This window comes from Sporofaciens sp. SGI.106 (assembly GCF_050314255.1).
In the GTDB taxonomy this organism is placed as follows: Bacteria; Bacillota; Clostridia; order Lachnospirales; family Lachnospiraceae; genus Claveliimonas.
The window spans coordinates 1-57,671 of record NZ_JBNPMZ010000014.1 but is presented as its reverse complement, the minus strand read 5'-3'; the positions used below and the strand labels follow the sequence as shown (position 1 = coordinate 57,671).

The 57,671-nt window shown below is 42.4% G+C and carries 58 protein-coding genes (1 of these 58 running past the window's edge); 9 read left to right on the top strand and 49 right to left on the bottom strand.

Annotated elements, in window-relative coordinates:
- From feoB to ACQRCC_RS10840, 3 genes are all read right to left on the bottom strand, one after another.
- On the bottom strand, positions 1 to 1,675 hold the 5' portion of the coding sequence (gene feoB, locus ACQRCC_RS10850) for a ferrous iron transport protein B (protein ID WP_427850790.1). 500 nt of this gene lie to the left of the window's left edge; 1,675 of the gene's 2,175 nt are visible here — the first part of the coding sequence; the start codon lies at positions 1,673 to 1,675; its stop codon lies beyond the left edge, outside the window.
- A gap of 75 nt (positions 1,676 to 1,750) precedes the next feature.
- Entirely contained in the window at positions 1,751 to 1,972 is a 222-nt protein-coding gene (locus ACQRCC_RS10845; RefSeq protein ID WP_427850789.1) for a FeoA family protein, read from the bottom strand.
- 10 nt (positions 1,973 to 1,982) lie between these two features.
- Positions 1,983 to 2,195 carry a FeoA family protein gene (locus ACQRCC_RS10840; protein ID WP_427850788.1) on the bottom strand — a complete coding sequence of 71 codons (213 nt, stop codon included), beginning with the start codon at positions 2,193 to 2,195 and terminating at the stop codon, positions 1,983 to 1,985.
- 200 nt (positions 2,196 to 2,395) lie between these two features.
- On the opposite strand from ACQRCC_RS10840, the gene ACQRCC_RS10835 reads away from it, so the two are divergent.
- Together ACQRCC_RS10835 and ACQRCC_RS10830 are read left to right on the top strand one after the other, a co-directional pair.
- On the top strand, positions 2,396 to 2,767 hold the full coding sequence (locus ACQRCC_RS10835) for a metal-dependent transcriptional regulator (RefSeq protein ID WP_427850787.1): 372 nt from the start codon (positions 2,396 to 2,398) through the stop codon (positions 2,765 to 2,767).
- Positions 2,764 to 4,320: an ABC-F family ATP-binding cassette domain-containing protein gene (locus ACQRCC_RS10830; protein WP_427850786.1), complete on the top strand. Its 1,557-nt coding sequence runs from the start codon at positions 2,764 to 2,766 to the stop codon at positions 4,318 to 4,320. Before ACQRCC_RS10835 ends, ACQRCC_RS10830 begins: the two co-directional genes overlap by 4 nt.
- A 26-nt stretch (positions 4,321 to 4,346) precedes the next feature.
- On the opposite strand, the gene ACQRCC_RS10825 is transcribed toward ACQRCC_RS10830, so the two are convergent.
- The 6 genes from ACQRCC_RS10825 to ACQRCC_RS10800 form a co-directional block, all read right to left on the bottom strand.
- Positions 4,347 to 5,750 carry a DUF4340 domain-containing protein gene (locus ACQRCC_RS10825; RefSeq protein WP_427850785.1) on the bottom strand — a complete coding sequence of 468 codons (1,404 nt, stop codon included), beginning with the start codon at positions 5,748 to 5,750 and terminating at the stop codon, positions 4,347 to 4,349.
- Positions 5,737 to 7,194, bottom strand: coding sequence for a GldG family protein (locus ACQRCC_RS10820; protein ID WP_427850784.1), 1,458 nt, complete (start codon positions 7,192 to 7,194; stop codon positions 5,737 to 5,739). Before ACQRCC_RS10820 ends, ACQRCC_RS10825 begins: the two co-directional genes overlap by 14 nt.
- Positions 7,194 to 8,057: an ABC transporter permease gene (locus ACQRCC_RS10815; RefSeq protein ID WP_427850783.1), complete on the bottom strand. Its 864-nt coding sequence runs from the start codon at positions 8,055 to 8,057 to the stop codon at positions 7,194 to 7,196. The genes ACQRCC_RS10820 and ACQRCC_RS10815 overlap by 1 nt, the downstream gene beginning before the upstream one ends.
- Entirely contained in the window at positions 8,054 to 9,034 is a 981-nt protein-coding gene (locus ACQRCC_RS10810; protein ID WP_427850782.1) for an ABC transporter ATP-binding protein, read from the bottom strand. The genes ACQRCC_RS10815 and ACQRCC_RS10810 overlap by 4 nt, the downstream gene beginning before the upstream one ends.
- A gap of 159 nt (positions 9,035 to 9,193) precedes the next feature.
- Positions 9,194 to 10,423 carry a sensor histidine kinase gene (locus ACQRCC_RS10805; protein WP_427850781.1) on the bottom strand — a complete coding sequence of 410 codons (1,230 nt, stop codon included), beginning with the start codon at positions 10,421 to 10,423 and terminating at the stop codon, positions 9,194 to 9,196.
- Positions 10,417 to 10,986: a response regulator transcription factor gene (locus ACQRCC_RS10800; RefSeq protein ID WP_427850780.1), complete on the bottom strand. Its 570-nt coding sequence runs from the start codon at positions 10,984 to 10,986 to the stop codon at positions 10,417 to 10,419. Before ACQRCC_RS10800 ends, ACQRCC_RS10805 begins: the two co-directional genes overlap by 7 nt.
- Before the next feature lie 15 nt (positions 10,987 to 11,001).
- Here ACQRCC_RS10800 and ACQRCC_RS10795 point away from each other — a divergent pair, with 15 nt between their 5' ends.
- Together ACQRCC_RS10795 and ACQRCC_RS10790 are read left to right on the top strand one after the other, a co-directional pair.
- Positions 11,002 to 11,937, top strand: coding sequence for a DUF2935 domain-containing protein (locus ACQRCC_RS10795; RefSeq protein WP_427850779.1), 936 nt, complete (start codon positions 11,002 to 11,004; stop codon positions 11,935 to 11,937).
- A gap of 14 nt (positions 11,938 to 11,951) precedes the next feature.
- Complete coding sequence (locus ACQRCC_RS10790) at positions 11,952 to 15,611, top strand: multicopper oxidase domain-containing protein (protein WP_427850778.1); 3,660 nt, start codon at positions 11,952 to 11,954, stop codon at positions 15,609 to 15,611.
- A 68-nt stretch (positions 15,612 to 15,679) separates the two neighbouring features.
- Here the strand turns inward: ACQRCC_RS10790 and ACQRCC_RS10785 are convergent, their stop codons facing one another.
- The 13 genes from ACQRCC_RS10785 to hcp all read right to left on the bottom strand — a co-directional run bounded on the left by ACQRCC_RS10785 (position 15,680) and on the right by hcp (position 27,794).
- Positions 15,680 to 16,600, bottom strand: a complete 921-nt coding sequence (locus ACQRCC_RS10785; RefSeq protein ID WP_427850777.1) for a TDT family transporter — start codon at positions 16,598 to 16,600, stop codon at positions 15,680 to 15,682.
- 43 nt (positions 16,601 to 16,643) lie between these two features.
- Positions 16,644 to 17,168, bottom strand: coding sequence for a C-GCAxxG-C-C family protein (locus ACQRCC_RS10780; protein ID WP_427850818.1), 525 nt, complete (start codon positions 17,166 to 17,168; stop codon positions 16,644 to 16,646).
- A gap of 205 nt (positions 17,169 to 17,373) precedes the next feature.
- The gene (locus tag ACQRCC_RS10775) at positions 17,374 to 18,282 is read right to left on the bottom strand and encodes a LysR family transcriptional regulator (RefSeq protein ID WP_427850776.1); all 909 of its coding nucleotides are present in this window, start codon (positions 18,280 to 18,282) and stop codon (positions 17,374 to 17,376) included.
- A 39-nt stretch (positions 18,283 to 18,321) separates the two neighbouring features.
- A complete protein-coding gene (locus ACQRCC_RS10770) occupies positions 18,322 to 18,459 on the bottom strand; it encodes a hypothetical protein (protein WP_427850775.1) in 138 nt (45 codons plus the stop codon).
- Positions 18,460 to 18,925: 466 nt separating this feature from the next.
- On the bottom strand, positions 18,926 to 20,320 hold the full coding sequence (gene nhaC / locus ACQRCC_RS10765) for a Na+/H+ antiporter NhaC (RefSeq protein ID WP_427850774.1): 1,395 nt from the start codon (positions 20,318 to 20,320) through the stop codon (positions 18,926 to 18,928).
- 139 nt (positions 20,321 to 20,459) lie between these two features.
- Complete coding sequence (rhaD, locus tag ACQRCC_RS10760) at positions 20,460 to 21,287, bottom strand: rhamnulose-1-phosphate aldolase (RefSeq protein WP_427850773.1); 828 nt, start codon at positions 21,285 to 21,287, stop codon at positions 20,460 to 20,462.
- 37 nt (positions 21,288 to 21,324) lie between these two features.
- Complete coding sequence (locus tag ACQRCC_RS10755; protein ID WP_427850772.1) at positions 21,325 to 22,581, bottom strand: L-rhamnose isomerase; 1,257 nt, start codon at positions 22,579 to 22,581, stop codon at positions 21,325 to 21,327.
- Positions 22,582 to 22,634: 53 nt separating this feature from the next.
- The gene (locus tag ACQRCC_RS10750) at positions 22,635 to 23,717 is read right to left on the bottom strand and encodes a rhamnulokinase (protein WP_427850771.1); all 1,083 of its coding nucleotides are present in this window, start codon (positions 23,715 to 23,717) and stop codon (positions 22,635 to 22,637) included.
- Positions 23,718 to 23,892: 175 nt separating this feature from the next.
- The gene (locus ACQRCC_RS10745) at positions 23,893 to 24,162 is read right to left on the bottom strand and encodes a helix-turn-helix domain-containing protein (RefSeq protein ID WP_427850817.1); all 270 of its coding nucleotides are present in this window, start codon (positions 24,160 to 24,162) and stop codon (positions 23,893 to 23,895) included.
- 75 nt (positions 24,163 to 24,237) lie between these two features.
- Positions 24,238 to 24,876 carry an AraC family ligand binding domain-containing protein gene (locus tag ACQRCC_RS10740; protein WP_427850770.1) on the bottom strand — a complete coding sequence of 213 codons (639 nt, stop codon included), beginning with the start codon at positions 24,874 to 24,876 and terminating at the stop codon, positions 24,238 to 24,240.
- A gap of 26 nt (positions 24,877 to 24,902) precedes the next feature.
- Positions 24,903 to 25,415 carry a hypothetical protein gene (locus tag ACQRCC_RS10735; protein ID WP_427850769.1) on the bottom strand — a complete coding sequence of 171 codons (513 nt, stop codon included), beginning with the start codon at positions 25,413 to 25,415 and terminating at the stop codon, positions 24,903 to 24,905.
- Positions 25,408 to 26,031: a TetR/AcrR family transcriptional regulator gene (locus tag ACQRCC_RS10730; protein ID WP_427850768.1), complete on the bottom strand. Its 624-nt coding sequence runs from the start codon at positions 26,029 to 26,031 to the stop codon at positions 25,408 to 25,410. Before ACQRCC_RS10730 ends, ACQRCC_RS10735 begins: the two co-directional genes overlap by 8 nt.
- Positions 26,032 to 26,120: 89 nt before the next feature.
- Entirely contained in the window at positions 26,121 to 27,794 is a 1,674-nt protein-coding gene (gene hcp / locus ACQRCC_RS10725; protein ID WP_427850767.1) for a hydroxylamine reductase, read from the bottom strand.
- Positions 27,795 to 27,893: 99 nt separating this feature from the next.
- Between hcp and ACQRCC_RS10720 the strand changes: the two genes are divergently transcribed.
- Entirely contained in the window at positions 27,894 to 28,865 is a 972-nt protein-coding gene (locus ACQRCC_RS10720) for a M42 family metallopeptidase (RefSeq protein ID WP_427850766.1), read from the top strand.
- 60 nt (positions 28,866 to 28,925) lie between these two features.
- Here ACQRCC_RS10720 and ACQRCC_RS10715 read toward each other — a convergent pair whose 3' ends face one another.
- Positions 28,926 to 29,627, bottom strand: a complete 702-nt coding sequence (locus tag ACQRCC_RS10715; protein ID WP_427850765.1) for an ATP-binding protein — start codon at positions 29,625 to 29,627, stop codon at positions 28,926 to 28,928.
- Positions 29,628 to 29,711: 84 nt separating this feature from the next.
- Between ACQRCC_RS10715 and ACQRCC_RS10710 the strand changes: the two genes are divergently transcribed.
- Together ACQRCC_RS10710 and ACQRCC_RS10705 are read left to right on the top strand one after the other, a co-directional pair.
- Positions 29,712 to 30,371, top strand: a complete 660-nt coding sequence (locus ACQRCC_RS10710; protein WP_427850764.1) for a Crp/Fnr family transcriptional regulator — start codon at positions 29,712 to 29,714, stop codon at positions 30,369 to 30,371.
- A gap of 23 nt (positions 30,372 to 30,394) precedes the next feature.
- Complete coding sequence (locus ACQRCC_RS10705; protein WP_427850763.1) at positions 30,395 to 31,264, top strand: YitT family protein; 870 nt, start codon at positions 30,395 to 30,397, stop codon at positions 31,262 to 31,264.
- Between the two features lie 400 nt (positions 31,265 to 31,664).
- On the opposite strand, the gene ACQRCC_RS10700 is transcribed toward ACQRCC_RS10705, so the two are convergent.
- The 16 genes from ACQRCC_RS10700 to gap all read right to left on the bottom strand — a co-directional run bounded on the left by ACQRCC_RS10700 (position 31,665) and on the right by gap (position 47,519).
- Positions 31,665 to 32,258, bottom strand: coding sequence for an HDIG domain-containing metalloprotein (locus tag ACQRCC_RS10700; protein ID WP_427850762.1), 594 nt, complete (start codon positions 32,256 to 32,258; stop codon positions 31,665 to 31,667).
- A 9-nt stretch (positions 32,259 to 32,267) separates the two neighbouring features.
- Entirely contained in the window at positions 32,268 to 33,572 is a 1,305-nt protein-coding gene (locus ACQRCC_RS10695) for an O-acetylhomoserine aminocarboxypropyltransferase/cysteine synthase family protein (RefSeq protein WP_427850761.1), read from the bottom strand.
- Between the two features lie 145 nt (positions 33,573 to 33,717).
- Positions 33,718 to 34,152, bottom strand: a complete 435-nt coding sequence (locus tag ACQRCC_RS10690) for a V-type ATP synthase subunit K (protein WP_235232653.1) — start codon at positions 34,150 to 34,152, stop codon at positions 33,718 to 33,720.
- Between the two features lie 21 nt (positions 34,153 to 34,173).
- Positions 34,174 to 36,015 (bottom strand): V-type ATP synthase subunit I, encoded by a 1,842-nt coding sequence (locus tag ACQRCC_RS10685; RefSeq protein ID WP_427850760.1) that lies wholly within the window; start codon positions 36,013 to 36,015, stop codon positions 34,174 to 34,176.
- Entirely contained in the window at positions 36,012 to 36,626 is a 615-nt protein-coding gene (locus ACQRCC_RS10680; protein ID WP_427850759.1) for a V-type ATP synthase subunit D, read from the bottom strand. Before ACQRCC_RS10680 ends, ACQRCC_RS10685 begins: the two co-directional genes overlap by 4 nt.
- 12 nt (positions 36,627 to 36,638) lie before the next feature.
- Complete coding sequence (locus tag ACQRCC_RS10675; RefSeq protein WP_427850758.1) at positions 36,639 to 37,934, bottom strand: V-type ATP synthase subunit B; 1,296 nt, start codon at positions 37,932 to 37,934, stop codon at positions 36,639 to 36,641.
- A gap of 11 nt (positions 37,935 to 37,945) precedes the next feature.
- Positions 37,946 to 39,676, bottom strand: a complete 1,731-nt coding sequence (locus tag ACQRCC_RS10670; protein WP_427850757.1) for a V-type ATP synthase subunit A — start codon at positions 39,674 to 39,676, stop codon at positions 37,946 to 37,948.
- 13 nt (positions 39,677 to 39,689) lie between these two features.
- Positions 39,690 to 40,211 (bottom strand): hypothetical protein, encoded by a 522-nt coding sequence (locus tag ACQRCC_RS10665; RefSeq protein WP_427850756.1) that lies wholly within the window; start codon positions 40,209 to 40,211, stop codon positions 39,690 to 39,692.
- A gap of 12 nt (positions 40,212 to 40,223) precedes the next feature.
- Complete coding sequence (locus tag ACQRCC_RS10660) at positions 40,224 to 40,784, bottom strand: hypothetical protein (RefSeq protein ID WP_427850755.1); 561 nt, start codon at positions 40,782 to 40,784, stop codon at positions 40,224 to 40,226.
- 228 nt (positions 40,785 to 41,012) lie between these two features.
- Positions 41,013 to 41,558, bottom strand: coding sequence for a hypothetical protein (locus ACQRCC_RS10655; RefSeq protein WP_427850754.1), 546 nt, complete (start codon positions 41,556 to 41,558; stop codon positions 41,013 to 41,015).
- 1 nt (position 41,559) lies between these two features.
- Complete coding sequence (locus tag ACQRCC_RS10650) at positions 41,560 to 41,772, bottom strand: hypothetical protein (RefSeq protein WP_427850753.1); 213 nt, start codon at positions 41,770 to 41,772, stop codon at positions 41,560 to 41,562.
- 206 nt (positions 41,773 to 41,978) lie between these two features.
- Positions 41,979 to 42,518, bottom strand: coding sequence for a prolyl-tRNA synthetase associated domain-containing protein (locus ACQRCC_RS10645; RefSeq protein WP_427850752.1), 540 nt, complete (start codon positions 42,516 to 42,518; stop codon positions 41,979 to 41,981).
- A gap of 540 nt (positions 42,519 to 43,058) precedes the next feature.
- Entirely contained in the window at positions 43,059 to 44,345 is a 1,287-nt protein-coding gene (locus ACQRCC_RS10640) for an IS110 family transposase (RefSeq protein ID WP_427850751.1), read from the bottom strand.
- Positions 44,346 to 44,514: 169 nt separating this feature from the next.
- The gene (locus ACQRCC_RS10635; protein WP_427850750.1) at positions 44,515 to 45,858 is read right to left on the bottom strand and encodes an MATE family efflux transporter; all 1,344 of its coding nucleotides are present in this window, start codon (positions 45,856 to 45,858) and stop codon (positions 44,515 to 44,517) included.
- Positions 45,842 to 46,276 carry a MarR family winged helix-turn-helix transcriptional regulator gene (locus tag ACQRCC_RS10630; protein ID WP_427850749.1) on the bottom strand — a complete coding sequence of 145 codons (435 nt, stop codon included), beginning with the start codon at positions 46,274 to 46,276 and terminating at the stop codon, positions 45,842 to 45,844. The genes ACQRCC_RS10635 and ACQRCC_RS10630 overlap by 17 nt, the downstream gene beginning before the upstream one ends.
- A 178-nt stretch (positions 46,277 to 46,454) precedes the next feature.
- Complete coding sequence (gap, locus tag ACQRCC_RS10625) at positions 46,455 to 47,519, bottom strand: type I glyceraldehyde-3-phosphate dehydrogenase (RefSeq protein ID WP_427850748.1); 1,065 nt, start codon at positions 47,517 to 47,519, stop codon at positions 46,455 to 46,457.
- Between the two features lie 263 nt (positions 47,520 to 47,782).
- Here gap and ACQRCC_RS10620 point away from each other — a divergent pair, with 263 nt between their 5' ends.
- Positions 47,783 to 49,045, top strand: a complete 1,263-nt coding sequence (locus tag ACQRCC_RS10620; protein WP_427850747.1) for a LysR substrate-binding domain-containing protein — start codon at positions 47,783 to 47,785, stop codon at positions 49,043 to 49,045.
- On the opposite strand, the gene ACQRCC_RS10615 is transcribed toward ACQRCC_RS10620, so the two are convergent.
- The 5 genes from ACQRCC_RS10615 to ACQRCC_RS10595 form a co-directional block, all read right to left on the bottom strand.
- Positions 49,026 to 49,484: a hypothetical protein gene (locus tag ACQRCC_RS10615; RefSeq protein WP_427850746.1), complete on the bottom strand. Its 459-nt coding sequence runs from the start codon at positions 49,482 to 49,484 to the stop codon at positions 49,026 to 49,028. The genes ACQRCC_RS10620 and ACQRCC_RS10615 overlap by 20 nt on opposite strands.
- 8 nt (positions 49,485 to 49,492) lie before the next feature.
- Entirely contained in the window at positions 49,493 to 49,675 is a 183-nt protein-coding gene (locus tag ACQRCC_RS10610) for a hypothetical protein (protein ID WP_427850745.1), read from the bottom strand.
- Positions 49,676 to 49,889: 214 nt separating this feature from the next.
- Positions 49,890 to 50,657, bottom strand: a complete 768-nt coding sequence (locus ACQRCC_RS10605) for a carboxymuconolactone decarboxylase family protein (protein ID WP_427850744.1) — start codon at positions 50,655 to 50,657, stop codon at positions 49,890 to 49,892.
- Positions 50,654 to 51,145: a flavodoxin gene (locus tag ACQRCC_RS10600; protein WP_427850743.1), complete on the bottom strand. Its 492-nt coding sequence runs from the start codon at positions 51,143 to 51,145 to the stop codon at positions 50,654 to 50,656. Before ACQRCC_RS10600 ends, ACQRCC_RS10605 begins: the two co-directional genes overlap by 4 nt.
- A 22-nt stretch (positions 51,146 to 51,167) precedes the next feature.
- Positions 51,168 to 52,337 (bottom strand): iron-containing alcohol dehydrogenase, encoded by a 1,170-nt coding sequence (locus ACQRCC_RS10595; protein WP_427850742.1) that lies wholly within the window; start codon positions 52,335 to 52,337, stop codon positions 51,168 to 51,170.
- A 116-nt stretch (positions 52,338 to 52,453) separates the two neighbouring features.
- Here ACQRCC_RS10595 and ACQRCC_RS10590 point away from each other — a divergent pair, with 116 nt between their 5' ends.
- Positions 52,454 to 52,891 (top strand): MerR family transcriptional regulator, encoded by a 438-nt coding sequence (locus ACQRCC_RS10590; RefSeq protein WP_427850741.1) that lies wholly within the window; start codon positions 52,454 to 52,456, stop codon positions 52,889 to 52,891.
- A gap of 11 nt (positions 52,892 to 52,902) precedes the next feature.
- Here the strand turns inward: ACQRCC_RS10590 and ACQRCC_RS10585 are convergent, their stop codons facing one another.
- The 5 genes from ACQRCC_RS10585 to ACQRCC_RS10565 form a co-directional block, all read right to left on the bottom strand.
- Positions 52,903 to 53,217: a hypothetical protein gene (locus ACQRCC_RS10585; RefSeq protein ID WP_427850740.1), complete on the bottom strand. Its 315-nt coding sequence runs from the start codon at positions 53,215 to 53,217 to the stop codon at positions 52,903 to 52,905.
- A gap of 13 nt (positions 53,218 to 53,230) precedes the next feature.
- The gene (locus ACQRCC_RS10580; protein WP_427850816.1) at positions 53,231 to 54,499 is read right to left on the bottom strand and encodes a DNA polymerase Y family protein; all 1,269 of its coding nucleotides are present in this window, start codon (positions 54,497 to 54,499) and stop codon (positions 53,231 to 53,233) included.
- Positions 54,500 to 54,647: 148 nt separating this feature from the next.
- Positions 54,648 to 55,235 (bottom strand): SOS response-associated peptidase, encoded by a 588-nt coding sequence (locus ACQRCC_RS10575; protein ID WP_427850739.1) that lies wholly within the window; start codon positions 55,233 to 55,235, stop codon positions 54,648 to 54,650.
- Between the two features lie 43 nt (positions 55,236 to 55,278).
- Positions 55,279 to 56,127, bottom strand: coding sequence for a patatin-like phospholipase family protein (locus ACQRCC_RS10570; protein WP_427850738.1), 849 nt, complete (start codon positions 56,125 to 56,127; stop codon positions 55,279 to 55,281).
- A 173-nt stretch (positions 56,128 to 56,300) separates the two neighbouring features.
- Entirely contained in the window at positions 56,301 to 57,665 is a 1,365-nt protein-coding gene (locus ACQRCC_RS10565; RefSeq protein WP_427850815.1) for an MATE family efflux transporter, read from the bottom strand.
- Positions 57,666 to 57,671 lie beyond the last annotated feature (6 nt).

Here is a 57,671-nt window from a genome sequence, read left to right as displayed (position 1 = left end):
TAGAGGCCAGGATGCTGTGATTCATATCTTCTACCATACCAAAGCTTCCGTTTTCCACTCCGAAGCTCTGGGCGAACCATACGAAGATGGTGGAAAGAAGAATGATTGTTCCGGCTTTCTTAATAAATGACCAGCCCCGTTCCCAGGTACTTCTGAGTACATTTCCAACCGTCGGCAGATGATATGCCGGAAGCTCCATGACGAACGGTGCCGGATCTCCTGCAAACATCTTCGTCTTCTTTAAAATGATACCGGAACAGATAATCGCTGCAATACCTACGAAATATGCACTCGGCGCTACCCATGCAGCTCCATCGAAAAGTGCCCCTGCAATCAGGGCAATAATCGGCAGTTTCGCACCACAGGGAATAAATGTTGTAGTCATAATGGTCATCTTACGGTCTCTGTCATTTTCAATGGTTCTGGAAGCCATAACTCCCGGAACGCCACACCCCGTACCAATCAGCATTGGAATGAATGATTTGCCGGATAAACCGAATTTACGAAAGATTCTGTCCATGATAAATGCAATACGCGCCATGTATCCACACCCTTCCAGAAACGCCAGGAAGAGAAATAATACCAGCATCTGCGGCACGAAACCAAGTACTGCACCTACACCACCGATGATACCGTCTACCACCAGTCCTGTCAGCCAGTCTGCGCAGCCAATGGATTCCAGTGCCCCCTGAGCAGAAGGAAGTATCCACTCCCCAAACAAAGTGTCATTTGTCCAATCCGTCAGAATCGTTCCTACTGTTGTAACAGATACATAATATACAACAAACATTACAAGGGCGAAAATCGGCAATGCCAGAAAACGATTTGTCACAACGCTGTCGATTTTATCGGACACAGACATCTGTTTCTTTACACGTTTTTTATAGCAATTTTCAATAATCCTTCCTATATAATTGTATCTCTCTCCTGTGATAATGCTTTCCGCATCGTCATCCATCTCCTGCTCGCAGCTTACAATATCCTCTTCGATATGTGCCAGCAATTCCCGATTCAGCTTCAGACTCTCCTGAACCTTTGCATCGCGCTCAAAAAGCTTTACCGCATACCATCGTTCCATGCTTTCTTCTACACGACCACAGATTGCTTCTTCGATATGAGCAATCGCATGCTCCACACAGCCTTCAAAACGGTGTGCCGGCTGAACATTTTTGCCGCTTTTTGCGATTACCACAGCCCTCTGCGCCAGCTGATCGATTCCCTCGCCTTTTAATGCGGAAATTTCTATCACCTTGCATCCGGTATCCTTACCCAGCCGTTCCACATCTAATACTTCGCCGTTCTTTCTCACCAGATCCATCATATTCACTGCAATGATGACCGGAATTCCAAGCTCCGTAAGCTGGGTAGTCAAATAGAGGTTTCTCTCCAAATTCGTACCATCAATAATGTTAATAATCGCATCCGGCTTCTCCCCTAACAGAAAATTTCTGGATACTACTTCTTCCAGGGTATACGGTGACAGAGAATAAACGCCCGGCAGGTCCACCAGAACCGCTTCATCTCCTTTCGCCGTATATCCTTTGATTTTACCTTCTTTCTTTTCAACCGTTACTCCGGGCCAGTTTCCAACGAACTGATTGGAACCGGTAAGTGCATTAAACAATGTCGTCTTTCCACTGTTCGGATTACCCGCAAGCGCAATTTTTACTCCCATATTCATCCTCACTTTCCAATTATTTGTCTCAAACTTCTTTTAGTTTTAACTAACTATCCATCAAAAAAATAATTATTACTGCACTTCTATCATCTCTGCATCCGCTTTTCTAAGTGAGAGTTCATAACCTCTTACCGTCACTTCTATGGGATCTCCCAGCGGTGCCACCTTCCTGATATATAATTCTACGTTTTTCGTGATACCCATATCCATAATCCGGCGTTTCACCGCTCCTTCTCCATGGATTTTCACAACCTTTACGGTCTGCCCGCATTTTACCTCTTTTAACGTAGCCATGCCATTCCTCCTACACCATAATTTTATTTGCCATTTCTTTACTGATTGCCACACGTGAATCCTTTACCTTAACGATCAGATTTCCATTAATTTCTGATACGATAGTGACAAACCCACCCATTACAAAGCCCAGGCTCTCCAAAAAACGTCTGGTCTCGTCTCTTCCGCCGATTTTTCTGATTCTCATCTCCCGACCGGTTTCAGCCATTGTCAAAGGCATCATAACCCACCCGCTTTCATTCATTTTAAAAATCATTCTCATTTACTACGTAGGTTAGTATACGCTTACTCGAGTTATATGTCAATGACCGTAATTGATAATTTTTTTCATTTACTTTTTTGATTGTGTTTTCTGGAAAGAATTGTTATAATCGAATATACTCAAAGTAGTGATAACTAACCAAAGTTAAAAAGGGAGACAATATGCGAAACAACCGATCATCAGAAGATTATTTAGAAACCATACTGGTACTGAGCAAAAAGCTTCCTGTCGTCCGCTCCATTGACATCGCCACAGAGCTTAATTTTTCAAAGCCAAGTGTCAGTGTTGCAATGAAACATCTGCGTGAAAATGGATGTATAGAAGTCAGCTCTGCCGGATTTATCACATTAACCGAAAAAGGAATGGATATCGCATCCAGTATTTATGAACGCCATCTGGTACTTTCAGACTGGCTGATTTCTCTGGGCGTAGATCCAGTTGTTGCTGTCAGAGATGCCTGCGAGATGGAACATCAGATCAGTGATGAAAGCTTTCAGGCAATGAAAAAATTTATAAAGGAGACTCAGCTATGAGTATATTAAATGTAGAACACCTCTCTCACGGTTTTGGCGACCGTGCCATTTTTCAGGATGTCTCTTTCCGGCTTCTGCGCGGCGAGCACATCGGTCTGGTAGGTGCCAACGGTGAAGGAAAATCCACATTTTTCAACATTATTATTGGAAATCTGCGTCCGGATGAAGGCAAAATTGAATGGGCCAAAAATATTCGCATCGGTTATCTTGACCAGCACACCGTTCTGGAAAAAGGAATGACTGTCCGGGATGTATTAAAATCAGCATTCTCTTATCTTTTTGAATTGGAAGAGAAAATGAACGATATCTGCAACCGGCTGGGCGAGGTTGATGAAGATACGATGAATGAAATGATGGAAGAACTGGGCACAATCCAGGATACGCTGACCATGCATGACTTCTATATTATTGATTCCAAAATCGAGGAAGTTGCTCATGCATTCGGCCTCATGGATCTCGGTCTTGACAGAGATGTTACCGACTTAAGCGGAGGTCAGCGCACGCGGATCCTTCTGGCAAAGCTTTTATTAGAAAAACCTGATATTCTGCTTCTGGATGAGCCTACCAATTATCTGGACGAAGAACACATTTCCTGGCTCAAACGTTACCTGACCGAATACGAAAATGCATTCGTACTTATCTCACATGATATTCCTTTCCTAAACGATGTGATTAACATCATTTATCATATGGAAAATCAGGAATTGAACCGTTATGTAGGAGATTACGACAATTTCCTCAAAATATATGAGGTGAAAAAGGCTCAGCTTGAGGCTGCCTACCGAAAACAGCAGCAGGAGATCAGTCAGCTGAAAGACTTTGTAGCCCGCAATAAAGCCCGCGTCTCCACAAGAAATATGGCCATGTCCCGTCAGAAAAAGCTGGATAAAATGGACATTATCGAACTGGCAGCGGAAAGACCAAAACCGGAATTCAACTTCAAAGTCGGCCGCACACCGGGAAAATACATTTTCGAAACCAAAGACTTTGTCATCGGATATGATGAACCTCTTTCCAAACCATTAAATATCAGTCTCGAGAGAGGCCATAAGGTTGCCCTGACCGGGGCAAACGGAATTGGAAAAACAACTCTAATCAAAAGCATCCTTGGCATCGTACCGCCTATTTCCGGAACCTGTGAGCTTGGTGAAAACCTGATGACAGGATATTTTGAACAGGAATCCGCTCCCGATAACCGCACCACCTGTATTGAGGAAATCTGGCAGGAATTTCCTTCCTTTACTCAGTACGAAGTCCGGTCCGCCCTTGCAAAATGCGGTCTTACGACCAAGCATATTGAAAGTCAGGTGCGTGTCTTAAGCGGTGGTGAACAGGCCAAAGTCAGACTCTGTAAAATCATCAACCGTGAAACCAATGTATTGATGTTGGACGAGCCCACCAATCATCTGGATGCCGATGCAAAAGATGCCTTAAAGAAAGCATTACAGGAATACCGCGGAACACTGCTTCTGATCTGTCACGAACCGGAATTCTACCGCGACGTAGTCAGTGAGGTATGGGACTGTTCCAAATGGACCACTAAAATTGTATAATAGTTGGGGTTCAAAGCCCCCAACTATCAGTTCAGTACAATCGCATTGACTGCCTCCACCAGATCAACCACAGCATTTCTCTCAACAAGTGCTGTCGGCTCTCCATCCACAACCGCCAGACAGTTGTTTCCATCATACCTGAATAACTCTATCTGCACTTCGGGTTGATTTTCATTGTCCAGATAGATCGTAAGACTGATTTCTTCCTTATCGGATGGTTTTTCATCTGTAAAATCCGTAGTCGAAAGAGAATTAAGAGCCTGCTTAAAATCGTCAATTTCTAACTCTTCATCCTCATAATACCAGGTGACATCGTCTCCCTTCTTTTTAGTTGTAAGTGTATATTCCTGATCTTCCAGTGAAATTTCTATCTTCTGAATATCGGAAAAATCTCCCCAGAATATTTTCTGATGGCGAAGCTCATCGTAAGATGCAGCCATTAACGTCTTGTAGGATTCTCCGGCAATTTTATAAATAATCGGCGATTCTCCCACTCTTGCATAGGCCGTTATTTCTTCCTCTGAATCCTCTTCTTTTTCATCAGCTTCTTCTTTTCTCTGCTTTGAATCCCGGGATATACTGAGAACAAACGTATCCTCCTGTTCTTCTTCATCTTCCTCATCCGAATACGTGTATTTCATTGTCACAGTCAGTTCCGGATCATCCAGACCATAAGAAGCAAGTTCCTCCTCCGATGCATCATAAGATACATAATCACTCAGATTCAATTCATCGAGTGACTGCAAATAACTTTCAACATTCGCTGTATCAAGAGCCAGTTCCTCACCATCTTCTTCAACGAAGTATGTATCGTCATCGCTATAGGTAACTTTGTTTTCTTCTTTCTTCTCTGCCTTATAATTCTGGCTGCCTTTAAACTGTAGTTCAGTAACCTCATCATATTCCGGAACTTTATCATTTTGAATCATATCTTTTAATTCAATTTCAAAGAATTCCATCGGGTCATTCTGAACAAGATAAACATTTCCGTCTCCAATTGATACATATCGTTCCTCATCCATGGTACTGTAGTCACCTAACAGTATTTCATAATCTTTCTCTTCCGTACTGATTTTAATGGTACATATAGGATCCTCCAGGCCGTACTGACCATAATCTTCCACATCTTCAATGATAAAAGAAACGCCAAATTCCTGGAATGGTTCTAACAGTTCACTGATTTTTTCCTCATTTACCGGGAAATTTTCATCCTCATCATACAGCCAATTCTCGTCCTTGTGGAACGCCAGCGTCTGCTCATCGTATTCCCATGAGAGGGCTGTCACATCCTCTGTTTCCAGCTCCAGTACAACCTCATCGCTGTTTTTGATCTGCTCTTTCTTCTCCTCATACCTGCTGACACCGAAGGTAATAAGGCAGATTACAGCCAGCACTCCAAGCAGCACATATATTTTCTTAGACCTGCTCATTCTGACGCCTCCTCCTTCTTACGATTACAGTGATACCAACCACAAAGAATATCAACGGGAATCCGCCAATCATCATCATTTTTAAAAGCGATGCCGTAGATTCGTCAATCGTAAGATAATTATAGTTGAGAGATTTACTCCGGATCGCAACTGCTTCACTTTCTCCCATAAGAGAAGACAGGGTATTCATACCAAGATTCAGGTTTGCACCGGATGAATAGGAGTTATACATATCATCGAGGAAATTGGAGGATGCGAACCAGACGATCCGTCCGTCATTTCCACAGGAGACGGATACTGCTGTTGCAAATGGTCCGTCAATGTCACCATCCTCTTTTTCATATGTCGTAAGATCATATCCCGCCGTTTTGCTGAACGCCTCATCTGAAGTCGTGAGAAGCTCCGTCACCGCTCCGGAAGAGTCTGATACCTTAAGTCCCTGTGCAATCGGCATAATCGCATAATAATTTTCTTCAATCAGAGATGCTGTAATATCACTTTCCGCAATGTCCGGCATCAGGATATATGGCTGCTGGAAAGCATAATGATCCCTGTCGGCCTCAATGACTACTCCTTCTGCCTTTTCCACCCCATAATCACTCAAAAGACTGTACAGATTATCCAGAGAACCATCTTGAACTGGTCCTGCGAGAACCATAAGCTTACCGCCATCAGTAACGTATTCCGCTAACAAATCCTTCTCCTCCGCAGAAATATCACTGGTCGGTGCATAGATCAGTACACAATCTGCTTCTTCCGGAACCGAATCTTCATTGAGAAGTGAGAATGTAGTCGTCTCTATATTTTCCTTTTCAATCTGTGAAGCAAATACTTCCGAAAGCTCCGCTTCTCCGTGCCCTTCCAGTATGTAAAGCTGTGGAAGGTCTTCACTTACAACATAGTCAATCGCAGATGTAATGGCTCCCTCTCCATCAAAGGAAGTCTCATAGGACTGCGTCATCATATTTTGCTCGGAAATATAAATGTCACTGTAGCTGATATACCTGCTTTGCTCACCACACTCTACGATCAGACTGTTATTCGGCACATCCTCCGAAGTATACTGATCCGTAAAAGTCGGATAAACATCCGGATTTTTCTTAACAACCTTCACATGGTCTGACAGGCTTTCATACTTGGCAAGAAGATTCTCAATCACAGCATCTTCCTCATCGGCCTGAACGATCCAGTAAATCGTCACATCCTTTTTCAACGCATTGACTACCACCTTGGTATTACTTGTAATCGAATACAGTTTCGTGGAACTGATGTCATACTTCGTAACTGTGGAGGGAAGTATCGATACAAAAATATTTACAACAACTAAAATAGCCAGCACAATTCCTGTCATCAGGAGAGAATATGCTCCGCCACGAAAAGCGATCCGGTTTACTTCCGTCTTTTCTGTCTGTTTCATTTTCTGAATAAATGAAATCTTCTGCATTAGTTATACCTCCTTTTTTCCAGAGATTGTACCGACAGGAATAAAAAGAAAATAATCACTGTCACATAATAGACAATGGCTGTCATATCAAAAACACCATTGACAAACGTATAAAATCTTTCAAAAAGAGATAACTTCGTCATAATATCAGGAAGCAGCCCCTCGAATTTCGTACTGTCTATGAAATAAGCAATACATGTAGCCGCAGTCAGCACAATACTTGTCAGACATGCAGCATTCTCATTTTTCGTCACATACTGGACAATCAGCCCCAAAAGCAGTGCAATCACTACCAGCGAAATCAGGGAACCAAAAGCCGTAGAAGATACGTATTCCGCAAGTGTCACACTATAGTAATTGAGCAGAATCACGGGTATGGTAATTCCTGCCGCAAACCCCTGATTATCTGTCAGCGAAGAAATAAAGGTTCCTATGGCAATGAAAGCTGCTCCCATAATAAAGAAGGCTAATAATGAACCGTATGAAGTGAGCAGATATACCTCTCCATACTGCGCAAAAATAGCCGGATAAACGGCTACTATACAAAGTGGAACCAGATAAACGGAAAGAAGAGCAAAATATTTTCCAATCACAATCTCAGACGTTTTGATTGGCAAAGAATATAAAAGCTGATCCGTTTTCTGTTTTCTTTCTTCCGCAATGACGCGCATGGTCAGAATCGGAATAATAACTACAAAACCCAGACATACGAAACTCAGTACATATTCGAAATTAGCTACAGCTGACTGAATGTTGTAAAGCATGGCACCGATTCCGACAAACGCCAGCAAAAATGCCGAAAAAATATAAGCCGTCAATGAATGAAAATAATTTGACAGCTCGTGTTTTAATACTGCAATCATTCTTCTTCCACCTCTCTCTCCTCTGAATGGTTATCTGTGTTCTCTCCTTCGGTTAATTCGATAAACACATCTTCCAGATTCGCCTTCTGAGATGACATCTGAAGAATCACTTTTTTCTTTTCAACAAAAGCCATGAAAAGCTGACGACAAATATCCTGTGAATCATCCGACTTCGTCTTTATATTTACAGCAATCATTCCATCCGCCCGCTCTTCAAATTCACACTGCGTAATCTCATTAATATTACACAATATTTCCCGGATTTCCTCTTTAGAAGCCTCTGTTATGAATGAAATTCCGTTTGATACACTTAAAAGCTTCTCCAGATTTTCCGGCTCATCAAAGGCAACCAGCTTTCCCTTAGAGATGATCAGAACTTTGTCGCAGATTGCCTGAACCTCTGATAAAATATGGGAGCTCAGTATAACCGTGTGGTTCTCCCCAAGCTGTCTGATCAGATCCCGAATCTCGATAATCTGAATAGGATCCAGTCCCACCGTCGGTTCGTCAAGGATGATCACCTTCGGATTTCCAAGCAATGCCTGTGCAATTCCTACTCTCTGCCGATATCCTTTTGACAATGCAGATATCAGTTTGTTTTTCACCTGTTCGATTTTAGTCTGTTCGATTACCTCCTCAATCTGTTCTTTTAATTCCTTCCCCTTCAGCCCTTTGGCCTCTCCGACAAATTTCAGATATTCCACAGGCGTCTCATTCATATAGAGCGGGGGCTGTTCGGGAAGATATCCAATCATTTTCTTTGCCTGTTCCGGTTCTTCCAGAATATCATGGCCATAAATTTTAACCTGACCTGATGTCGCCGACAGACATCCTGTCATAATGTTCATGGTTGTAGATTTTCCGGCTCCGTTCGGTCCTAAAAATCCATAAACATGCCCTTCACCAATTTCAAAGGACAGATCGTTTACAGCCATGAAATCACCATAACATTTTGTCAAATGTTCCACTGTTATCATAGCAAACCTCCTGAATATATTGTTCTGATTTAAGCCCTGGCACGCATGTCATAAATCCATTTCATTGTAAAAACTCTACTTGAAATGTACTTGAAATGAATTGTGAAGATTCTGCGAACACTTTTATTCAGTGTGGTTTATATGCTATATATTTTGAATTTATGAAAATATAGCCCGAAAAAGGATGGTTTTTCCATCTTTACTGGTTGCCGTTATCTTTCCCCCGTGATTTTCTACAATCGCCTTCGCCAGTGAAAGTCCGATTCCGGTACCGCCGGTATTAGAAGAACGCGACTCATCCAACCGGTAAAAGCGGTCAAACAGACGATTCAACTCGCTGTCGCCCGGAAGCTCACAGGTATTCGACACTTCCACATATATTTTGTTATGCTTATGATAGATATCCAGATGTATCTCACCGCCCTTATCTGAATATCGGACAGCATTATCAAGTAAGATCGACATCATCTGCTGAATCGCACTCCTGTCCCCTTCCATCTTAAGCTCCTCTTCAATATGCTGGGAATATTTTTTCCCTTCTGCCTGTGCAAGAGAAGCGAAATGTTCTGCCGTCTCCCACGCCGCATCGCTAATGGAAAACTCTGCTTTTTCCGGAAATGGCATTTCCTCATCTAAACGGGAAAGTGCCACCAGATCACTTACCAGACGTGTCAGACGAGCCGTCTGCTTCTGAATATTTTTAATCCACTCATTGTCCTCATCCTCCATTGCAAGTATATCGGCACTGGTTGCAATGGAAGTCAATGGCGTCTTCAGCTCATGTCCGGCATCCGTGATAAACCGCTTCTGTCTCTCCATATTTTTTGCATAGGGTCTGATTGCTTTATTTGAAATCAAAATAATCAGAACAAGAACCACCAAAAGACTGACCAGAGCAATGATCACAGAAGTCCAGAAAAGAGAATGCACAAATCTCTGTTCATTGGATACATTCAGAAACCCAACCGTAAAACCATCTGCATCTTTTTGTATCATATAACGGTATTCTTCCACATAACCATTTTTCTGATCCTTCGACATTACCTTTTCCAAATAAAACTGAGCCGTGGCCCTATCTATGGACGAGATATGCTCCCTTGAAATACTTTCAATTATCCCCAGCTCATCACAATGCACACAAAAAAAGCGGGTTGTAAAATCCGCCTCCGGACCGTTCGCCCACGGCATCTCTGATATCATAGGCATATCCGCCACAGGCAGGGACATTTTCATCTGCTCATATTCCATGATTCCCGCAAGCATTTTATCCTGTCTTCCTGCTGTAACCGAATAAGTAATTATATTTATCCCCAGAACCAATACGATCATAACAGCTCCAAAAGCAGTCATAGCTGCCAGAATGAAGCGAAGTTTCATCTTTTTCAGCATTTGTTTTCCTCCAGTATATATCCTGCTCCACGGACAGTCCTGATTTCAATATCTGCCTCCAGCATTTTCAGTTTTCTTCTCACGAAACCGATATAGGTCCAGACAACATCCATTCCCGCCTCTGAATCCTGTCCCCAGACCTTGTCCATAATATGCTCCGAGGAAAACACAAAATGCGGGTGTCTGAGAAAGAGCTCCATCAGCTGATATTCCTTATTATTAAGCCTTACCGACTTACTCCCTGAAGATAATTCATAGCGATTACAGTCCAGCTGGACATTCCCCAGACTCAGAATACTGCCTGCATAATTATCATTTCTTCGGGCAAGAGCTTTAACTCTCGCAACAAATTCCCTGGTTGAAAACGGTTTGGGAAGGTAATCATCCGCTCCCGCTTCCAGACCGGCCACACGGTCTTCGATTTCTCCCTTTGCCGTCAGCATCATAATCGGGATACCCGATCTCCCTTTTCTTATATTTTCCAGCACCTGCAAACCGTTCATCTCCGGCATCATGATGTCCAATACAATTGCATCATAGTCTCCGTTATAAAAATACTCCAAAGCATCCTTGCCATTATGGACAATATCAACAGAAAATTTATTTTTCTCTTGAATGATTACATTGTACTCTCAATAGAGACTCATCTTTTCTTTGCAAGAATCATGAAAGAACACTCTCTTTTCCTGGAAGCAGGCTTTCCCTGCTGCGAAAAAGAGTTTATTGAAGAAGCGCACCATTTCCGCTGTGAGTTTGAAGAGCTTCTGCGGGACACTCTGGAAATTGCTGACGGAGTCGTTCAGGAACCTATTCTTCGATCCAGCGAACTGGTCACTGAATTTACCGTCTGTGCCGAAGAGAAAACCGAAACCTTAAGCGGCATTCCCATCGACAGCAATCTTACCGGATTAGCACAGAGACTCCGCTGTGGTTGTATAAAAGGCGAAATTTCTTCTTTATATCAAACAGTTATACAGATTAATGAACGTGCTCTTAATCTTCTGACAGATCTGATCTGTTTCAAAGAGCGTATCCTGAACAGGGTAAATAATGCACAACTCTTCACGGTCAATTATCCTCTGCTTATTGAGCACATCACCAGAGAAGCCAGACTATACCGCGACATCGTAGAGCAGCTTATGACCAACAGAAGTATTTCCTACCAGAATCTGTATGAGACCGAGAATTTCTGGAATCGGATCATGATGGAGCATGCATGGTTTATCCGCGGTTTGCTGGATCCGTCAGAAGCACAGTTAATAGAAACTGCCGACAGTTTTTCCAAAGACTACTCCCGACTCCTCCACGAAGCCAGAAAACAGAATTGCCGTGCGAATGCCATGACGGAAAAATCTCTGGAAGAAACTTTGAAATACCGCGACTTTAAAGCCACCGGAACAAAAGGCATTCTTGACTGTCAGATTTCGTCCATTATTCTGCCTCTCCTGGCCGACCATGTACTCCGGGAAGCAAATCACTATATCCGTATGCTGGAAACCGGACGAACCAGGTAGAAGGAGGATGAGATATGGAACTTTGTAACTACCCCTGTCCTGAGCGGACCCGTTACTATGAGATCGAAGCAATCGAAATTCCGATTGTTTACAACAAATACGGTGATTATGACCCAAATGGACTTCTATATGTACTAAAGAAAGATGCCTCCCGTATTCGGAGGGAAGCACTGCGTAATTTCTCTCTAGAAACTCCTCAGCCGTATGAGGAAGTGAAGCCTCTTGTCATACGGGCAAATGCAGGAGAGCGCGTCATAATCTCATTCTCCCACTCGCTGAACCGCGATCTCTCCATCCATGTTCTGGGAATGGACTATGATGTGCAGACATCTGATGGGTCCAGTGTGGGCTATAACAGAGATACCACCACCCGGAAACAGATTACCTACACCTGGTTTGCCGACCGGGAGGGTGTGTATATGTTCCACGATATGGGAGATATGAGAAGCAGTGAAGAAGGAACCAACATTCACGGACTCTTCGGTGCCATCATCGTAGAATCTCCACAATCCAGATGGCTGGATCCTGAGACTGGTAACGAGCTGGAAAGCGGTCTCTTCGCAGATATTTATTCCCCCGGCAGACCCGCATTTCGGGAATACGCCGTATTCTTCCATGACGAGCTGGAAATACGGGATAAAAATGGCAATCAGCCCATGGACCCTCATACCGGCCTGCCTTCCTCTACCACAGGAATCAGCTATCGTTCAGAACCCATGCGCAACCGTGAACCTCTGACAGATGACCATGCAGACACCGGAGAAGATATCTCCATGAGCTCCTGGGTCTATGGAGATCCGGCACCTCCAATCCCCCGTGCTTACGTCGGAGATCCATCAAAAATCCGATTGATCCATGGCGGAGTCAAAGAAACCCATGTATTCCATCTCCACAACCATCAATGGCGTCTGGAATCGGAAAACCCGGTTTCTACAATCCTGGATTCCATCACCCTGGGACCACAGGAATGCTATACACTGGATATTCTCCATGGAGCAGGAAGTCTGACCGGAACGATTGGCGACGTGATCTTCCACTGCCACCTCTATCCTCATTTTCACGAAGGAATGTGGACCCTGTGGCGAATCCATGACCGGCTGGAAGACGGCACCGGCAGACTTCCCGATGGCACAGTGATTCCTCCTCTCATGCCATTAAAAGACAGAGAAGCTCCCCCGCCAAAAGATGAGGACCATCCAGGTTATCCGAATTTTATCAACGGGACCTTCGGAGAGCGCCCCTTACAGCCGCCTCTGGGTATTTTAAACTCTGATGACGATAGTATCATCTTACCCACCGATATGGAACGGGCAAATTTTGTGGAAAATTACGCTCCCGGAGCCCTTTATTCCGAAACCTGCCCCTGCTCGGAACATACCGAAGTAAAGGTATTTGAAATTGCACTGGTTCAGGCGAAGGTCACTTATAACCGCTACGGCTGGAACGATCCACAGGGACGGTTCTTTGTCCTGAAAGAAGATCTGGAATTCCACGGCGGCCTCGACTCTTATATCCGCAAAGTCGAAGAACAGAAAATCCGCGTAGAACCTCTTGTCATACGGGCAAATGCAGGAGACTGCATCGAAATTCGCCTTACCAACCTTCTTCCGGAATATATTGAGGAAAGTCCCTTCCAGATGAAAACTTTGACAGATTTTGCAGCTTATCACATTCATCTGGTAAAATTCGACACCATCGTCTCCGATGGTGCCGCAAATGGCTGGAATAATATTGCCGGAGCCCGACAGTATGAGACATTGATTGAACGTTTCTTTGCAGATACAGAGCTTAACACGGTATTCTTCCATGACCACCTGTTCGCCAATTCTCACCAGCTTCACGGCGTATTCGGAGCACTGATCATCGAAGAGGCAGGAGCTACCTTCCACAGTCCCCGAAGCGGGAGAGAACTTCGACGAGGCACTCAGGCTGTCATCCACCGCAGGGACGGAACCTCCTTCCGGGAATTCGCCCTGTTTGTCCATGATTTTGCTTACCTGTTTGACAAAGACGGTAATGCACTGAACCCTCCGGCCGTCCCCGGTTCCCACGATGACCCCGGCGTAATGGGCATCAACTACCGCTGTGAACCTATGCGGGAGCGTCTGAAAAAAGGAGAAGACCCGGCCTATATTTTCAGTTCTCTGGTTCATCAGGATCCTGCTACTCCGATTCTTGAGACATATCCGGGAGATGAAATTATCATCCGCCTTCTGGATGGTGCCCACGAAGAACAGCACGTTTTCAATCTTACCGGATTATCATGGCAGCGGGAAATCGCAGACCCTCATTCCCCCACTGTTGCCTCTCAGACGCTGGGAATCTCCGAGGCTTTCAATCTCCGGATTACCAAAAAATATTATCCGGGAGATTACCTCTACTACTTTGGAGGTGTTGATGATGTCTGGCTGGGACTTTGGGGCATCCTGCGGGCATATGATCATCCCGTAAAACACCTGAAACCATTATGCAGCAGAAAAGACAGTATCCTGCCGCTTCCACTCTGTCCTGATAAAGACGCTGTCATACGCAAATACGAAATCGCTGCCATACAGCGAAACATTCCTTATAATCATCACGGAGATCATGACCCGGACGGATTACTCTTCGTTCCCCTTGAAGATGCAGACTGTGCACTTTATGGAAATTATCAGCCGAAGCCTCTGATCCTGAGGGCAAATGCCGGTGAATGGATTGAAGTCACCCTTCACAATCTCTTCAATCCGGCACACCCTATCGAATATTTCGACTATCCGAGAGTCCCTCTGGATTACAGATATCAGCCTTCCATGCGTGTATCTCTGAATCCACAGTTTCTGCACTATGACCCGGTATGTGATTCCGGAATCAACGTAGGTTATAACAACAGGGAACAGACCGTCGGTGTGGGAGAAAGCAAGAAATATCTGTGGTACGCGGATAAAGAATACGGTCCCTGCATCATCCAATCCTTTGGAGATATCCGTAATCACAGATATCATGGACTGTTCGGAACCATTATTATTGAACCGGCCGGAGCTTCCTGGTACCGCAGCTGCTCTCTTGCCCGGGCAATGTACGAAGAAGAAGCTGTCATCACCGCTCCGGGTGTAGAAAGCTTCCGCGAATGCGTCCTCATGATTCAGAACGGTATCCGTATGCTGGATTCAGAAGGGGAACTTGTAAAGACGATACAGGAAGATGATGGAGATGCCATCGATGCAGAAGACACCGGAGAAAAAGGTTATAATTACCGCTCCGAACGATTTGCAAACCGACTGAAACGAAGCAGCCGGATCTCCCGTATTTTCAACAGCCGGATTCACGGGGATCCCGCAACTCCGCTGTTCAGAGCCTACACAGGAGAAAGAGTCATTTTCCGAACCATGATGCCTGCTGACAAACCCCGTAATGTGGAATTGACCATCCATGGTCATAAGTGGAAGGAACAACCTTCAGATCCATTCTCCAGAGTGATTCCACTACAGGGAGGCATCAGCATTGGAAATACCTTCAGCATGGAACTGGAAGACGGAGCCTCCTGCCCCGGTGATTACCTCTACCGCTCCGGCAGCCTGAAATGGGATGTAGAGTCCGGAATGTGGGGAATCTTCCGCGTAATGAAACAGGGCATTGGCTGCAGATGCAGGAATGTCTGCCATAAAATCTTGCAGTGCATATCAACAGATAAATAAACTACAACCAAACTAAAAGGAGCCTGGACAGATTGATTTTACTTAGTCTGCCAGGCTCCGCCATTTCTTTATTTATTTCCTGCAAAAATAAATCCCATAAATCTCACAAATGTATATACTACCAACACTACTGCAATAATAGTCTCAATCAGAACTACATACTGAAGTGCCGGAATTGGCTGTCCCATATTCGCACAGCATGCCATTGTCTGTTTCGTCGCAATCGCACTGATAACAAACGGGAATGTAAATGCTGCGTAGCTTGGATAGAATTTCAGTTTCAGATATCCAATTGCCTTCACAAGTGCAAAAATATAAAGCACAGTTGCAACTGCGAGCATCGCCAGCAGGAATCCTCTTGACTTCGGCGTTACTGACTGTACATATCCTGCAATACAGAGACTTGTAGGTGCCGCATAAATACAAATCAGTGGCTGTGCCGGTTCCGGAACCTGTGGGCATTTCACATAACGGATTGTCACAAGAATCAGTAATGCGATCAGTGTTATAAATCCAAACCAGAAAGCTGCTGTTCCGATCCCAAGCTGCTCATATGCAGGCGCTGTCACTGCTGCCACTGCGATTCCCACATATACAATATAATAGCTTGCAAATACTTTCGGAAGCTGAAGCTTTGCAATAAACTTCACAGTGAAATAAACAATAAGCACAATATGCAGCCCAATCGCAAAGAACCAGATATACATTGCAGCCGGTCCAATAAAAGGCTTCACATAGGTACTGAGCAGCATCAACGCCATCGGGAATGTTGCTGCAACACTTGCCATAATCGGATTCTGCATATCTTCTTTAATCATCTGCGGAAACATGATTAATTTTGCAAGAACCAGGATTAATAAGAACGCTGCCACAATTCCACATACAGAGCGGATTCCCTCACCGTAGCTCTGTAACAAATTTCCCAATGCCGCAAATCCAAGCATAACGCCGCAAAGAGGCACCGGAACCTTTTTTATCATATTCTTCATGTCAATATTTCCTTTCTGTCATGACAGAAATGTCATCTCATTTCTAAATTTCGGCAAGTGTACGTCTTGGTGCCGGTTCATCAATCTCGTCCAGATTCTTGATACCCAGTTCACGACAGATAATCTGAGCAACCTTCCATGTACATAAGCCTGTGAAGAAAATACACTGTTCCTTGTGCTCACCTTTTCCTTTATCAAATTCCTTTGTAAGAACTCTGCAGCAGATAGCATTCTTCTGGTTTGCTACCTTGAACCAGTCATGAAGCTCTTTTGTCAGCTCCATACATTTCACACTCTTCGGATTCGTAGGTCCATCCTGTTCTGTACGTCCGAAGAACAGTCCCAATGCCAGAATACCTCCATTGAATGCACCACAGACACAACCTGACTTTCCTGCTCCAACTGCCATACCGGATGCCATTGCGATCACTTCCTCCGGAACATCCAGCTTGAACTCATCACGAATCGCACTGATCAGTGCTTCACAACAATAATAACCACCTTTAAATTTTGCCTCTGCCACCTGCTGTACCGCTCTTGGGCTGATTTCCGTTACTCCAATATTCATCATATTTTCCTCCTTAACGTTATGATTTCATTTGTCTTTCATTGTATCACTTTCTTTTCGCGCACTCTAATCGATAAAATTAATAAATGTTTTGCTTTTTTCTATAAGTAAAAAAATCCAGAAGAAAAACTCCGAAAATTGCACTTTTTTTGTAATAAAAGTAAAATTTCCGGAGTTTTATCCACTTTTTGTTACATCTGTTCAACTATCTTTTTATATTTCCTTCTCTGATTCTGTCCATCCAGTCTTTCACATGCTTCTGAAAAATATCCACACCATTACCAACGACCTCATTTTTACGTGTAAGCATACAGATAGTCCATTCATATCTTCCATCCGAAAACGGCAGCAGCACCAGATCGTCATGTCCCATGTCATCCGAAACAAAGTCCACCGTAACAGAGATTCCCTTATTTTCCCTGACCATCTTGTGACACAGACTGAACCCGCTTGTTTCAAAAACAATCTTCGGCTCAAACCCGGCATCACGACATCTGTTTACGATCAAATCATGAATCTTAAACTCTCTGCTCTCTATATAAAGAGGCTCATACCTCAAATCTTCTATCGTAACAGAACTCTTCCTGCTGAGCGGATTCTTTTTATTTACCAGAAGTTTAACCTCAAATGATTCTAGTTCCAGGACCTCATACACATCCTCATCACATGGTGCCAGTGAAAAAGCGACATTACCCTCCCCTGCTAAGAACCAGCGCTCTATCTGCTTATCCGGACACTCTCTGTAGGAGAACTCAATTTCCGGATATTTTCGCCTAAAATCCATGATGCACTCCGGTGTCACAAGGCGCAAAATCCCAAATGCCGAAAGCAGGTCAACCACTCCCCGTTCTTTCTGCTTAATCCGAAGAATTTCATTTCTCATATCATGATATTCGGATTTTGCTTTGATCGCATACTCAAGAAAATGCTTTCCGCACTCCGAAAGCTCCATTCCATTTCCGGTTCGAACAAAAAGCTCACAATCGCATTCACTTTCCAGATTTTTTATTATTTTACTGACGCCCTGCGGGGTCATGTACAGAAGCTTCGATGCATTCGTGAGATGCTTTGTCTCAGCTACCGTAATAAATACATTCAGATCTTTGATATTCATAAGACTTTACACCTTTGTCTGTAAGTTACTTTGAGTCAACTATTTATTACCTGGGTCTTTGGGATCTGCCGTTTCGATATACTTGATAATTTCTATGATTTCTTCTGCTGAAATGCCTTTTTCTTCAAGCTTATTAATTAGATTTACAATTTCTTTACCTGTCATATATTCGTTCATCCTTTCAGCCCCCTTTTCATTTGATACTAATGATGTTGGGGTCAAAAGCCCCCAACTATGATACCTACGGATTGTTCCGTGCTTTGCACTCCCACAATCCTGCCCGACATTCGCATATCGCGGGATTATCATCCCACTTTTATGCTCATATCGGGGCGGGTCCCAAGGACTTTCACCCACTTATGAGCAAGCTCATGTGGGCTTAGCCCTTTTGCCACTGGTATCATACTAATATTATAGAGGGTTTTATCTGCGGCGTAAAGTCTTATCAATCAATTTGTATCAATAATACTATCATCCAAACTATATTATGTCAATCTTTTTAATGTGTGCACAGATAAATTCCTCATGAATGAAAATCTATATCAATCTCTCCCGCCCATGTGAAAGCAAGTTTCTCTTTATTCAAAAAAACAAACGACTGTTTACAACATCTCATTGAAAACAGTCGTTGACATTTTACAAATTATTTTTCTTCTTTAATTTCTTTTGCCACGGTGATTCCAAAGAATGCCAGGATAATCGTCACAAACGGCATCAACAGGTTAAAATAGCAATACGGCAGATAAGTCATTGTCGATACGCCCAATACACCAACCACATACACACTGCAGGTGTTCCATGGAACCAGTACAGATGTTACTGTTCCGGCACTTTCCAGTGCATTGGAAAGCGTCTTTGGATGCAGTCCCATTTCTTTATAAGTATCAGCATACATTCTTCCCGGAATGACAACGGATATATACTGCTCCGGCATCACAAGATTACTCAGAAAGCAGGTAAGTTCCGTTGTTGTAATCAGCCCCACTGGCTTCTTTGCAACTTTAACAATCTTCTTAACAACTGCAGCCAGCATACCGGTCTTCTCCATAATTCCGCCAAACATCATGGCGATCATCGTAAGCGATATGGAGAACATCATATTCTCGATTCCACCAGTACTAAGAAGACTGTCAAGCGCCTCAACACCGGATTCACAGGTAAATCCGCTCATTCCCGCAACCATCACATCACCATAGGTAATTCCATCCTGGAAAATGAAACCGCAGAGAACTCCGGCAAATATGCCCAGTGTAATTCCCGGAAGCGCCGGTATCTTTCTCGCCACTGCCACAATTACAATGACCGGAGGCAAAAGCAGAAATGGACTGATATGAAACATGGAAGTAAGTCCCTGACTCATCTCACTGACCTCGCTCATATCTACACCTGTCCCATTTGCATACTGGATTCCCATCAAGGCAAATATGCCCAACGTAATGATATAAGTAATTCCTGTCGGAAGCATCATGAACTTCACATGTGTAAACACATCCGTACCCGCCATAGCCGGTGCCAGATTCGTTGTATCAGAAAGCGGCGACATCTTATCTCCAAAGTATGCTCCGGAAATGATCGCACCTGCTGCCACAGGAGCCGGAATACCCAGTCCGACTGCAATACCGATCAATGCCAGTCCCATCGTTCCCACCGTTCCCCAGGACGTTCCCGTCGCCAGAGAAGTAATAGAACATATCAATACTGCTGCAACCAGAAACACCGACGGGGACAATAGCTTTAATCCATAATAAATCATACTCGGGACTACACCGCTCAGAATCCACACACCCACAAGAATTCCTACTGTTATCAGAATCATGATAGAATTCATAGCATTCATAATACCCTCTATCATGGATGTCTCTATAAATTTCCAGTCAAATCCCAGATACAGGGCCATAATTGCTGCTGCACACACACCGATAAACATGGCAATATGAACACCTGCGTCGAATCTGATAATACTGACTGACATCGCTGCAACCAGAATCACAAACACAATCGCAGCGTGAATAATCTTAACCTCTTTTTTATTTTTCATAACACCCCAAGTTCTCCTTCCCCATTATCACTTTCAAGTATGCTTTCTTTGCATAGTATAGCATGTGGGAGCGAGTGATTCAATTAAGAAATCCGCCGGCCTGCCAGCCAGCGGATTTTTCAAAGTCTTTCATGATTTCTTATTTCTCATATAAAAATTTTTCCGGCAGTTCCACTTTAAAATCTACTGCCAGATCACGGAAATTCTGTGGTGTAATCGTCTGAAGCTTGTCCGGGCGCATAGACAGCATTTTCACAAGAATCTCTGCGGATTTCTCTACTGTATGCATAAGTCCGAATGTCAGATCAAAATCTTCACCGGAACAGAACATTCCATGATGCGCCCAGATTGCCACATCATACTGTTTCATCAGTTCACTGGTAGCTACCGCTATATCACGGCCTCCCGGAACCATCCATCCCACAACGCCGATTCCTCCTGGGAATACAACCGGACATTCTGTTGCCATCTCCCACAATTCTCTTGTAAACACTTCATCCGTTAACGGTAGAACGAAGGTCAACGCGATAACATTCGTTGTATGTGCATGATAGATTACTCTGTGTGCACCGCCAGAGGCTTTCTTTTTCACTTCATGATTCATCAGGTGACTTGGCAGTTCACTTGTCGGTCTTCCTCCATTTACCAATCCCCAGCAAATTCTGTAGTTCTCACCCTTTTCATCCAGTTCAATGATACAGATGCTGTCTTCCGGGTCCAGGATTACATTGCGGAAATACTTTCCGCTTCCTGTTACCATGAAGAATTCTCCTGCCAGATCCGGTACAGATGTACCGATTTCTTTCCATTCGCCGTCGAAGCTTAAATACTCCTTTACTTCTGCAACTTCTTCCTCTTTCATACGATAAGAGAGGTTTCCGCCATTTCTCTCATGCCATCCCTGTTCCCATCCATCATTACACATACGGATAAATCCCTGTACAAATTTTACATCTACAATACTCATGACTTTCTTCTCCTTCCAGAACATATTCTTATTTGGATTAATTTCTCTTACTGAGGACTTCCGCTTCATACTTTTCTACTTCCTCAAACCAGCCTTCTGCCGCTACACCGCATCTTCTGCAGTACTCTTCCCAGATATCCCCGATTGGAAGTGTCTTTACTTCTTCCTGCATTACCATCTTCTTGGACATCTGATTGGTATCCTGAAGCTCTTTTAACATTTCATTCGGAGTACAAAGTGCACTTAAGAGTGCTTTCTGGAAGCTTCTGAACCCGGTCACCCATGCGGAAATACGGTTGATGGATGCATCAAAGTAATCCAGTGCAATATAAGTACGTTCAATACCGCCTTCACAGCGAACGATTTCTTTTGCAATCTCTTTTGTCTCGTCGTCGAACAGAACCACATGGTCAGAATCCCAGCGGATCGGACGTGTAACGTGCAGCGCGATTTCCGGGAAAAATGTCAATAATGCCGGAATCTTATCAGAAACGACTTCCGTTGGATGGTAATGTCCGTTGTCCATAAGCGGCAGACATTTGTCAATATTTGCTGCTGCATAGCTAAGTGAGAACTCTGCTGAACCTACTGTATAAGCCTCAACTCCGATACCAAATACTTTAGATTCCACACATGGTTTTACCATCTTTGGATCATAAGGCTCTGAAAGGATTGCATCAATAGATTCTTTATAGCGGACTCTCGGTCCCATACGGTCAGCCGGAACATCCTTGTACCCATCCCCCGTCCAGATATTCATAACACAGGGAACTCCTGTCTGCTCTGCAAAATAGGAAGAGATACGGATGCATGCCTTTCCATGCTCGATCCAGAATTTTCTTGTTTCTTCATCCGGACTTGAAAGTGTCAGACCATCTTTCACTCTGTCATGTGAGAAAAATGTTGGGTTAAAGTCTAATCCCATTCCTCTCTCTTTTGCAAAATCAACCCACTTCTGGAAATGTTTTGGTTCCAGTTTATCGCGGTCTGCAAACTCGCCATCCTCAAAAATCGCATAGCATGCGTGCACATTGATTTTTTTCTTACCCGGCATCAGGCTCATTGCCTTATCCATATCTGCCAGAAGCTCTTCCGGTGTTCTTGCTCTTCCCGGGTAATCTCCGGTTGTCTGAATTCCTCCGGTAAGCGGTCCTTCGTGGTCAAATCCGATGACATCATCTCCCTGCCAGCAGTGCAGAGAAACCGGGATATTCATACATTTTTCAATTGCTGCTTCTGTGTCTACACCAAGTCTTGCATAAATTTCTTTTGCTGATTCATAGCGCGTCACCATAATTTTTCTCCTTTATCATTCTATTTTCTTTTACTATTATTTCGTTGATTTTCTTACAATTGTGGTTCGTAGATTTTTATATCAAAGGATTCCCGTACACACTTTCTTGCTTCAAATAAACTCTTAAACCTTCCGTCCCGGATCATCTGTGCCATCATATTTCCAATAGCTGTTGCTTCTCCAGGTCCTGCATACACCGTTTTCTTCGTTGCATTAGCCGTTAACTGGTTCAGATAATCCGCATTTGCGCCTCCTCCTATGATATGGATTTCATCATATTCCTTATGTGTATTTGCCTCAATCTCGTGCACTGTTCTTCCATAGCATTCAGCCAGACTCTGGTAGATAACCGTCGCTATCTCTCCAACTGATTCCGGTACTTTCTGATCCGTATCTGCACAATAATCCTTAATTGCCTGAATCATACTGTCAGGTGCCAGGAACACTTCATGATTCACGTCCATCTCTTTCTGAATGTCTTCCGTAAGGTTGCCCACAATCGTCCCCGGCACAGACAATGGAAGGAATATCTCTGAAGGATACCCCAGACTTTTAATCAGGGATTCATCCCATTGGTTATAAAATGGATTTACCAGCTGTGTAGATGTTCCATTTGTATACTCTGACACCTTATTGCCAGTCAATAGGAATTGAAAATAATCCGGCAGCATAAGGAATGTCTTTGCTTTTTCTAAAAGTTCCGGTGTATTTTGTTTCACAGCCATAAGTTGATAAATGGTATTAAAAATCTGCTTCTGAATTCCGGTTTTCCGATATAACTCCGGCTCCGGAATTGCCTTATACACTTCCGCATCCATTCCCGTTGTTCTGCTGTCACGATAGCCGTACGTGTCCCCAAGTACCTGATTCTTTTCATCCAGTAATACATAATCAACTGCCCATGTATCAATAGACATGCTCACAGGAATTTTACCTATCTCTTTACACTTCTTCATACCTGCTACGATTTCAGCAAATAATCTCTGAACGTCCCACAGCTTTTTACCATCCTGACTGGTCATACCATTTTCAAAACGATAGATCTCTTCCAGAATCATCCTGCCATTATCGAGATAACCCAGGATATGCCGTCCGCTGGAAGCGCCAATATCAACTGCCAAATAATATGTCTGCATCACATTTTCTCCTTTCTCTTCCCCTTTCGTTTAAGGTAACTATATCAAAAACCGGTGCCCTGTTTTAGATTCTGGTTTGACTAAAAAACTGTCCTTATTTTCCATTCTGGTACAATAAAAAAGAAGAATAAACAAAAGTGACTCTTATAGTCCATTCTGTCTATCCTTCTTAGCCCTAAATCCTTATGGTCTTATCATTTTTATGCTCTAACCGGTACTTCCTGGGTGTCATTCCATACCTTTCCTTAAATTGCCGATAAAAGTAACTTTGATTCTCATACCCAACAGCTACAGCTATCTCTTCAATCGGAAGATCTGTTTCTATCAGAAGCATGACCGCTTTCTGAAATCTCTTACGCTGTAAAAGCTCTTGAAATGTAAATCCTGTGCTTTGCTTAATCGTCTTACTTAGAACTGACAACGACTGATGAAAGTCCTCTGCAATCTTCGTCAGATTTGCCGTCTTATACCACGTATCTATATATGATAACGTTGATTGTACAACTACATCCTTATAACTCTAAGATGAACTCTGGGTCAGACAATCCACATGGCGCAGAAGATACAGAAAAACAATCCCCATAGAATATTGATTGATGCTGTCTTCATTCTGCTCATCATTCAACATGGAAACGATCATATTTTCCATAAGATTTTCTATTGCCCGATCTTCTTCCAGTCGAAAGACCAAATAGTGCGATACAGGATTATTCTGCCGTAATGTATTTATCAAAAATTCAGCCAGTATATTATTCTCTTCCAGCATCTGAAGCGGAATATCAAAGAACTCTGGCAGTGCAATAAAATTAATCCCTATATCTTCATATTCTGCCCTCTTCACTCCATGCTTCACATACTGATTCAGAAGCAGCATATCCCCCTTCTGCATGGTCACTTCTTTTCCATCCAGATAATGGGTGATTGTTCCCTGGCACACATACATAATTTCAATATAATTGTGCCTGTGGGCCGGAAATTCAATAAAACGACTGTGAGGACGAACTGTAATCAGACGCCCCTCTTTCAAGAAACGTTTGCGGTCTATTTCAAATTTGTTTTCGCTGGTATACAGTTCCTTATTAACCAGTACACTCCCATCCAGATAGCCCTGCTCTTCCTGCGATATTTCCAGCATTTTCTTAATTAATTCTTCTTTCATGGCTGCCAACCCACCTGCTTCTAACTCTAATCTCTTACGTGTTCGTACCACTCTATCGGTCCGGCAAGGTTTTCCAGACTAACCCGACTGCCTCCATTCATCATCAGATCCAGCATGTCGTTCTCTTCCGGTGTTCTGTCTGTCTTTTCAGCCAGTGCTTTTCCCGCTGTTTTTATCATCATGCTCATCATGAATCTGTTTACTCCCCTAAGTTCCTGCATACTAAATCCTCCCTGGAGTGTAAAGACTTCAACTGATGAAGAAATCTGATTCCTATCCCTGATTTCCTGAATCTGTGTTCCGGTTCCACCCATACCGACTGCGCAGACCATGCGGATACAGAAGTGCTTCTCTGCATCCTTATATCCCTTGACTCCGCTTGCCATAATCCATCCAAGATAAATAATCTCAGTTCCTTTTGTCAAAACTTTTTTCGCTTCCTTTAACGCATAAACCGGTAAATTAATCTGATGTCCAAGCATCTTTGCATATCTCTCTGTATTTCCAGTATTAGTTGTATAAACAATCGCTTTAATCATAGTTACTCCTGTTAAAAGTCTTATAAAACAATCTGACATGTGCCTCTAATTTCTTCATACACTCTTCCTCTTTTTCAGGATGTCTGTCGCATTCACCCAGTAAAACAAGAATTGGTGCATCGTACATCATTGCAAGAATGCCCGGATCTTCCTCTACCAAAACACCGGCTGCAATCATTTTAGTAAATAGTCCACTATGGTAATCGTGAATCTGATTGACATATCGCTGCGAATAAAGCTCTGAAAGCTCCGGGGAGCGAAACTGTTCAATCGTCATCATCCTTCTGAACATGCTGACATATTCATCGTGCAGAGAATAATCAATCAGGGATCTTACCTTTGCAACCAGATCATCCGCAGTAATCTCTTCAAACATCTTTACATCCTGTTCGGAATTCTGAACATGTACAGAAATAGTGTCCGTGAAAGCTTCATATCTTCTTGCCGTTTCTTCAAATATTGCATCGAAAATATCCTGCTTGCTCCTGTAATGCTTATATAAAGATGGGGCTTTGATCCCAACTGCAGCGGCGATCTGCTCAACCCCCACAGCATCATACCCTCTTTGCGAAAACAATCTCAGCGATTCCAGAAGAATCTTTTGTTTTGTATTCATCGCCATTCCTCCCGAAAAAAACAGCTAAATATTTTTAGCCATATTATAAGCTAAAAATATTTAGCTGTCAAGAGTAACAATATTCTCGATCAAATATTCTGTTTCAAACAGCTCTTTATATCATCCTCCGCATTACTGATTGGCCGCAAATCAAAAGTGTCCGCCAGATACTGCAGCACATTTGGGCTTAAAAATGCGGGAAGCGTTGGTCCCAGATAAATACCTTTTATTCCCAGACTCAATAGTGCCAGCAAATCAGCCACTGCTTTTTGTTCATACCATGATACGATCAATGACAACGGCAGTCCGTTCACATCCGTGTTAAAAGCATCTGCCAAAGCTGTTGCAATCCGTATGGCAGAATATACATCATTGCATTGGCCTACATCCAGAAGCCTTGGCAGTCCCGCCACTTCTCCAAAATCAAGTTTGTTAAACCGGTATTTCCCACATGCCAGCGTCAAAATTATACAGTCATCCGGGACCATCTTTGCAAACTCTGTATAATAGTTTCTTCCGGGTCTCGCACCATCACAGCCGCCAATCAAAAAGAAATGTCTGATTTTTCCTGTTTTCACAGCCTCCACAATTTTTTCAGCATAACTTAAAACGGCATGATGCCCGAATCCAACCAATATCTCCTGCGGCTCCTGATCTTCTGAATAGCCGCCCAGTTCTATTGCCTGCTGAATGATTTCACTAAAGTCCTTTTCTCCATTTTCCTTTCTGCCAACATGCTTTACGCCTTCCCAGCCTACCACATTTGTGCTGTAGATTCTGTCTTTATAGCTTTCTCTTGGCCGCATCAGACAGTTTGTTGTCATCAGAATACATCCCGGAAGGTTATCGAACTGCTTTTGCTGATCCTGCCATGCCCCTCCGAAATTACCGACAAGATGCGGATATTTTTTCAGCCCCTCATATCCATGACACGGCAACATTTCACCGTGTGTATAAATATTGACTCCTGTCCCTCTGGTCTGTTCCAACAGCATTTCCAAATCCTTCAGATCATGACCTGAAACAATAATAAAAGGGCCCTTTTTCATCTGGATGTTTACCCTGTGCGGAGACGGATTTCCATAAACCTCTGTATTGGCCTCATCCAGCTTTTTCATAACCTCTATTGCCATTTCTCCGGTACGCATGGTCATCCGGATCAGTTCTTCTACCGTAAGATTATCATCTGTGAGTGCCTCCAATGCCTGAATATAAAAATCATCCACCTGGTCACTGTAATACCCCAACTCTCTCGCCTGATGCCCGTAGGCACTAATACCTTTGAGTCCATACAGAATTGTCTGCCTCAAGGAACGAATATCCGGATCCAGGGATTTATCATACATAATTCCCGCCAGAGGTGCATCCTTTAACATCTCCGATTTTGTCTCCGGGAGATTATAAGAAGCATGAGCCGTATGATTGGGAATCTCTCCCGCCATGTCTCTTAATTTCTCTTTGATTTTCTGTGATTCTCTCAATAATTCCACATGCACTTTTGCATCAAAATTAACATTTGTAAGAGTTGTGAAAAGAACATTTTCGATAAAACTTATCACATTTTTATCTATAGCCTGTCCATTCTCTGCCAGTACTTTCCCATAACAACTGATCCCTTTGATTTGAAAAATCAATAAATCCTGCAGATTGGCAATTTCCGGAGTTTTTCCGCAAACGCCCATCTTCGTACATCCCTTCCCATTCGCTGTCTGTTCACACTGGTAACAAAACATTTCATATCCCAAATCCATATTATTGCTCATATGCTGACCATCCTTATCATTTATTCTTATGGTACAGCATGCCGATTTTCTGAATTTTTATTCTCCTTCCCAGCAAGAATCCCGCTGCTTTGCCAGGACTTGTCTCTATCCCGGTGGCCTGGGACTACAAAAGAAGTTGTCACTTATGTTCACAAAGTGTTGACTGATATGGGGTACGAGCCATATTATTCCAACAAAGGAAATGTGCATGTCACACTTGGCGGCGAGGGAAATCCTCTGCTCTTAGCAGCACATCTCGATACGCTTGGCGCAATGGTGCGCTCCATCAAGGAGAACGGACGTCTCCGCCCGACAACACTCGGTGGTCACCAGTGGACAACCTGTGACGGCGAAAACTGCACAGTCCACACACGCGACGGAAAAATTTACACAGGCGTTGTGCTCAACACAGAACCTTCTGCTCACGTTGCCGATGAAAAAGTGGAACAAAAGGAATCTAACATGGAAATTCTCCTGGATGAAAATGTAGATACAAAAGAAGCAACAAAAGCGCTTGGAATTCAGGTCGGAGATATTATTGCAATGGACCCTCGGACGACTGTAACCAAAAGCGGTTACATCAAGAGCCGCTTCCTGGATGATAAGCTTTCTGCCGCCATCCTTCTCGGGCTTGCCAAGATGGTGAAAGAAGAAAATCTTCAGTTAAACCGTAAGGTTTCTCTTCTCTTCACTGTATACGAAGAAGTCGGACACGGCGGATGTTTCATTCCTGAAGATACTAAAGAAATGCTATCTGTAGATATGGGCTGTGTCGGCGCCGATCTCGACTGTACAGAACGTCAGGTTTCTATCTGCGCAAAGGATTCCGGCGGACCGTACAACTACGATGTGACAAGCGCGCTCGTCGCAGCGGCAAAGGCAAATAACATCGACTTCGCAATCGATGTTTATCCTCATTACGGTTCCGATGTAGAAGCAACGCTCAAGAGCGGATACGATATCCGTCACGGACTCATCGGACCGGGCGTGTACGCATCTCACAACTATGAACGTTCTCATACAGACGGTGTGAAGAACACACTTGCTCTCTTAAAAGTTTATATTGCTTAATTTCCGAGGCTGCCACATAAATGCAGTTTTATGCGGCAGCCTCTTTATGCCCCTTTTTCATTATATTTCTGATAAAATACGTCCATCTGTACTAATGGTCACGACATTCCATGGTATAAATTTACCGCTGGACTGTAATGCCATTTTGGCAGCATGTTCCAGGCCACCACAGCAGGGAACCTGCATACGCACAATAGTAACGCTTTTGATATCATTTTCACGAATAATCGCAGTTAATTTTTCCGTATAGTCTACATTGTCCAATTTGGGGCAGCCAATGAGCGTAATCTTATTTTTCATAAATCTGTTATGAAAGTTTCCATATGCATATGCGGTACAGTCAGCCGCAACCAGAAGGTTCGCCCCATCGAAATAAGGTGCAGTCACAGGTGCAAGTTTTATCTGTACCGGCCATTGTGAAAGCTGGCTGTTTATAACCTCAGCAGCAGTTGGGGAACTATCTTCCTGTGTCCGCTGAATCTGTTTTGCCATTGTGCCAGGACACCCGCAGGGAATCTCCTTCTTCTTCTGCTGTGCAGCTTTTACAGCATTTTCATCATAAGCGGCAGCTTCCCGTTCCACAAAAGTAATTGCTCCTGTAGGACAGGTCGGGAGACAGTCGCCCAGGCCATCACAGTAATCATCCCGGAGAAGCTGTGCTTTCCCATCTACCATGCCAATCGCACCTTCGTGACAGGCATCGGCACATGCCCCACATCCATTACATTTTTCTTTATCAATCTGAATAATTCTTCGTATCACTATTTTATCCTCCTTGATTTTATGGCCTGATTATACTATTATAATCAAGACAAATCTGTTGTATTTACAACGAAAAGGTGATTTATGAAAAAATATTTAAAACTGTTAGAGCATACAAGATTATTCCATGGTATCACGGAGTCGGAAATCGAATCCATGTTGAAATGCCTGTCGGCAACCAGCCGCTGCTATCAAAAGGGGGATTATGTTTTTCGCAGGGGAGAACACATTACCACAGTAGCACTGCTGTTGGAAGGATGCATTCATATCTGTAAGGAAGATTTTTGGGGAAACTTAAGCATCCTGAGCGAAATTTCCGAAGGAGAGATATTCGGAGAAGTGTATGCCTGTCTGGACAATGATGAGATATTAAATAATGCAGTGGCTGTAAAGCAGAGCGTTGTGCTTTTTCTGGATGTTCATCGGATACTCACTATGTGCCCGTCATCCTGCCATTTTCATGGGATGCTTATCCGGAATCTGCTTTCCGTCATTGCTTCAAAGAATAAAATGCTTACACAGAAGCTGGAATATATGTCCCAGCGGACAACCCGTGAAAAATTGTTGTCTTATCTGTCAGAACAATCTCTAAAGGCGGGATGTCCTTCTTTTGATATTCCGTTTAACCGCCAGCAGCTTGCTGATTTTCTTTCGGTTGACCGGAGCGCCATGTCGAATGAGCTTTGCAAAATGCGGGATGAAGGGATATTGTTATTCGAAAAAAATCACTTTACCTTAAAATAAAAAATGATTAATCGGAGGTTTTTATGAATCAAAAGTATCGTTTTTCTCAAGTATTATTATCTTTTATACCTGTGATAGCCGGTAACTTTCTCTACGCCCTGGCGGTAAAATTATTCTTACTTCCTTCCGGACTCGTCACAGGTGGTACAACCGGAATTGCTCTGACAATCAACCATTTTTTCGGCATTTCCATCACACAATTTGTACTTGTTTTCAATATTATCATGCTGATTGCCGGTTATCTGGTACTCGGAAAGCAATTTGCAGCCACGACCCTGGCAAGTACATTTCTGTACCCGTTGGCTCTGGAGATATTTGATCGAATTTTGGGAGACTATGTCATGACTGATGATCTTCTGCTTTGCACCATATTTTCCGGATTAGGCATTGGAATTGCTTTGGGCATCGTAATCCGCTCCGGCGCATCCACCGGCGGCATGGATATTCCTCCATTAATTCTGCAGAAGGTTTTCCGCATTCCTGTCTCCGGAAGTATGTACGCCTTTGATGTCATCATCCTGTTAGGACAGGCACTATTCCGCCCGGCAGAAAATATTCTATATGGCATTGTTTTGGTCATGATCTATACTATGGTGCTGGATAAACTGCTTCTTCTGGGTGCCACCAGAACAGAAATAAAGGTAATCAGCGAAAAAGCCGATGAGATTCGAAACGCAATCCTCGAACAGATTGACAGAGGTGTAACCCTGCTGGACGGAGAAAGCGGATACCTGCGAAATAAGACACAGGTGCTGCTCAGCATCATTTCCAAGCGCGAACTTCCAAAGGTTGAAAAACTCATCCATTCAATTGATCCGGAGAGTTTCATTGTAGTCAGCCGCGTTAACGAAGTCAGCGGGCGGGGATTCTCCATGAAAAAGAAATACCGGTAAAATAACCTGGGCCACCTGATTAAATTCAGACGGCCCTTAATCTATTCACAAAAAGCAGGCGTTTTACCATTAAAAAAGGCGGATTTGCTTTCCCGAAGGCATTTACAAACTTGTTTTTACCATCAAATTAGATGATAATCAGAATTGATGGCAATTTTAAAGTATTTTTTACCATTAGATTGGCGAATTAACAAAACAGATGGTAATACTTGATTATTTTTTGCCATCAATTAGCCCAAGAAGTAAATTGGATGGCAAACCCCATGTATTTTGTACCATTGGAATAGGTGATTGATAAAACGAATGGTAAAATTCAGGTATTTTGTGCCATTGGATTGGCCAAGAACCATAACAAATGGCAATTCCTGGATTTCACTTTCGTTGTTCATGTTTCTACACTTTATGTAGAATAAATTCTATCCATCGCCTCCTGAATCTCTGTCTCGCAGGATCGCATGGCATATATCGTCTTCTGGATCAGATCACCAAGCTCCCATCCCAGCATATCGGCTCCCTTCTGGATGACTTCTCTGGAGCAGCCGGCAGCAAAATTCGCACTCTTGTATTTTTTCTTTACGGATTTTACCTCCATGTCCTGCACGCTCTTTGACGGACGCATCAGAGCTACGGCTCCAATCAGTCCCGTCAGTTCATCCACCGCGTAAAGCACTTTCTCCATCTCGTGCTCCGGCTTCACATCCACGGTAAGATCATAGCCGTGACTGCACACCGCATGGATGATATCCTCACCAACTCCCGCTTCCCTTAAAAGCTCCAGCGCCTTGATACAGTGCTGCTCAGGATACTGTTCAAAATCAATATCGTGAAGCAGGCCTACAATTCCCCAATATTCGGCGTCGTCCTGGTAACCAAGCTCTGTGGCATACCATTTCATAACACCTTCTACTGTCAGCGCATGCTGAAGATGGAATCTGTCCTGATTATACTTTTTCAAAAGTTCAAATGCGTCTTCTCTGGATATATAATTGTCCATAATCGTCCCCTATTTTACAGCCTCAAATGCTGTATCCAGTGCTGCAATCAGGTCTTCTACTTTCTCAATACCGATAGAAAGACGAATCGTATTCGGTTTGATTCCCTGATCCAGGAGTTCTTCTTCTGTACACTGGCTGTGTGTGGTAGTTGCCGGATGGATGACAAGTGACTTCACATCCGCTACATTTGCCAGCAATGAGAAGATAGCAAGATTGTCAATGAAGTCCTGTGCAGTCTTCGCATCTCCCTTAATCTCAAATGTAAAGATAGAACCTCCTCCATTTGGCAGATACTTCTTATATAATTCATGGCTTGGTTCACTTTCCAGTGACGGATGGTGTACAGCCTCTACCTGCGGATGATTCGACAGGTAATCCACGATCTTCAGCGCGTTGCTCACATGACGCTCTACACGGAGAGAAAGTGTTTCCAGTCCCTGCAGGAACAGGAATGCATGGAATGGTGAAAGGGTTGCTCCGGTATCACGCAGGATGACCGCACGGATATAGGTTACAAAAGCTGCCGGTCCTGCCGCATCGGTAAATGCAACACCGTGATAGCTTGGATTTGCTTCTGAGACCCATGGATATTTACCGGATGCCTTCCAGTCGAAATTACCGCTGTCGATGATCACTCCACCAATTGCTGTACCGTGTCCTCCAATAAACTTTGTTGCGGAATGAACCACGATATCTGCGCCGTACTCAATTGGACGGATCAGGAACGGAGTTGCAAATGTGGAATCCACCACCAATGGAATGTTATGCTTGTGCGCAATTTTTGCCAGTTCTTCCAGATCCACCAGATTGGAATTCGGGTTTCCAAGAGTCTCAACATAGAGAGCTTTTGTATTTTCCTGGATTGCTGCTTCAAAAGAACCTTCCACCTCAGGATCAACAAATGTTGTTGTAATTCCATTGGTTAATGGTAATGTATGTGCTAATAAGTTATAGGTTCCACCGTAAATTGTCTTGGAAGCAACGATGTGCTCGCCCGCTTTTGCCAGCGCCTGAATGGTATAGTCAATTGCTGCTGCCCCGGATGCTACCGCCAATGCTGCCACGCCGCCCTCCAGAGAAGCGATACGCTGTTCAAAAACATCCTCTGTCGGATTTGTCAGTCTTCCGTAAATATTTCCTGCATCACGAAGTCCGAAGCGGTCAGCTGCATGCTGTGAATTATGGAACACATAAGATGATGTTGCGTAAATCGGAACCGCTCTTGCATCTGTTGCCGGATCTGCATTCTCCTGTCCAATATGTAACTGTCTTGTTTCAAAACCCCAGTTTTTAGAATCCTTAATATTTGCCATTTCTATGTCCTCCGATCTATTTATTTTATGTTTGTTTTTTAATTTCTGAATCCATACTAACACGATAGGTTTAATATGTCCAATACACAAAAAAAATATCCGGTTATAGTTTCAAACTATAACCGGATATTTTTCAAATTCATTCTTAGCCTAAAAGTAACAAACTAAATACCAATGTGAAGAGCGCTACTGTCTCTACGATACCTACTACGATAAAGTAGTTTGCCGTACCTTTTCCCGTTGCTCCCAATGCGTCTGCAGCTGCTGCAGCACATTTACCCTGGAACAATCCGGAAAGACCGATTGCAAGACCTCCGAAGATACCAACACCAAGTGCAAGACCCGGATCTCCACCGCCTGCCATTGCAGACTTAATAAAGTTCATAAGAAGGAATCCATAAATTGTCTGTGTAAGAGGCGCACCAGAGAACGCGATCATAATGAACGGTGCTGGTTTTCCGCTTGCATAACATTTTTTCCATGCTCCAACTGATGCCATTCCGGCAAATCCTGCACCAAACGCTGATCCTGAAGCGGACAAACCAAGTGCAGCTGCCATTCCAACAAATGCTAAATTCATAATCATTCTCCTTTATAAATACTATTTTTTTATCTTATCGTTTACTTTAAATGGTTCATATGCTATTCCTGTCCACTCCAGACCAGCCTGCCCTGAGAACTCCAGAACGTTCAGTCTGACGCCATGTACTACGACTGAAAGGAAACACATGATAATATTAAGTCCATGTCCGATCAATACGACCACCACACCAAGGATCATAAGCGGTCCTTTGAAACCTGCTGCGATTCCGTTAAAGCTCTGGGAAATAGCAAGACCTGCCATACCTACCGCAAACAGACGGATATAACTCATTACGTTACCAAAGCAGCTGATCGTATTTAAGAATACGGTAAACGAATCCGCCAGGCCTGCTTTGATTCCCTGTGCAATGGTGCGGTCCGGTGCCATTCCTCCGAAGAGTACTACCATGACAAATGCAACACCAATGAGTGCAAATACCGGCTTAATATTAATCTTCTCTCCGATTACCAGATAAAGTGATAACAAATACATTGCAACAATTGCCACAAGCCATCCCAGATCTGCTACCCAGCTCAGGTTCTTCTCACCAATCTTCTTCTTAATAGAAATCAGACTTCCGAGTGCCATCTGAATTGCCCCGATGGAGAAGGAGAACTTCATGATAGCGTTCTGCTGCTCGAGGGCTGTAACACCAAAATACTCCGGATAGTTGGCAAACTCAGGAAGAACCATTGCTCTCAGGATTGGAACATCCATAGCCTTTTCCATACCGAACCAGGTACCCGTAATGGCTCCCCATATAATTGTCGCAACTGAAAGTACAAATAGCAAATAAACTACATTATCAAATTTCTTTGATTTCGCTGCATATGCAATAGTTCCGGCCAGGATAAGCACTCCGTATCCGGCATCACCGATAATCATTGCAAAGAACAGTGTGAAAAACAGGAAGAACCAAAGGGAAATATCTGATTCTCTGTATCCGGGAAGGATTCCCAGGATATCAAATACCGGTTTGATCAATCCCGACACCTTTCCGTATTTCACTTTTGTCGGAATCTGTGAATCTTCCTCTGATACATCCTCCTGCGCCCATGCCCATTTATTCTCTTTGGCTGCAGCTTTAAATTTATCCATATCTGCCTCAGGCAGATATCCTGAAATCCAGACGAAATCCTCATCATTTTCTGCAGTTTCGCTTGCCGAAGAATAATTCTCCGCATTCTGAGCTTTGAGCATCTGAACCTGGAAACTGGAATCATATACAGCAGCCTTTTTGAGCACTTCTTCACACTCGGTAATTTCCTTCTGAGCGTTTTCCATCTCTTTTGTCAGTTCTCCTATACCCTTCTCCGGGATGGAGAACTCGGCTGCCGGAATGGTTGCCGGCAAGGTTCCTATTACAGCAACGGTATCCATCTTGTCTACAGATGCGAGGCGGACCATCCTGATATCCGGATCCTGCACCGCCATCGTATACTCATTCTTGCCTAAACGGTAAAAATGAAGATCATACCCTGCTTTTTTTAATTGTTTTAATTCGCCCGGTACAAAGTCACCCCAGGCTTTGATACGTTCGATTTCTGCATTGGCAGCACTCATATCCTGAATAAGTGCTGATTTTTTATCCAATGCTGCCAGAACACCGCGGTACATTTCCTCAAACTGAGCATCCGAAAGAATCGGAGCCTCCTCTTTGTTCTTAGATTTCTTATCCGGTGCATAATCCGTCAATGCGGAAGCTGTCTTTGAAAGACTGGTAAATCTTTCTGACACCGCACGAGCCGGACTCTTTTTTTCTGACAGATGCAGAATTCCGAGATTTCGAAGTCCATCGAGCATCTCGTCTTTTTTGGAGACAGATGACACGATGTAGACCATTTTCATCTTTTCTATCATTGTGCCGCCTCCACAAGTTTTTTCTTTGAAATTTTTCCGCGAACAACTGCCGCTGTCTGCTGGTCTCCAAGGAATACACCGATTATCCGGATATTTTCCTTTGCTTCCGGAATCTTAACTTTTTCAAACAGATTTACTCTCTGAGATGTAGAACGTAATTCTTTCTCAAGGAGAGCCTCCTGTTTGCGAAGTGTGGATACCAGCGCATCCAGACGTGCAATCTCACGGAGTTTTATGATTGCAGTATCAACCCACAAAGGATAGTCGTCAACATCATAGTTAATGTCTTTGAATGTCAGTTCCTGGAATGTCGGAACCGTAACACCCGCGATGTTCTCATTCTTACAGATGACTGTATCAGGCTGTACCAGATTATCAAGCTTTTTGCTATCCTCGAAGATTTCATTCTCCGCAAATACTGCAACCCAGTCATCCAGATCTCCGATCATCTGAGCACGTTCGACTTCCTTCTGCTCCAGTTCAGCTTTTGTCTTCATGATAACCGACTGCAGCTGCTGTTTCTTAAGCTGCAGGGTCGGAAGATAACGCTGATACTGTTTCAGGCGATCTTTCTGCACCTTCTGCTCATTTTTTGTAAGTTTGATAGCCATTAACTACTCCTTTTAGTTTAATGCATCCTTCTTCGGCCATCTTTCTTTCAGAAGACTGGTCTTCAAACCGGTTTCATTTGGCTCAAAGCACTCTGCAAGAATTTCCCAGCCAAGGTCAAGTGCATCCTCAAGTGGAATATTAACACCAAGGTCCATTAATTTTGTTTCGAAAAGCTCACCGTATTTCAAAAGTTTCTCATCCCATTCACTCATAAGGAATCCCATGGATTTCTTCTCAAGTGCTTCCTTATACTGAGAGTAAAGACGGATCATACCGTCCATGAGAGCACGGTGGTCATTTCTTGTCTTACCGTTTACGTTCTGTTTCAAACGTGAAAGTGATCCAAATGGCTCAATATGTCCATTCTTTAAATAATACTGACCCTCTGTAATATAACCTGTGTTGTCCGGTACCGGATGTGTTACGTCATCACCCGGCATTGTTGTAACACCAAGGATCGTGATTGATCCGGCGCCTTCGATATCAACAGCCTTCTCATAACGAGATGCAAGACAGCTGTACAGATCTCCCGGGTAACCTCGGTTAGAAGGTACCTGTTCCATAGTAATAGCCATTTCCTTCTGTGCATCTGCAAAGTTTGTCATATCGGTCAGAAGAACAAGTACTTTCTTTCCCGCAAGGGCAAACTGCTCAGCAACAGCAAGTGCCATATCCGGTACGAGTGTACACTCTACGGTTGGATCGGCTGCAGTATGAATAAACATAACCGTATGGCTCATCGCACCACCCTTTTCAAGGGTGTCACGGAACGTAAGATAATCATCATATTTCAGACCCATACCTCCAAGCACGATAACGTCTACTTCTGCCTGAAGAGCGATACGGGAAAGCAAAGCATTGTATGGCTCACCTGAAATAGAGAAAATCGGAAGCTTCTGGCTCTCTACAAGTGTATTGAACACATCGATCATAGGAATACCTGTACGGATCATGTTCTTTGGCAAAATACGTTTTGCAGGGTTAAAGGAAGGTCCGCCTATCGGAATCATATTTTCAGTAAGTGCCGGGCCATTATCTCTTGGAACTCCTGCTCCATCAAACACACGTCCAAGCAAATGCTCTGAGAAGGAAACCATCATCGGTCTTCCAAGGAAGCGGATCGGATCATTGGTTCCTACCCCCTGTGCACCTGCAAATACCTGAAGAGATACCACATCTTTATCAAGTTTTATAACTGTCGCGTAACTGTCACCCACAAGAGCGAGGTCGCCAAGTCTGACATCTTTGGCCCTTACAGTAACTACGTTACCGACGATTGATTCTATTTTTGTATATACTTTCTGCACTTTAGGACCTCCTACTCAACTGCTTTCGACATGTAGAATTCTGAAATCTTCTTTCCCTGTTCGTAGTACTCAGGTGTCTGGAACTGCGTACCGTGCCAGTCAAGGAACTCCTGTCTCAACTGGTTGAAGAAGCCACGGATTTCTTTCTTGTCTTCCAGGTCATAGGACTTCATCAATGCATCATAAAGCTTATCGAACTCTTCTCTCTGTCTCTCCGGAGGACAAGCTGCATCGATCGGATCGAATGAGTTCTGCTGAAGGTATACGGAGTCAAGAAGTTCACCTTTCTGATAGATGATATAATCCTCTGCGGATGTTCCTTCCTCACCTACTACCTTCATCATCTGATTGATCTCATTTCCTCTTCTGAGAATGGAGCGTGCCTCTTCGATACGTCCCATATCTACAACACCTGAATATTTTGACCAGGAATCCATCGGATGAATCGCAGGGTATTTACGTGCATCAGAACGCTCTCTGGAAAGTCCGTGGAATGCTCCAACTACCTTCAGGGTTGCCTGTGTTACAGGTTCCTCAAAGTTACCACCAGCAGGTGATACTGTACCACCAATCGTTACAGATGCAACCTTGCCATTCTTAAGTCGTACTTTACCGGCTCTCTCATAGAAAGAAGCAATCGTAGACTCAAGATAAGCAGGGAATGCCTCCTCACCAGGAATCTCTTCCAGACGTCCTGACATCTCACGCATCGCCTGTGCCCAACGGCTTGTAGAATCCGCAAGAAGAAGAACATCCAGTCCCATCTGTCTGTAATACTCAGCAAGTGTAACAGCAGTGTAGCAGGAAGCCTCTCTGGCTGCTACAGGCATAGAGGATGTGTTACAGATAATGATTGTTCTTTCCATAAGGGAACGACCTGTCTTCGGGTCCTCCAGTTCCGGGAACTCTTTTAAGATTTCTACTACCTCACCTGCACGCTCTCCACATGCTGCTACGATAACGATATCTGCTTCACCGTTCTTAGCCTCCATATGCTGAAGAACTGTTTTACCTGCACCGAAAGGTCCCGGAACGCAGAACGTTCCACCCTTTGCTACAGGAAGGAAAGCATCAATACAACGAATCTTTGTTACAAGAGGTTCGTCCGGACGAAGTCTCTCCTCATAGCATTTCACTGCCTGTTTGATTGGCTGTGTGATAACCATGCTAAGTTCCTTCTCTTCGCCTTTGCTGTTTGCGATTACGCAAATTGTCGCTCTTACATGATAAGAGCCTTTTTCTTTGATTGATTTAACTGTCCAGTCACGACCTTTCAGTGTGAATGGAACCATAATTTCATGTGTAAATAATCCTTCAGGAACACTACCGATAGGATCTCCCGCTTCAACAGAATCTCCCACCTTCACAGATGGTGTAAATTCCCATTCTCTGTCCGGAATAGGATCAAGATATACACCTCTCTCAAGGAAGAAGCCACACTGCTCTGCAAGATCCGGTAATGGATTCTGAAGACCGTCAAACACCTGGGTTAACAGACCTGGGCCAAGTTCTACACTCATCAATTCGCCAGTAAACTCTACAGCGTCTCCAACTTTAATACCATTGGACATCTCGTAGATCTGCATGCTGGCAACACCATTGTTGATTCGGATAACCTCTCCTTTGAGACGTTTTCCATCAACAAGAATATAACCAACTTCATTTTTATGAACTGAACCATCGAAGCTGACATTTGCCAGGTTTCCATTAATACCAGTTACATATCCTGTTACTGTTTCCATCAATTCTCTCCCGTTATAAGCTATATACGCGCTGCTGTACCTGATCAAAAAGACGTTTGAATTCCATCTGTCCTTTTTTCTGAACGAAACAGCTCTGGCGCTCAAGCAATTTTAGTTTAATAGCATACCCAAATAAATAAACATCATCAAAAGTATGCAAGCCTACCAATGAATCAAGATTTTCAAATTCATAATCCAGCAAAATTTTCTCTGCTTCCAGTGGATTCTTCGCAGCCAGTGCAGCTCCTGCCACCTGCGCAATAACGGAATCCTTGTCGTAGGATGTCAGATAAGGTTTTCCCAGATTCATACTTCTCTGATAATTAAGTTCCCTCATAAGATTCTTATAAAAAGCCGCCCATTCTTTTACAAGCGGTCCCTCTTCTGATGAAAGAGTAAGATTCTTTAAGAACTTATATTTTGATTCGCTTACATTTGACTGGCACATGCCAAGAAACTCATCATAAGTCAGCGGCATCTCCCCGTCTGTTTTCAGATCCGGCAGGCTCGATATCAAGTAATAATATGAAGCCATAGACACCTCCTGCTAGAAATCAAGATTTCTGAAATATGGCATCAGCATCTTCATGATTTCTTCATCTGAACAGTCAAAGTAACCCGAACCATCTTTCGCAGCCAGGCGGAATCCTGCCTGAACGCCTTTTGTAGGTTTGATCTCAAGACCATTCTTAATCTCTTCTGCTAACTCTGATTTGAGTGAAGCATTTACTTCTGAAACTTCAACCGCATAATTCTGTACATCTTCCCCAGCCACAACAGCATGGATCAATTTTCCAAGTGCAGCATCTGAAAGATTATCCTTAATCTTTGCAGAAAGGATCTTCTCAAATTCAGCTTTCACCTCAGTTTTAAATGCAAGCATAGCGTCTCTTTTGGCCTGCTCTGCACTGATTGCCGCGCTCTCTTTAAGAATACCGATCTCTTTCTCTGAAGTTTCTTTAATACTCTTCGCTTCAGCCTTGGCATCTGCTACAATTTTTTCTGCTTTCTTCTTAGCTTCTGAAATAATTGTTTCTGCTTCTGCATTAGCCACATCAATTCCTTCTTTTCGGATTGACGAAACTAAGTCTTGAATCTGTAATTCCATTAAGTTCACTTCCCTTCATTACTAATTTTATGTTTCATCCAAAACATTCTATTCAGACTATAATACAACAAACCTAATGTTTTTTGCAAGCACTTTTGTGACAAAGTTACAAATTCTTTTTATCTAGACTGGATAAAATTGTAAACTATCGACCAATTCAGGGAGAAGGCGACACAAAAAAGCGTAAAAAAACAGGCATATCAGGCTGTTTCGTCTGATATACCCGCATTATGATTCTATAATATCATCGACACATTTATATAATTTATGAGAACTCGTATCGCTTTCCTGTACAAAGTTACTCATATCTTCTTCAAAATCTTCATAACTATTTCTCATTTTATATAAATGGTAACCTTCATCTGTTGAACATAACGTGACAAAAGCAATTCCAACATGTTTTCTTAAATCTAAAATCCTTTTTTCACAATCATTTAAAAGAATATCTCCTAAATAGATTTTCCTTCCTTCTACTTCTGCAACCTTGATTCCCTGATAATCACTATGTATGGCAAGATAATTAATATTAACAGTTCCACCCATAGGCTTATATAAAATATTATCACCCACTTCTTCTATTTGATCCACTCTACCTGTCTCAATATTATAATATCCAATAATAAAATCTTTTTTATCCGACAGCATAACATAAGTAATGCCCTGATTTGCGTCCAGGGCATTACCATTCTTCAAAAAATTATCAATAACAATATTCCCACACTTAAAATGATCTTTTAATTTTGCATATTCTTTTGTGTATTTCTCAATTGTCATCTTACTTCCCTTTATTTGTTACAATACTTGTCAATTTTCCTGTGGAATCAATATCAAAGGAAAAGTTATGAGAATTAATAAATTCCGTAATTTTTTTATTCTCTTCTGAAGCTGGAGTTCTTGTAAGTGTATTCTTAGTTACATATGGCAACTTGGGCTTCATTGCACATGCATTCATCTCAACTCCCCCTTTCTTAATTTCTTCATTTTTCATATAAAATACCCCTGTCATGTACTAACAACCAAGTAAACAAACATCTCTATCTCTAATTCCATTATACACAACTTCAAACATTTGTAAATATGTCACCCTGCTGTTTTGTAATTATTTTATATAATATATTATCCACACAGTAGATATTCATTCAATTAGTGACATTAGGCATAGTATATCGTGCTGAATGTACCAATTTTTATCTTCTATAATGCAATTACTTTTGCCTTATGTCTGATTTTAGGCAGAAATTTGTTGAGTAGGTCTGCTGTCTTCATTTTCAGATGTGAAGTATTAATTCCCGGATTGCATCCAAACCACTCTTCATCTGCTACTTCTTTATCGATAATTAACTGTACATAATCATCTTCATCATTAATGAGCCCCATTACGGATGCCGAACCCGGAAGTGCCCCAAGATGCTCTTCCATATATTCTGCCGGTGCAAAAGAAAGATGCGATACTCCAATCTTATTGCCAAGCTCGGTTGTATTTACGGCTTTATTTGCAGGCATAACGACCAGGAAAAAGCTTGTTTTCTTTTTATTGCACAAAAAGATACTTTTTCGAATCTCCACACCTAATGCTTTGTCTACCTCAATACATTCTTCCATAGTCTCAACAACATCGTTAGTCACACACTCATAGGGAATTTTAAGCTTATCCAAAGTTGCATAAACTTTTTTTGCTGTTGGATTATCTAATTCTTCCGGTGCTGTATTTCTGACTTCACTAATATAAACCATTCTCTTTTCCTCCCTATTTAGTCAAGTCTTTTTTCCTTGAAAATCAAGGATTTTTTCAATATATCATCAATAAATATCTCAGAAGAAGGAGCCATAGGAATGGACATTTCTCTGTATCTGGTACGAAAATAGCTGGTTCTGGGTACACGAAATAAAACGTCTTGGTTTTCCGTTCTACATGGCCTTGTGTATACCCATCCATCTACGGCAGCGTACCTCCCGTGTCTACCAGGATCACCCGCATTTCTGCAGGGTCCTAACTTCCTTCGTCCCACCTGTCCATAACCAGGGTGTCAGCTTAGCTCCTTGTCAGGGTCATGCCCTATGGAAAATATTCCTGCCGACTACTGGCTCATTCTTTATCTTAAGTCTTACTGACCTGTTCTGTACAATCCACAAACCAGCACCTTTCAGTGGACGTTTTCCCGGCTCGTTTCTCATACCTTTCAACTTTCCTGTCACAGCTGAATTCAGCTCTCAGATCTGTTTTCTAAAGGCTCAATTCAACTGTGACAAGGGTATTATTTTTGTCTCTGGTTGTTATGCTACCTGCATCTGCGGCCTCCTGATGTCTCCCATCAGTTTTTCCGCATCATAATCTATACCTTTTGTAAGGATCGCGTAGAATACCCTTATAACCTTGCAAGCTACCGCAACCACTGACTGCATTTTTTTCAGCGGATTTTCCTTTCGCCTCCGATAATACTCATGTATTTCTCGGAACTCCGCATTCTTTCCAATCAGCGATATCGCTGCCTCATACAGCACATATCTCAGGCGCTTCCGTCCGCGGTAACTGATCCGGCTTTCTCCGTTATGCTTGCCGGAATCGTTCGCCACGATCGCATATCCCGCCAGTTTCTGCAGCTGTTTGGGATTATCAAAACGTCCAATGTCCCCAACCTCTGCAATAAAACCACTGACTGTAACCAGACCGACCCCTTTGATCGCCATCAGCTTATCAATATATGGGATCTCCTTTAGTTTTTCTTCTATACTCCGGAGCAGTTCCTCCAGCCTTGACGCATATACATCCATGTCACTCAGCAGATTTTTTAATTCCATCCTCGCTGCTTCCGGCGCTTCCTTACTCCCAATGCTATGCTCTGCGGCTGATACCAGGGTCTTTGCCCTCTTCATTCCAGCGCCTCTCAGCTTCGCATCTCTCCAGATCTGGTTCACACCTTCTGCCCCGAGTTTCATGATATCCTCTGGCAACGGGGCTACCTTCAACACCATTCTGCCGCTGACTGCTTTTAGATCTCTGTATACGTCTTTATATTCCGGAAAGTAGATGGAAAACCATCTTGCAATCCGGTTCTTGATCCTTGTGAGTTCTTCCTGCGTCTGAAAACGCAGGTTAGAAAGGCTCCTGATCTCTGCGTAAATACCGGTCGGTATATATGGATACGAAAACCGTCCCTCGTTGACCAGTGCTGCAATTGTTTTGGGATCTTTACGGTCATTCTTGTTAGGATTGTTGTCATCCAGTTCCTTCGATTTCTTAACATGATGGGGATTCACATGTACCGGCTTCATTCCGCTGTCCTGCAGGAATTTCCCTAACGCAAACCAGTAATGTCCGGTCGGCTCCATTCCGGGAACCACAGCAGTTTTGCCATGTCTTTCTGCGATATCTTCCATCCATGCTTTCAATGTCAGGAATCCGGCTTCTGTGTTACTGAACTCCAGCGGCTTTTTGCTATACTCATAATTCCTCCAGTCAAAAGCCCTGGCGTAATGAGTTTCGCTTCCGACATCAATACCAACAATTAAAGTTTTTTCAGTAATGGATGCAATTTTTGCGTTCTGTGTGTTATAATTCATTTCAGATACCTCTCTGTTCAATAAGATTTTTACTAACCGCCTAAGTCAGTAATCTTATTTTACACTGAGGTATTTTTTTCTCAACCTTCTTTCTCGGAATTCCCTATACTTGAATTATACAGGAAGCTCCATAATGAAACTTCAATTGATATCTTTCTATATTCAATAATCAAAAATATCCATAATTCTTTCGATTTTTTACAATATAATAACCTGTCACTATCAGACTCATTCCTTCAACTGCTATTACCACTGCCCAAAGTCCATCCACATCTAATAATATTGGCATTACATATATCATAACCAACTGTAAAATCAATGTACGGGTAACAGATATAATCGCTGAAATCTTTCCATTACTTAATGCCGTAAAAAAAGCAGATGCAAATACATTAAATCCCATCATCAAAAAAGCAATCGAATAAATCCTCATTCCACGAACAGTCAGTTCATTCAACGCCTGATTATATCCAACAAATATCTTTGCCATGGGTACTGTCAGGACTTCCGCCATAACAAACATTATAATATTTGTAATTGTAAGAATCACAACACTTTTTCTAAAAATATTTTGAAGTTCCGTTTTGTTCCCTGCCCCATAATTGAACCCAATAATCGGTGCGACTCCCATAGAATATCCAATATATATCGCCACAAATACAAAAGATACATACATAATAACACCGTAAGCAGATACACCATTTTCCCCCACATAATGCATTAATTGCAGGTTATATAAAAATCCAACAATAGATGCCGATACATTTGACAAGAATTCGCTCACACCATTACCACAGGTTTTAGCAATTACTTTCGCTTCAAATCTTGTACCTGTCAGTTTCAGAATACTGGATTTTGAAAACGCAAAATAGATAAACGGAACAGCACCACCCACGATCTGACTGGTGACGGTTGCCCACGCTGCTCCAGCTATACCCAGATCACATATCCCTACCAAAATCCAGTCAAGCAGCATGTTCGTACATCCCGCTATCAACGTAATGGCAAATCCAATTCTCGGTTTTTCAGCAGTAATCAAAAAATTTTGGAACAGGTTTTGCAGCATAAAAAACACTACACCAATCATATTTATTCTTAAATACAATACACAATAGGGAAGCATTTCTTCACTTGCGCCAAGAAGTTTCGAGATACCAGGTGCAAGAAAAATACTAACAGCAGCAAGAACCGCACCTATTCCAATCAGTGTATAAACGATAAGAGAAAAATATTTCTTCGCTTTCTGTTTTTCATCAAGCCCCAGGTGCAATGATACTAACGCATTTCCACCCGAACCAAACATAAATCCCACTGATGCAATCATCATAATATAAGGCATAACCAGATTTAGTGATGCAAATGCTGTCTTTCCTACATAATTCGATACAAAAAAGCCGTCTACAATACCGTAGATGGATGTAAAGAGCATGGTACATATTGGTGCAATAACAAATCGAAACAGCTTTTTATACGTGAAATGGTCTGATAGCTGGATGCTATTGTCCCTTATCATACGCTTTTACTTCCTTTTCAAATTGTTCTTTAAACTTTTCAATCAGCTCAAGATATTTCAATCTGTCTTCTTCCGTCCAGGAATCCAAAACACGGTCTTCCATATCAACTAACGGTTTTATCTTTTGAGCAATAATTATTCGTCCTTTATCCGTCATCACTATTTTTTTCGATTTTTCATTTAGTTTTTCCAGAAGGATGATTTCCCCTTTTTCAAGCTTTCTGATAGCAGAATTAAGAGTCTGTTTGCTTAATCCGGTAGCCTTTACAATATCGCTTTGAGTCAACGGTTCCTTCGTGTCATAAAGCATATACATAACCATTGATTCACTGTCTGATAAACCAAGCTTCATACTAATATCATGGTATAATCCATTCAATTCATTATAACTTTTGTTTAATCTATGTCTAATGTCCACAATCTTGTCACCTCGCAGTGGTATTATAGTACGATTTCGGACTACTTTCAAGATTGAAATTACACCTTAATGTATTAACGCCAATGGAATTCCTAACTTGGGGAACTGGCACATGTGGAATCCCCGGCAGGAGTGGTCAATGATGTGAATTATGGTGGGAACACCAGGATAGCCATACTTAATCAATCGTTACATCCGGTTCCGAACATACCGTGCCATGAATTGCTTTCTCATCCTGACGTGCAATATACTGAACCAGACTGATGCACTGATTGGAATAACCCCATTCATTATCATACCACGCTATCAATTTAACAAAGGTCTCATCCAGCATAAGACCTGCCTTCACATCAAACACACAGGTATTGAAATTAGCTCTTATATCACCGGATACAATCTCATCATCATTATATTCAATAATACCCTTCATAGATGTAAGACTGGCATCCTCTACAACCTCACAAATCTGTGCATAGGTTGCAGGTTTGCTCAACTGCATTGTTACATCGATAACAGACACATCATTGGAAGGCACCCGGAAACTCACTCCCGTCATTCTGCCCTGCATCTCCGGCAAGACAAGGCCCACTGCCTTTGCTGCACCTGTCGTGGAAGGAATAATATTATTAAATACAGAACGTCCGGTTCTCCAATCCCGTCCACCGTTTGAATCCACCGGCTTTTGTTTTGAAGTCGAAGAATGAATCGTTGACATCAATGCCCGCTCAATCCCAAAAGCATCGTTAATTACTTTTGTCAGCGGGGCAAGACAATTCGTCGTACAGGAAGCATTAGATATAACTGTCATACTTGGATCATAGGTTTTATTATTAACCCCCATAACGAAAGTAGGAAAATTTTCATCCTTCCCAGGGGCAGTCAAAATCACTTTTTTCGCACCACCATTTAAATGTTTACGACAATCCTCAAGTGTTCTGAATACACCTGTTGACTCAATGATGTATTCCGCTCCGCAAGAAGCCCAATCTATCTGTGCCGGATCCGATTCAGAAAAGACCTTAATGTGTTTTCCGTTAATAACCAGACAATCCTTTTCCGCTCTCACCTTTCCTTTAAAGCGTCCAAAGACCGAATCATATTCCATCTGATAAGCCATACGCTTTACATCTGCATTTCGAAGATTAATTCCACATACTTCAATATCTGTATCTCTTTCCTCCAAAATTCTCATAATCACTCGTGCGATACGTCCAAAACCGTTAATACCAACCTTTACTACCATTTCATACACTCCTTTTTTAATAATGAGTATGAGATTATTTTTCTCATACCTGCCTTCAAATATCTTCATCGACATTATAGAATGACATAGTTCCCGATGTCTAATATGTAAAACGCAACAACAGATATAAGTAAAACGCAATTGTTATAAAAATATCAGGATAATTGCACTTTTATTTGCTCCTTTTTTCAATACATGTTACACTTAAAAAAACATTAATTTTACAACAAACTACATCTGACATTCCATCAGGGAGAGATTATATGAAACGCAATCAATTAGAAATGCTAATAACACTGGAAAAATGTACTACTATGAAAGATGCTGCGAATATTCTGAAAAAGAATCCTTCTACCATCGGAAGAAGTTTGAAAAGCCTGGAAAAGGAACTGGAATGCTGTCTGTTTCAATACTCAAAAAAACAACTGGCTCCTTCCCCGGAAGGAAAAATGATATTGGAGTATGCCCATACATTTACAAAAGTAATTGAAGAAATGAATCATTTTCTTTTTCCTGCATCCTCGCAACCTGCCTATCATAACTGGTCAGAACAGGAAATTGAGCATCTTTTGATGATTCGCAAAAAGAAAAACCTTTCCAACGCTGCCAAAGTACTTTTTGTCAGCCAGCCATCTCTCAGTCAGATGCTCAATACTTTAAACACTTACTGTTCCTTCCCAATCTTTGAAACTGTCAGGAGTGGACTGCATCTCACTATGCAGGGCGAGACATTTTTTCTTTATATCGAAAAAATGCATTCTATTTTTCAGAATATTCATCAAGATCTGGAAGAATTTCAAAATCTCAGACTTGGTACCGTAAAGATAGGTATCCCGATTAATCTGGGAAGCCATCTGATTCCGCTCATTGTGCCGGCATTTTTAAAGCGTTTCCCCGGAATCAAACTACGGATACTTGAAGCTAACTCTCAGAAACTGAAAAATATGTTAAAAGAGAAACAGGTAGATTTTTGCATTTTACACGAAAATACCGACACAGCAATGTCTGGAAAAGAGTCAAGAATTAATAATTATAATGATGATTACATTCGTTATCAGATATGTTATGATGAATCGTTTTTTCTGGTAATACCCAAAAAATGGCGAGAACGTCTTTTATTACCAGAGAATAGGCCACTGGAAGCTCAGGATCTGCTAAAACTGTCACATATACCTTTTGTGCTGATTGCAAAGCGACAGCCTCCGCGAAATGTAATTCAGAGAATTTTTGAAAATGTCCATATTCTAACAGGTGTAGCTTTTAACCCGATTGCATGCTGTTCTGCTAAAAATATGGAAACAATCAAACGCCTTGTACTGGCAGAAACAGGAATTACATTTCTTCCGGAATCTTATATCCATCTGTATTCCGAACAGACCGACCTGATCAGCTATCCTTTATCAGACAGCCTTGAAGGAAAATGGACTATCGCTATTGCATTGCCTCAGGAAACCTCCATGTCCCGAAGTTCAAAAGAGTTTATAGAAGTCATGAAAGAAACCCTTCCTATTTCTGTACAATATTAATAAATGTACAGTCTAAAGATTCAAAACACCGTTTCAGCTTTTTCACCATGAGATTCTTATCAGAATCCTCTACATACACATCACATTTCCCCTTGATACTTCCAAATGTTATCTTTTTCTCCATATTCAGAAGTGCCATCAGATTCTGAAGCATGTGATCTCTTGTAGCATCTTTGTGATATATTTTTATATATGCATATCCAGGATAATCCGTGGAGTCATACATAAGTATCTTGTAATCTTCTACATTGGGAAGTTTCAGAAGTCTATTATATATTCTCTCTGCCTTTTTCTGTTCCTGGATCAGCATAAAATATATAACATTTTCCTGTTCCGGAAGCCTGCGATTTACGTAATTGCGGTATGGTGATTTACGCATATGTTCATATATCTTTCTTTCCGCTTCATTCCGAAGGCCATTATAATAAATGACCAGCATATCATCGATTACCACATTCGCAAAATAACAGACTGCTTCTTCATCCAGTGTTCCTTCAGTTCCTGTATCGTCTGATTGAGCTGAGCGATTAGCTGTGTTTGCGCATTGATTGTAGCATTCAAGGAATCTACAGTTGATGTTAATGAATTAACCTGCTGTAATAACTGCTTGTTCATTTCATCTTTTGTCAATCAGACCACCTTCTCCCGTTAAAATTTGATACTTCTATTTTAACGGGAAATGGGATAAATTGCTGATAATACCCGGATAAAACCCACAAATACTCTGTTATTTGGATAATGGCGAAACAGAAATTTTATTTTCTCTGTTTTGACCAAAAATCAACGTACCCTAAACAGGGGTGTTGAATAGTTACGCAATATTTAAATATAATCAGCTTTCTCCTTATCTTAACCCAGTGTACTCTTCTTCAGATACTGCCTCGCACCACTCATTAGAGCTGTCTACTCCGGGCACCTCAATTGCCAGATGGGAAAACCACTCATCCGGAGCCGCTCCATGCCAGTGTTTTACTTCTGCCGGAATGTTAATACAGTCACCCGGTTTCATTTCTACAGCTTCTTTGCCTTCCTCCTGATAAAATCCACGTCCAGCTACGCATACCAAAATCTGTCCGCCACCGCTCTTTGCATGGTGGATATGCCAGTTATTTCTGCATCCCGGCTCAAATGTCACATTGAAAATTCCAACCTGATCCGTGGATATTGGAGCCAGGTAACTTTGTCCTACAAAGTATTCTGCAAACGCATCATTTGGCTGTCCGATCGGAAAGACCATTGATTTCGCATGTGCTCTCATGGCTCCATCTTCATATGGCAAGTCTCCTTCCTTTGGCTGCCAGACTTCCTTTGCCAGATTAAAAACTGCCCAGCCTTTTGGCCAGCCTGCATAGAATGCCACATGAGTGATAATTGCTGCAATTTCCTTTTGAGTCACACCATGTGCCTTTGCGTTCTGTAAATGATATATCAAAGATGAATCTGTTATCCCGGAGGACATCAACGCTACTACGGTTATGATGCTTCTGGTCTTAATATCAATATCCTGATTATTCCAATTCTCGCCGAAAAGAACATCATCATTAAAATGTGCAAATTCCGGCGAAAATTCATTAAGTGCATTTCTCCCTGCTGTCTGTACGATCTTTTTCATCTCATCCACCTTCCTAACGAAATACTTCTTACCCACTCTGCAATTTCCTGCTTTTCAGCTTTATGAAATACTTTACCTTCTATTATCTCTGCATCAGGCGCAGATATCTTTAGCTCACTTACTGTATTTCCAAATCCACTTCCACCGGAGGTTGCAAATAATACAATCTTTTTGCCCGTAAAATCATATTTTTCCAAAAATGTATTAATAATTGTAGGTGCTACATACCACCAGATTGGAAAACCTAAGACAATCTCATCGTACTTATCAACCGGAACATCTGTATCAGATATTTCCGGTCTGAATTTTTTGTTACTCATCTCCACACTGCTTCTGGATTTTTTATCCATCCAGTTTAAATCCGCCTTTGAATATGGTTGTTTCGGCACGATTTCATACATATCTGCATCAGCAGCTGATGCAATCATCTCTGCTACTTTCTTGGTTGTTCCACTGGCACTGAAATATGCAACTAATCTTTTTCCCATAAGTAATCCTCCCTGTCTATTTTTAGAAACTTTCTCTGAAAATCTGTTCAATCTCATCTACATCAAGCACCTTATAACCACCCGGAAGGACAATCGTACCTTTCACAAGATCCGGAATCATGTCCTCTGTTGCTCCAAGTTCAGTAATATTCATTACAAGTCCCAGTTCCTTCATCCAATTTTCCATTGCTTGAAGGCCTTCAGATGCAACCTGTTCATCTGTCTTTCCAGTAGCATCAACATCCCATACATTCTTTGCAAACCGCACAAACTTCGCAAGTCCATATGGCATAATATGCTTATAATATGGCAATGAAACTGCTGAAAGTGTCATACCATGTGTTGCATCCGTACATGCTCCCACAGCCTGACCAAGCATATGTACCATCCAGTCTGTTGACTTTGCCTTGGCAACCAGTGTGTTGAGCGCCCAGGTTGCAGACCACATGATATTGCTTCTTGCCTCATAATCCTGTGGATTCTTATTAGCGATACGGCTTGAATGTATGACAGATTTCATCAATCCTTCACTGATATAATCACTTGTATTATCATCTTCCCCTGAAAAATACTGCTCACATATATGGTTAAAGATATCGTAAATTCCTGAAATCATCTGATAATGAGGAAGCGTCAGTGTATATTTCGGATTCAAAATGGTAAACTTAGGCATAATCTTCTCATCAGCAAACACATGCCCAATCTTCAGCTTTGCATCATGATTGGTAATGACTGCTCCTGCATTCATCTCAGAACCGGTACCAACCATTGTCAGCACACAGCCTACCGGAATAATCTCACATGAAGGTTCCTCAAATTTTAGATAATACTTTTCCCAGGGGTCTTCCTCACAATTAACAGATACAGAAACTGCCTTGGCATAATCACATACAGAACCACCACCAACTGCAAGCAGCAAATCTGCTTTATGGTTTCTTACTATCTCTACACCTTCATACAATTTTTCAAGGGTTGGATTTGGCATGACACCTGCAATCTCTGCGACATTCTTTTCTTCTTCCCTGAGGATAGCCATTACTTCGTCATAGATTCCGTTTTTTTTGATAGAACCTCCTCCATATATAAGCACTACATTCTGTCCATATTTCTTAAGCTCAGTACCTAAATTTGAAAGAGAATCCTCTCCAAAATATAACTTTGTTGGATTACAATACGTAAAATTTCCTAACATGATATTCTCCTTTCACTTTACACAAAGACATTTCTTTGTTATTCTGATTATATACTAGCACCTGAACCTGACTTTAGGTCAATACTCTTTTTTTCATATTTTGAAAGGATATATCTATGTACACAATAGGACAAGTAGCAGAGATGTTTCATCTTCCCATTTCAACATTAAGATACTATGACAAGGAAGGACTTTTTCCTAATCTGGAGCGTAAGGGCAATATCAGACAATTCGGCGATACAGAACTTGAAGAAATCCGGATTATCGAATGTCTGAAAAAATCGGGGCTGGAAATTAAAGATATAAAACAGTTTTTTAAATGGGTATCGGAAGGAAGTTCAACCTATGCGAACAGAAAAGAGCTTTTTGAAATCCGCAAAGCAGCCGTTGAAGAAGAAATAAATGCTCTTGAAAAAACACTCGCCATGCTAAAGTTCAAATGCTGGTATTACGAAAAAGCAATCGCTGATGGAAACGAAGACAAAATCACCGAGATGATACCAGACAAACTTCCTGCTGAAATCCAACAATTATACGATAAGGCACATAGTTAAAGCATTCCAGTCTATTCCGGTAATATCATATCCCACGTATTATTCTCCGGATGATAACACAGAATAAAGTTCTGCATCCGATTATTCACAACTGCCCTACAGTCATATCGATGCATCAAAATGCCGGCATAATGCTTCTTATCGGATTTTAGCACTTCAATATCTTTCAATAAATGCCTGGCTCCCTCAGTATCCTCATATTTTATCATTCTGGGGATCATTTTTCCGGTACTGGTAAACCAGCAGTCTGCCGCAACCTTATGTGGCACTCCCCGAATTGCTTGCTCCTGAAGTTTTTCCTCTTCCATACCGATTGCAAATCCCATCAAAGGACACCTCCTATTCTACCTTTACTTTCTTATAATCTACTGTACGTTTTTCCCGACTAATACCACCTGACATGTGATCGATCCTGCTTCCTACAAAGACTGCCCGTTTTAAGGAATCTCTGCCATAACGCATTCTAATCTTATCTACAGTCGCATCCATCTGCTCCAGCTTTTCATAATCCGTTGTATCAAACATATCAAGCTGACGCATATCCATATGATCCTTGATCCTGCTGGTATGAATCCCCAGATGCCTGATTGCTTTTCCATTCCAAAGAGAATCAAAAAGCTGACATGCACAACGATGAATTTCTATCGTTATATTGGTTGCATTATTCAAGGTCATCTGATGGCTTGCATACTGAAGATCAAATGTTTTGATTCCGACGGCGATTACCTCCGCACGGACGCCTGCCGCACGCAATCTGGTTCCAACGGTCTCTGCCAAAGCAAGGAGAACCAGCTTTGCTGTAGATGCATCCGTAACATCAAAGGCAATGGTAGTGCTGTTTCCATACCCTTTATTTGCCGGAGCTTCTGACTGAACTACAGAAACATCCATCCCGTTCGCAAATGCCCAGATTACCTCCCCATGCTTCTTCAAATGGCTTCTCAACATGATCGGATCTGACTTTGCCAGCTCACCAATTGTATGAATTCCCATATGAAACAATTTTTTTGCAGTAGCCCGCCCAACGAAAAAAAGATTCGTTACCGGAAGCGGCCACATTTTCATTTCAATCTCATGTTTCCATAAGGTATGGACCCTGTCAGGCTTTTGAAAATCACTTGCCATTTTTGCCAGCAGTTTATTTTCCGATACCCCTACATTCACCGTAAACCCTAATTCTTCCCTGATTTGATTCCGAATCCGGTTTGCCGCTGTGACCGGTTCTCCCCACAAACTTTCGGTACCGGTCATATCAACAAATGCCTCATCCACACTGTACTTTTCAACATCCGGAGAGTACTGCCGGAGAATTCTCATAAAAGCAGCGGAACATCTTTCATACAAACTATAATTGGGCGGAACCAATTTAAGCTGCGGACACTTTTGAAGTGCTTCCATAATACTCTCGCCGGTTTTGATATTATATTTCTTTGCCGGGATTGATTTCGCCAGGATAATTCCATGCCTCATGGCCATATCTCCACCAACAGCAGCTACTTCATCCCGCAGATCCACTTTTCCACCCAAATGATAGAGGCGGTAAACAGCCTCCCAGGAAAGGAAGGCTGAGTTCACATCAATATGAAAAATCACTTTACCCAAACTTATGTTCGCCTCCTTTTAGATTATTATATCGAACTGGTGTTCTTTTTACAAGAGTGAAAATATAGAATCTGCTCATCATACTTAAATAACTTAAATACTGAAAAATGCCCTAAAATAACACCGAGCCGCCTGATAACTCAGACGGCTCCTTTTACGTCAAAAATAGACTCTGCTGTTCATATTCCTGCCTGTGCACAAGCTGCGGCGGAGTCTTATGCAGGGCATACTCCAAAAACGTGTCTTCATATACCCAATCTTCCAATTCAGACCTATCCAGTATCAATGGCATCCGATGATGCACCGGACTTACCGATTCATTTGCCTGAGTGGTTAATATAATGAAACGGTCTTCCTCCTGAAAGCGATTGTAAAATCCTGCCATGAATAAGACCGGCTGATCTTCTCTCAGGAAAGTAACTTTATTCTTATCCGAATCCCATTCATAGAACTGCTTTGCCGGAATAATACAGCGCCTGTGCAATACACTGTCCCGGAAAGTCTTTCTTTCCAGAGCAGTTTCCGCTCTTGCATTGATCAGAAGTCCTTTTTTCTGATATTGCGGAAAGCCCCATGACATTTCTTCTGCCAAAAGATGTGGTTTCCTTCCGGTGATCACGGTTGCAGACTGAGAGGGATAAATATCACCCCTGCGCTCTCTTCTCAGTTTCTCATCCACCTCACGAACCACTTTTTCTATTTCCCTTGCTGTATCATCATCCACATAATATCTACCACACATAATTTTTCTTCCTTTTTTCAATTGTTACATATTCCCTTTAAGCTTATGTATTGATAAATTCTTTGATTGCTGAAATCTGCGAAGCGACCGTTTCTCTTCCAATGTCGTAGATTTCCTTCAGCTTATTCGGGTTCTTTTCGACTTTTCCTATCTGTAATTTTTCTTTTGGACGAATTACGAATAGCTTTCCCTGTTTTTCCTGTTCTGCAATGTATGCAAGCGTTTGATTATAGAACAGATGGCGGTTCTCCATTGCTTCTACGAGTTTTGGATACTTCCCGTATTTTAGCCGTATAAGGGGCATAAGACTATTCTTCTTTTTCTGATAGTGTTCAGGCTGAGTAAGAACGACAATATTTCTATCATACCCAATTTTTTCAAAGTATTTCACCGGTATAGAGTCGGCAATTCCGCCATCAAGAAGCTTTTGACCGTCTATGTCCACAATTTGAGATACTATCGGCATGGAAGCAGAAGCTCGAATCCAATCCAAACAGTGGTCATCTTTTCCGCCATAGTTGTGATATACGGCTTCTCCTGTTTCAATGTCCGTACACACAACATAAAAATCCATCGGATTGCTTTGATAGGTATCAAAATCGAACACATCGTATTTCAGAGGAACTTCACCGTAAGCGAAATCCGTATTGTAGATATTTCCGGTTTTAATCAGACTTCCGATTCCTGAATATCTCTTGTCATTGCAATACTTCATATTATATCGAATGACTCTTCCAATTTGTTTTGATTTATAGTTACAGCCGAAAGCGGCACCGGCAGAAACGCCTATCACTCCATCAAAGTCTATTCCGCTTTCCATCATCACATCTATGACGCCGGCGGTAAACATTCCTCGCATAGCTCCGCCTTCTAATATCAAGCCGTTTTTCAACTTACTCACTTCCTTCTTTCAAAAACTGATTTCGTGCCGGAACAAACAGCATAGCCATTTCTTCCGACTTTGCACCACAAGAGTCCTTAACGCTCTGTAAGCTAATATGGGCAAGCCCCTGTTTATATAACAATATGCTTAGTTCTTTGTTTCTAACTTACTGGCACTCTTTTCTATGCGGAGAATTTCTGTTTCTCCAATCCGTGTATCCAGTCTGATTTTAAATAGTATACCGTAAATACGATAGAGCTTAAGGTCCAGGTAATCGGATATGCCCAAAATACCACATTTATTACAGGAATAAAGTGGATCGCAACCGTAATATAACTGATGCGGATCAGACACCAGCAAATCATCATCACAACCATCGGGACTGTAGAACGTCCTGCGCCTCGCAGGATTCCGGCCATACAATGAGAATAAGCAAGTAAACAATAGAACAGTGAAACTGTTCTTGCCTGTGTTACGCCGAATGTGACCGCCTCTTCGCTGCCACCAAATAATGCAAGAAGAGTGGGCGCAATCGTATAAACAAGGAATCCAATCAATTCTGCAAGAGTAATGGAACATACAATTCCGAAAAACGCTCCCTTTTTGGCACGTTCGTATTTCTTTGCTCCCAGATTCTGGCTGATAAACGTCGTCATGGCCAGTGAAAAACAGGTTATTGGAAGGAAACCGAAACCTTCTATTTTTGTGTAGGAACCGCAGCCTGCCACGGCAAGGGCTCCGAATTTATTAATGTTTGACTGCACAAACACATTTGCCACTGAAATAATTGAATTCTGAATTCCAGTAGGAAGTCCGTTTGATATTATCTGAGGCACCATCTTGCGATCCAATCTAATTTCTTTTAATGAAACGCGAATTTCTTCCGGATTATGCATGAGCTGACGCAGACATAGAAATGCACTCAAGAACTGAGAAATCGTAGTTGCGAAGGCCGCTGCTCCGACACCAAATCTGAACCCTGCAATCAGGATCAGATCCAGAATAATATTCGTGACTGAGGAGATGATCAGATAGATCAGCGGATGTTTACTGTCGCCCAAAGCCTGAAGAATCCCCATGAAAAAGTTGTACATAACAAAGCCGAGAGAGCCAAGAAAATAAATCCTGAAGTATACCAGAGAATTTACAAGCACCTCTTCCGGTGTCCCCATGAGTCGCAGAATCTGTGGTGCGGCGATAAGCCCAATCAGAGTAACAGCAACTCCGCAGCAAAGACCGAAGCCGATCGTCGTGTGGATCGCCCGTCTCAGTGCCTTCATATTGCCGGCCCCAAAGTATTTGCCGATTATAACACTTGCTCCAATGGAGACACCATTGAAAAGTCCGACAAGAAGTAAAATCAGACTTCCGGAAGAACTAACGGCGGCCAGTGCGTTGCTGCCAAGAAAATTGCCGACGATTAATGTGTCGGCTGTGTTATAAAATTGCTGAAACAGATGCCCCCAGAAAAGTGGAATTGCAAAAAGCACGATCCTTTTCCAGATGGGACCGTCTGTCATGCGTGTTGAAGAAGAAATACCAGACATACCACA

Excerpts from the sequence above, each read along its gene's own strand:
- ACQRCC_RS10665 (WP_427850756.1), bottom strand. The coding sequence starts at position 40,211 with ATGGCTTCATATTATTACTTGATATCGAGCCTGCCGGATCTGAAAACA.
- ACQRCC_RS10780 (WP_427850818.1), bottom strand. The coding sequence starts at position 17,168 with ATGAATATTGGAGTAACGGAAATCAGCCCAAGAGCGGTACAGCAGGTG.
- ACQRCC_RS10775 (WP_427850776.1), bottom strand. The coding sequence starts at position 18,282 with ATGAATATCAAAGATCTGAATGTATTTATTACGGTAGCTGAGACAAAG.
- ACQRCC_RS10740 (WP_427850770.1), bottom strand. The coding sequence starts at position 24,876 with ATGAAAGAAGAATTAATTAAGAAAATGCTGGAAATATCGCAGGAAGAG.
- ACQRCC_RS10600 (WP_427850743.1), bottom strand. The coding sequence starts at position 51,145 with ATGGGAAAAAGATTAGTTGCATATTTCAGTGCCAGTGGAACAACCAAG.
- ACQRCC_RS10810 (WP_427850782.1), bottom strand. The coding sequence starts at position 9,034 with ATGATAACAGTGGAACATTTGACAAAATGTTATGGTGATTTCATGGCT.
- ACQRCC_RS10585 (WP_427850740.1), bottom strand. The coding sequence starts at position 53,217 with ATGGGATTTGCAATCGGTATGGAAGAGGAAAAACTTCAGGAGCAAGCA.
- ACQRCC_RS10700 (WP_427850762.1), bottom strand. The coding sequence starts at position 32,258 with ATGGACAATTATATATCCAGAGAAGACGCATTTGAACTTTTGAAAAAG.
- ACQRCC_RS10815 (WP_427850783.1), bottom strand. The coding sequence starts at position 8,057 with ATGATTGCAGTATTAAAACACGAGCTGTCAAATTATTTTCATTCATTG.
- ACQRCC_RS10655 (WP_427850754.1), bottom strand. The coding sequence starts at position 41,558 with ATGACAATTGAGAAATACACAAAAGAATATGCAAAATTAAAAGATCAT.
- ACQRCC_RS10805 (WP_427850781.1), bottom strand. The coding sequence starts at position 10,423 with ATGCTGAAAAAGATGAAACTTCGCTTCATTCTGGCAGCTATGACTGCT.
- ACQRCC_RS10690 (WP_235232653.1), bottom strand. The coding sequence starts at position 34,152 with ATGAATTTAGCATTTGTTGGAATGGCAGCTGCACTTGGTTTGTCCGCT.
- ACQRCC_RS10645 (WP_427850752.1), bottom strand. The coding sequence starts at position 42,518 with ATGGTTTATATTAGTGAAGTCAGAAATACAGCACCGGAAGAATTAGAT.
- ACQRCC_RS10755 (WP_427850772.1), bottom strand. The coding sequence starts at position 22,581 with ATGGTGACGCGCTATGAATCAGCAAAAGAAATTTATGCAAGACTTGGT.
- nhaC (WP_427850774.1), bottom strand. The coding sequence starts at position 20,320 with ATGAAAAATAAAAAAGAGGTTAAGATTATTCACGCTGCGATTGTGTTT.
- ACQRCC_RS10825 (WP_427850785.1), bottom strand. The coding sequence starts at position 5,750 with ATGAGCAGGTCTAAGAAAATATATGTGCTGCTTGGAGTGCTGGCTGTA.
- ACQRCC_RS10575 (WP_427850739.1), bottom strand. The coding sequence starts at position 55,235 with ATGTGTGGTAGATATTATGTGGATGATGATACAGCAAGGGAAATAGAA.
- ACQRCC_RS10705 (WP_427850763.1), top strand. The coding sequence starts at position 30,395 with ATGAATCAAAAGTATCGTTTTTCTCAAGTATTATTATCTTTTATACCT.
- ACQRCC_RS10670 (WP_427850757.1), bottom strand. The coding sequence starts at position 39,676 with ATGGAAACAGTAACAGGATATGTAACTGGTATTAATGGAAACCTGGCA.
- ACQRCC_RS10785 (WP_427850777.1), bottom strand. The coding sequence starts at position 16,600 with ATGAAGAATATGATAAAAAAGGTTCCGGTGCCTCTTTGCGGCGTTATG.
- ACQRCC_RS10680 (WP_427850759.1), bottom strand. The coding sequence starts at position 36,626 with ATGGCTATCAAACTTACAAAAAATGAGCAGAAGGTGCAGAAAGATCGC.
- ACQRCC_RS10595 (WP_427850742.1), bottom strand. The coding sequence starts at position 52,337 with ATGTTAGGAAATTTTACGTATTGTAATCCAACAAAGTTATATTTTGGA.
- gap (WP_427850748.1), bottom strand. The coding sequence starts at position 47,519 with ATGGTAGTAAAGGTTGGTATTAACGGTTTTGGACGTATCGCACGAGTG.
- ACQRCC_RS10750 (WP_427850771.1), bottom strand. The coding sequence starts at position 23,717 with ATGCAGACATATTATTTGGCAGTTGATATTGGCGCTTCCAGCGGACGG.
- ACQRCC_RS10660 (WP_427850755.1), bottom strand. The coding sequence starts at position 40,784 with ATGGAATTACAGATTCAAGACTTAGTTTCGTCAATCCGAAAAGAAGGA.
- ACQRCC_RS10735 (WP_427850769.1), bottom strand. The coding sequence starts at position 25,415 with ATGATTAAAGCGATTGTTTATACAACTAATACTGGAAATACAGAGAGA.
- ACQRCC_RS10790 (WP_427850778.1), top strand. The coding sequence starts at position 11,952 with ATGGAACTTTGTAACTACCCCTGTCCTGAGCGGACCCGTTACTATGAG.
- hcp (WP_427850767.1), bottom strand. The coding sequence starts at position 27,794 with ATGAGCAATAATATGGATTTGGGATATGAAATGTTTTGTTACCAGTGT.
- ACQRCC_RS10695 (WP_427850761.1), bottom strand. The coding sequence starts at position 33,572 with ATGGCAAATATTAAGGATTCTAAAAACTGGGGTTTTGAAACAAGACAG.
- ACQRCC_RS10820 (WP_427850784.1), bottom strand. The coding sequence starts at position 7,194 with ATGCAGAAGATTTCATTTATTCAGAAAATGAAACAGACAGAAAAGACG.
- ACQRCC_RS10730 (WP_427850768.1), bottom strand. The coding sequence starts at position 26,031 with ATGAATACAAAACAAAAGATTCTTCTGGAATCGCTGAGATTGTTTTCG.
- ACQRCC_RS10650 (WP_427850753.1), bottom strand. The coding sequence starts at position 41,772 with ATGAAAAATGAAGAAATTAAGAAAGGGGGAGTTGAGATGAATGCATGT.
- ACQRCC_RS10770 (WP_427850775.1), bottom strand. The coding sequence starts at position 18,459 with ATGAACGAATATATGACAGGTAAAGAAATTGTAAATCTAATTAATAAG.
- rhaD (WP_427850773.1), bottom strand. The coding sequence starts at position 21,287 with ATGAGTATTGTAGATGTAAAATTTGTACAGGGATTTATCCGTATGTGT.
- ACQRCC_RS10685 (WP_427850760.1), bottom strand. The coding sequence starts at position 36,015 with ATGATAGAAAAGATGAAAATGGTCTACATCGTGTCATCTGTCTCCAAA.
- ACQRCC_RS10795 (WP_427850779.1), top strand. The coding sequence starts at position 11,002 with ATGGACAATATCAACAGAAAATTTATTTTTCTCTTGAATGATTACATT.
- ACQRCC_RS10840 (WP_427850788.1), bottom strand. The coding sequence starts at position 2,195 with ATGATGCCTTTGACAATGGCTGAAACCGGTCGGGAGATGAGAATCAGA.
- ACQRCC_RS10615 (WP_427850746.1), bottom strand. The coding sequence starts at position 49,484 with ATGCTGGTCATTTATTATAATGGCCTTCGGAATGAAGCGGAAAGAAAG.
- ACQRCC_RS10565 (WP_427850815.1), bottom strand. The coding sequence starts at position 57,665 with ATGTCTGGTATTTCTTCTTCAACACGCATGACAGACGGTCCCATCTGG.
- ACQRCC_RS10845 (WP_427850789.1), bottom strand. The coding sequence starts at position 1,972 with ATGGCTACGTTAAAAGAGGTAAAATGCGGGCAGACCGTAAAGGTTGTG.
- ACQRCC_RS10620 (WP_427850747.1), top strand. The coding sequence starts at position 47,783 with ATGAAACGCAATCAATTAGAAATGCTAATAACACTGGAAAAATGTACT.
- ACQRCC_RS10835 (WP_427850787.1), top strand. The coding sequence starts at position 2,396 with ATGCGAAACAACCGATCATCAGAAGATTATTTAGAAACCATACTGGTA.
- ACQRCC_RS10590 (WP_427850741.1), top strand. The coding sequence starts at position 52,454 with ATGTACACAATAGGACAAGTAGCAGAGATGTTTCATCTTCCCATTTCA.
- ACQRCC_RS10640 (WP_427850751.1), bottom strand. The coding sequence starts at position 44,345 with ATGAATTATAACACACAGAACGCAAAAATTGCATCCATTACTGAAAAA.
- ACQRCC_RS10830 (WP_427850786.1), top strand. The coding sequence starts at position 2,764 with ATGAGTATATTAAATGTAGAACACCTCTCTCACGGTTTTGGCGACCGT.
- ACQRCC_RS10635 (WP_427850750.1), bottom strand. The coding sequence starts at position 45,858 with ATGATAAGGGACAATAGCATCCAGCTATCAGACCATTTCACGTATAAA.
- ACQRCC_RS10710 (WP_427850764.1), top strand. The coding sequence starts at position 29,712 with ATGAAAAAATATTTAAAACTGTTAGAGCATACAAGATTATTCCATGGT.
- ACQRCC_RS10605 (WP_427850744.1), bottom strand. The coding sequence starts at position 50,657 with ATGAAAAAGATCGTACAGACAGCAGGGAGAAATGCACTTAATGAATTT.